A 55,009-nucleotide genomic window follows, 5' to 3' on the forward strand; every position below is an offset into this window, starting at 1 on the left:
CAGCCAGCCGGCCGGGTTCTTCGCCAGCAGGAGCCGGAGGTCACGGCCCTGGAACTGGACGACGTCGTACCGGCCGGCCACCGCCTGCACCTGGTACATGCGCTCCAGCGCGACCTGCGGCGGCACGCCGAACACGGCGGCGACGGCGGCCGAGGAGGCGGCGTTGGCCTTGTTGGCGCGGCCGGGCAGCTGGAGGTGGATCGGCCAGGCGGAGCCGTGCGGGTCCAGGACGTGGTCGCCGGAGAGCGCCCAGCTCGGCGTCGGACGGCGGAAGCCGCACTCACCGCAGTACCAGTCGTCGCCCGGACGCTGCATCACGCCACCGCACGACGGGCAGGACCAGGCGTCGTCCTTCCACATCTGACCGGCGGCGACCCAGATCACATTGGGGGAGGAGGACGCCGCCCACACCACCAGCGGGTCGTCGCAGTTGGCCACCACCACGGCCTTGGATCCGGCGAGCCCCTCCCGCCAGTTCTCGGCGAGCATGCGGGTCTCGGCGGCGCGGTCGAGCTGGTCGCGGGAGAGGTTGAGCAGGGCGATGCACTTCGGCGCGGTGTCCCGGGCGACGCCGGCGAGGTACTTCTCGTCCACCTCGATCACGCCGTACCGGGCGTCCGAGCTGCCCGCGAGCGCCGAGGTGATGCCGGCCGGCATGTTGGCGCCGAGGGCGTTGGAGACGACCGGTCCCGCCGCGCGCAGGGCCTCGGCGATGAGCCGGGTGGTCGTGGTCTTGCCGTTCGTCGCCGAGACCAGGATCACGTCCAGGTTCTGCGCGAGCCGGGCGAGGAGGTCGGGGTCGAGCTTGAGCGCCACCCGGCCGCCGATCACCGAACCGCTGCCGCGCCCCGCGGCGCGGGATGCCGCCGCGACCGCCTTGCCCGCGGTCACGGCCAGCTTGGCCCGCGGCGAGAGCGGGTCCGAGTTGCCTGCCATCAGTTCTCGATCCTCCTTGCGTACGCGCCGCGCCTTGAAGCCTGACGGCCACGTGGTGTGGACCTCAGCCTATCGAGATCCATTAGCACTCCCGAACCGAGGCACTGTGGTGAAGTCGTGTGGGAGGCGCGGAATGACAGGGACCTTACTCTTGCCGCCATGCGAAACAGCTCCATCCCCGGTGCCCACGGCCACGTGAGACCCCTCACCCTGCACGGCGATCCGCTGCTGCACGCACCCTGCGCGGAGGTCACCGAGTTCGGGCCCGAACTGGCCCGCCTCGTGGAGGACTTGTTCGCAACCATGTACGCCGCCCAGGGCGTCGGCCTCGCCGCCAACCAGATCGGCGAGCCGCTGCGGGTCTTCGTTTACGACTGCCCCGACGATGAGGACGTCCGGCACCTGGGCCATGTGGTCAACCCGCGCCTGGCCGAGGCGGACGGAGTGGTGATCCGGGGCCCGGAGGGCTGCCTGTCCCTACCGGGCCTGGAAGCGGCCACGGAACGTTACGACCACGCGGTCGTCGAGGGCTTCACGATGACCGGCGCTCCGATCACGGTCCACGGCACGGGCTTCTTCGCCCGCTGCCTGCAACACGAGTACGACCATCTGGAGGGCCGCATCTACGCGGACCACTTGACCGGCTGGCGCCACCGCAAGCTGATGCGGCAAGTAGCCCGGGCCTCTTGGCGCCGAGGGGATGGCTGACTCAGGGGCGCGGGGAACTGCGCGAACAACCCCCACCGGCCCGCAGCCGAAGGGCGACGGTCAGAATCCCGGCCCACCCATCTTGTCCCCGGCAGCCGCAAGACGCCCCCACAGCAGATCAGCCAAACTCCGCACCAACTCCGCACGAGAACAAGGCCGTTCCCCCAGCCACCAATCCCCGGCCGCATGCATCATGCCGACAATCCCGTGCCCCCACACCCGCGCCAGCCGCTGCCCACCCGGCCCGAGATCCAGCCGCTCCTCGATGACCTGGGCGAGTTCCTCCCCCATCCGCCGCAGCAACGGCGCACTGTGCTTGCCGACATCGAACCCGGGATCCCCCGGCTGGCCCCCCTCCGCCGGATGCATCAGGAACCGGTATACCTGAGGCCGCGCCTCGATCGCCGCGAGGTACGTGTCCAGCGTCGCCTCGACCCGCTCGCGCCGCTCCGCGGGAGCGTCCAGCGCCGCCCGGAGCGAGTCCAGCAGCGCGTCCGTGTGCCGTTTGGCGAGGGCGGCGTATAGTCCGCCCTTGTCACCGAAGTGCCGGTAGAGGATCGGCTTGGTGATGCCGGCCTCCGCCGCGATCGCGTTCATCGAAGCCTGCGGACCGTCGCGCAGCACGACGCGGTCGGCGGCTTCCAGCAGCTCACGCCGTCGGCGGTCGGCGGACCGTTGCTGCTCGGTCCGCTGCGTGGTGTCCATGTGCTCTCCCCACCCGTGCTGTTTCGATGACGCCTGCGCAAACTAACACTCAAAGATGCCCCAGACATCGAACGGGTGCCGACCGGTCGGTAGGAGTTGACGTGGACTACCCACCGGTAACAGACTGGTGTTACCGCAAGTAACAGGCACGTGTGCCGCTGGAGGGACCGACATGGCCGAGTTCACCATGGAGCTCAACGACGAACAGAAGGAGGTCCGGGACTGGTTGCACGGCTTCGCGGCCGATGTGATCCGCCCCGCGGCCGCCGAATGGGACGAGCGTGAGGAGACTCCCTGGCCGGTCATCCAGGAGGCCGCCAAGGTCGGCATCTACTCCCTGGACTTCTACGCCCAGCAGTACTTCGACCCCACCGGTCTCGGCATCCCCATGGCGATGGAGGAGCTGTTCTGGGGCGACGCGGGCATAGCCCTGTCCATCGTCGGCACCGGTCTCGCCGCCGTCGGCGTCCTCGCCAACGGCACCGAGGAGCAGATCGGCACCTGGATCCCGCAGATGTACGGCGACGCCAACGATGTCAAGGTCGCCGCCTTCTGCTCCTCCGAACCCGACGCCGGCTCCGACGTGGCCTCCATGCGCACCCGGGCCGTGTACGACGAGGCCAAGGACGAGTGGGTGATCAACGGCACCAAGACCTGGGCGACCAACGGCGGCATCGCCAACGTCCATGTCGTGGTCGCGGTCGTCGACGCGGAGCTCGGCTCCAAGGGGCACGCCTCCTTCATCATCCCGCCGGGCACCGAGGGCCTGTCCCAGGGGCAGAAGTTCAAGAAGCACGGCATCCGTGCCTCGCACACCGCCGAGGTCATCCTGGACAACGTGCGCGTCCCCGGCTCCTGCCTGCTCGGCGGCAAGGAGAAGCTGGACGAGCGGCTCGCCCGGGCACGGGAGAAGGCCAAGCAGGGCGGGGAGCGCGTGAAGAACGCGGCGATGGCCACGTTCGAGGCGTCCCGCCCGGCGGTCGGCGCCATGGCGGTCGGCACCGCCCGGGCCGCGTACGAGGTCGCTCTCGACTACGCCAAGACCCGGGAGCAGTTCGGACGGCCGATCATCGACAACCAGGGCGTGGCCTTCCAGCTCGCCGACATGCGCACGTCCATCGACGCGGCCCGGCTCCTCGTCTGGCGCGCCTCCTGGATGGCCGTCAACGGCAAGCCGTTCACGGCGGCCGAGGGTTCGATGTCCAAGCTGTTCGCGAGCGAGACGGCCAAGAAGGTCACGGCCCAGGCGATCCAGATCCTCGGTGGCAACGGCTACACGCGGGAGTACCCGGTGGAGCGGATGCACCGGGACGCCGCGATCTACACGATCTTCGAAGGCACCAGCGAGATCCAGCGTCTGGTGATCGCGCGGACGCTGTCGGGCATGACGATCCGGTAACCGGCGTTCCTCGCTCACCGGTGTCGGAGCGGGGTCAGCTGCTCGATGTCGTACCTCGCCCACAGCTCCTCGATCGCCGCGTGGTCCGGCGGGCCGCCGTTGCCGAGGATCTCCAGCAGTTCCTCGAAGTAGCGCTCGTGATCCGGCGGAGGGCTCGCCTGGAAGAACGTCTTCGCGGGCTCGTCCGTCGGGTTGGCGAACGCGTGCGGGCACCCCTGGGGTACGACGATCACCGTCCCCCGGGGTCGCCCGCACCACCCGGTTGCCCGAGGCCGACTCCCATGCTGCCAGTTGTCGGGGGTGCGGACCCGCGGTTCGAAGGCGAGGACGTCCAGCTCGCCTTCGAGCACGTGGAACAACTCCTCGCTGCGCGTGTGCACATGGGCGCCGACGTCGGCGGGGGCCGCCACGGCCCTGCCCTGGCCCGGCGGTACGAGCAGCCCTTCCGTCGCCGTCATCGCCGGCTCACCACGTCACGGGCAGGGCCTCGGGACCGCGGATCAGCGCGCCCTTCTGGAACGGCACCTCCTCGGCGGGGACCGCGAGCCGCAGTCCGGGCACGCCGTCGAGGAGCGCGTCGATCAGCAGCTCCGACTCCAGCCTGGCCAGCACGCCGCCGGGGCAGTAGTGCGGGCCGAAGCCGAAGGACACGTGCGGGTTCGGATTCCGGCCGAAGTCGATCGTCTCCGGGTCGGGGAACACGTCCGGGTCGCGGTTCGCGGCCAGGTACGACACGTAGATCGCGTCCCCCGACCGGATCCGGACGCCGCTGATCTCCACGTCCTCCAGGGCGATCCGCATCAGGCCGACCGCGTTGCGGCGCGGGATCCAGCGCAGCAGTTCGTCGATGGCCCGCGGTCGGATCTCCGGCTCGGCCCGCAGCCGTTCGGCGAGCTCGGGGCGGGGCAGCAGGACGTAGAACATCTGGCCGCTGTTGTTGGTGACCGCCTCGCCGCCGATCTGGAGGAGCACCGCGAGGCCCACCGCCTCCTCCAGGGTGATCTCGGCGCGGCCCACGGCGCGCCGAGCAGGGACGTGACGTCCTCGCCCGCGCGGCCCTCGCGCAGCCCGATCAGGTCGGTGAAGTAGGCGCCCATCTCCTGCTTGGCCCTCTCGCTGACCTCGGCGCCGTGCGAGGAGGACAGGATCAGCTGGGTCCAGGCGTGGATGCCCTGTCGGTCGGCGGTCGGGACGCCCATCAGCTCGCAGATCACCGCGATCGGGAACGGACCGAGCACGGCCTCGGTCAGGTCGGCCGGGGGCCGTCCTGGAGCATCTCGTCGACCAGTTCCGCCGGCATGCGGCGGGACCGCTCGCGCACCCGCTCCACCCCGCGCGCCGTGAACGCCGCGGCTACGCTGCGGCGCAGCCGGGTGTGGTCCGGCGGTCCAGGAAGCCGACCGCGCCACGGGCCGGGATGAAGTGCGGGGCCCAGCCGGGTGACCTGTCGGGGCCGCCGTGCCAGGCTCGTACCGACACCCCCACGACGGAGGACGCGATGACGCACCCGGCCCGGGACCTGCTGACCACGACCACAGCCGAACTCGCCCCGGGCCCGCAGTCCAACCCCTTGGTCCCCCGGATCGCCCGTGGCGAGGCCTCCCGCCGTACCCTCGCCGCGCTCGCCTTGGAACAGTCCTGGGTGATCCCGGCGGACCGCCGCGCGTTCCTGCACCTGGCGGAACGCTCCGCGACGGCCGACCCGGAGGCGGCGGCCTTCTTCAGGACACTCGCGGAGGGCGAGGCGCTGGCCGGCCAGCGGCTGGACGCTTTCGCGAGGGCGTGCGGCGTGGACGAGACGGGGGCGGCTTCGTACGAGCCCCTTCCGGGCTGCCAGGCCTACCCCGCGTACGTAGCCTGGTTGGCCCTCAACGCCTCCCCGGCGGACGTGGTCCTGGCCCTGACCGCCAACTTCTCCGCGTGGGGCGGCTATTGCGCGACGATCGCCACCGCGCTGCGCGAGCAGTACGGCTTCACCGAAGAGGCCTGCGCGTTCTTCGACTTCTTCGCGGAGCCGTCCCCGGAGCTGGACGGGATGGCGACGGCGGCGGTGAAGGCGGCGCTGGACGCCGGGCGTCTCGACAAGACACGAGCTCACGCATACGGCCGCCTACTTCAGACATACGAGGCGATGTTCTGGTCCACGCTGGGGGATCTGCCCTCTTAGGGGCGCGGGGAACTGCGCGACAAGCCCCCACGCACCCGCACACGCCGCAACTACGTCGCACCCCCACTGCTGTGCGCAATACAAGCCACATCAATACGGTCGGCCAACTTCGCCAGCTCGATCGTCAACGCGGCGACCGTGTCCTCGTCGAGCCCCGACTCCCCGGCCTCGACAAGCCGCACCCACCGACCCCCCACCGTCCGCAACAGCTTGCTGACATCGGCCGCAGCCACCTGCAAGGTCCCGCGGTCGTCGACGATCAGAGGCAGAGTCACTTCGCGGTTCACAGACGGGATCGTAGCCCCGCAACACTCACGCACCGTGCCAAACGGTCGTGATGTTGCAGAACTCCCGGATTCCGTGCCCGGACAGCTCACGCCCGTAGCCGGACCGCTTCACTCCACCGAACGGGAACGCCGGGTGGGAGGCCGTCATGCCGTTGACGTACACACCGCCCGCCTCCAGGTCCCGCACGAACCGGTCCACCTCGGCTTCGTCCCGCGTCCACACGTTCGAACTCAGTCCGAACGGCGAGTCGTTCGCGATCAGCACGGCCTCGTCCAGGTCGGCCGCCCGGTACAGCGTCGCGACCGGACCGAACGCCTCCTCCCGGTGGATGCGCATCTCCCGGCGGATGCCGGCGAGGATGGTCGGGGTGTAGTACCAGCCCGGCCCGTCGGGCCGTTCGCCACCGCACAGAACCTCCGCACCGCCGCGCACCGCGTCGTCGACCAGCTCCTCCAGATCGCGCAGTCCCTGCTCGCTGGAGAGCGGCCCGACCTCGGTGTCGTCGGACAAGGGGTCGCCGACCTTCAGCGCCTTCATGCCCTCGGCGAACCGCTCGGCGAAGGCGTCGTAGACGTCCGTGTGCACGATGAACCGCTTGGCGGCGATACAGGACTGCCCGGTGTTCTGCACGCGCGCGGTCACCGCGACCTTCGCGGCCCGGTCGATGTCGGCGGAGGGCATGACGACGAAGGGGTCGCTGCCGCCCAGCTCCAGCACCGTCTTCTTGACCATCTCCCCGGCGGTGGAGGCGACCGCGCGGCCCGCGGGCTCGCTGCCGGTGAGGGTGGCCGCCTTGACCCGCTCGTCGCGCAGGATGTCGTCGACCGCGGCGGAGCCGATCAGCAGGGTCTGGAAGCAGCCCTCCGTGAAGCCCGCACGGTGGAACAGGTCCTCCAGGTAGAGGGCGGTCTGCGGGACGTTCGAGGCGTGCTTGAGCAGGCCCACGTTCCCCGCCATCAGGGCGGGCGCGGCGAAGCGGACCACCTGCCACAGCGGGAAGTTCCACGGCATGACCGCCAGCACCGGTCCCAGCGGCCGGTAGCGCACCCGCACGCGTGAGGCGCCGGAGTCCTTCACGTCGGTGTCGGAGGGTTCCTCGTCGGCGAGCAGCTCCTCCGCGTGGTCGGCGTACCAGCGCATCGCCTTGGCGCACTTCGCCGCCTCGGCCCGGGCCTGCTGGATCGGCTTGCCCATCTCGGTGGTCAGCACGCGGGCGATGTCCTGCTGGTCCTCCTCGAGGAGGTCGGCGGCCTTCCTCATCAGCCGGGCGCGCTCGTCGAACGTCGTCGTCCGGTACGTGCGGAACGTGGCCTCCGCGAGCCGGAGCCGGCGCTCGATCTCCTCCTCGCCCATGGCCTCGTACGTCTTGAGCGTCTCGCCGTTCGCCGGGTTCACCGTTGCGATGGGCATGGCTGACCTCCCTCGGAGCGGGCTTAGTCCGACCTTCCCGCGCGGCGGAGCGGACCGCAACGCGGGAGCGTCTCCTCAGGGCGAGTGCTCCGCCAGGCGGTCGAGAAACGCCGCCTGCGCCTTGACGATCACCTCGCGGGCCCGGTCGAGCCCGAACCACGCCACCCGGTCCAGCTCGGGGAATTCCTGGAGCTGTCCCGACCTCGGCGGCCACTCCATCCGGAACGATCCGGGCGCGATCGTCGCCGGGTCGAGGTCCGCCTCGATCGCCCAGGCCGTGACGATCTTGCCGTTCGTCTGCCGGACCTCGCCCAGAGCGAGGGCCTCGCCGTCCGGCGGGGGCAGCCCCAGTTCCTCCTCGAACTCGCGCCGGGCCGCTGCCCAGGCGGACTCGTCGGGCTCGTACTCGCCCTTGGGGATGGTCCACGCGCCCGCGTCGCGCCGGGCGAAGAACGGGCCGCCCATGTGGCCGAGCAGCACGTCGAGGCCGTTGTCGGTGTGGTGGAAGAGCAGCAGGCCGGCACTGCGCTTCACGGGCTCACCTCCGGGTGCGCGGCCAGCAGCGTCTCCACCGTGTCGGCGTCCTCGGGGCGCTTGTCCTCCCGGTAGCGGACCACGCGGGCGAAGCGCAGGGTGACGCCGGCCGGGTAGCGGGTGGAGCGCTGCAGGCCGTCGTAGGCGATCTCGACGACGAGTTCCGGGCGTACGGTCACGACGTGGCCGTTGTCGTCGACGGCGAGCTGCCGGAGCCGTTCGGTCTGCCAGGTGAGCATCGCGTCGGTCATGCCCTTGAAGGTCTTGCCGAGCATGGCGAGACCGCCGTCGGCGGTGCGGGCGCCCAGGTGGAGGTTGGAGAGCTTGCCGGTGCGGCGGCCGTGGCCCCACTCGGCGGCCAGGACCACTAGGTCGAGGGTGTGGACGGGTTTGACCTTCAGCCAGGACGCGCCGCGCCGGCCCGCGCTGTAGGGGGCGTCGAGCGCCTTGGCGACGACGCCCTCGTGGCCGCGTTTCAGGGTCTCGGCCAGGAACTCCTCCGCCGTGCGCAGGTCGTCCGGGCCGGACACCGTCGTGCGGCGCACCCGCATCGGCCCGGGGACCAGCCGGGCCAGCTCGGCGTGCCGCTCGGCGAACGGCAGGTCGAGCAGGTCGTGGCCGTCGACCGACAGAGCGTCGAAGAAGACGGGGGAGACCGGCACCGCGCGGGCCGCCGTCGCCACGTCCGTGCGCGAGCCGACCCGGCCGGCGGTCTCCTGGAACGAGCGGGGGCGGCCGTCCTCGTCGAAGGAGATCACCTCACCGTCCAGGATGAACCGCTCGCCCCGCAACTCCAGCGCGGCGGCCGTCACTTCGGGCAGGCGGTCGGTGATGTCGTCGAGGGTGCGGGTGTAGAGCCGTACCGTGTCGCCGTCCCGGTGCACCTGGACGCGGATGCCGTCCAGCTTCTCCTCGACCGCGCAGGCACCGAGCTTGTCCACCGCCTCGGCGACCGAGGAGGCACTGTGCGCGAGCATCGGCCAGACCGGGCGGCCGACGGTGAGGCGGAAGCGGTCCAGGGCGGCGGGGCCGTCCGCGAGCAGCGCCTCGGCGACGGTCTGGAGGGAGCCGGCGAGCATCACGGCCCGCCGTACGTCGGCCGGGGGCGCCCCGGTCGCCTGGGCCAGTCCCTCGACCGCGACCGCGTCCAGCGCGCCCTGCCGCACCTCGCCGGTGAGCAGCCCGACCAGGAACCGCTGCTCGTCCTGGGTGACCGCGCCCATCAACTCCCCGACCAGCCGGGCCCGTTCCGCCTGGGAGCCCGGGCCGGACACCTTGGCCAGCTCGGAAAGCCGGGCGTCCACGTCCCGTACGGTCAGGCCCGGCTCGGCGGCGGGGGCGACCGGGCGGCTCAGCACCTTCCAGCCGACGCCGATCCGGCCCTGCGGCAGCCGTCCGGCCAGGTACGGGATGACGATCGGCACGTCGTCGGCCTCGGCGTCCCGGAAGAGCTCCGCGAGCAGGGCCGTCTTCCGGGACCGCGCCGAAGTGGCGGCGACCTCCTGGGACACTCGGGCCAGCCGGTGCAGCAGCATGCAGCCATGGTGCACCGGAGGGGCCGCCTCTACACCCGGACGGCACCTCTTACTCCCGGGTGGGCCGCTTACTCCTGGGTGGCCGCGTCGAGGTCGGTCATCAGCAGGTCCCCGACAATCGCGGATGCCGCCCGGTAGCCGCCGCTCGCCGCGTGCACGACCTGCTCGGCGAAGCCGATCGCGTTGCCCGCGGCCCACACCCCGGGGACGGTCGTCAGCCCGGTCGGGTCGACCACCGGGTACGCGCCGAACGGCGTCTCGTGCAGCTCCGCGCCGAGCCGCTCCAGCAGGCCGGTCTGCGGGACGGGGCGCGGCCCGACGAACAGCACGGAACGGGCGTGCGTCGTGCCGTCGGCTAGCCGGACACCGGTGAGCCGGTCGTCCTCGACCACCAGCTCCGCGACCTCGCCCGGCACCACATCCACCCCGGCCGCGGCCAGCCGGCGCAGGTCCTGGTCGGACAGCTCGCCCTCGGCGACCGTGTGCAGGAAGAACCGCACGTCCTTCGACCACTGGGACACGATCAGCGCCTGGTGCACGCTCGCCGGGCTCGTCGCCAGCACTCCGAACGGCTGGTCGCGCACTTCCCAGCCGTGGCAGAACGGGCAGTGCAGCACGTCCCGGCCGAACCGCTCGGCGACCCCGGGGACCGCCGGCAGCTCGTCCTTCAGCCCGGTGGCGATCACCAGACGCCGGGCCCGCACGGTCCGCCCGCCCGCCAGCACCACCGCGAAGTCCTCGCCCTTCTCCACCTCCACCACCCGGTCCCGCACGAGCTCCACGCCGTAGCGCGCGATCTCCTCCCGGCCGACGGCGAGGAACTCGGCGGGCGGCATCCCGTCACGCGACAGATAGCCCTGCATGTGCGCGGCGGGCGCGTTGCGCGGCTCGCCCGCGTCGACGACCAGCGTGCGGTGCCGGGCCCGGCCCAGCACCAGAGCCGCGGACAGGCCCGCCGTACCACCGCCGACGACTACGACTGCGTACCTCTCGGTCATGGTGACCACCTCCACTGCCGAGAGTCGCTCCACGGCCGCAGGATTGACAAACGCGTTTGCCGAATCTGCAATACCACCATGACTACGGACGAGGTACTCGCGGGCGTCGGCCCCCGGCTGCGGCAGATGCGCAAGGAGCGGGAGGTGACGCTGGCGGCGCTCTCCGAGACCACCGGCATCTCCGTCAGCACCCTGTCGCGGCTGGAGTCCGGCCTGCGCAAACCCAGCCTGGAGCTGCTGCTGCCGATCGCCCGGGCGCACCAGGTGGCCCTGGACGAGCTGGTCGGAGCGCCGCCGGCCGGTGACCCGCGGGTGCGGTCGAAGCCGATCGAAATGTTCGGCCGCACCCACTGGCCGCTCACCCGCCAGCCCGGCGGCCTCCAGGCCTACAAGGTGCTGGAACCCCAGCGCAGACAGGAACCGGACCCGCGCACCCACGAGGGCTACGAGTGGTTGTACGTGCTGTCCGGGAAGCTGCGCCTGGTGCTGGGCGAGCACGACGTGGTGCTCACGGCGGGGGAGGCCGCGGAGTTCGACACCCGCGTGCCGCACTGGTTCGGGTCCACGGGGGAGGGGCCCGTGGAGTTCCTCAGCCTGTTCGGGCCGCAAGGGGAGCGGATGCACGTGCGGGCGCGGCCGAAGCGGAAGTGACGCGTCCGACGGTTTCCCCGGCCGTCCGACGGTTCCCAGATCGTCAAGCGACCGCTTAGTATGCGAACCGACCCCGGTCGGACGACGCAGTCGACGCAGCCCGTGGAGGCCCCGCATGCAGGCATGGCAAGTGCACGAGAACGGCGAGCCGGGTGAGGTGATGCGGCTAGAGGACGTGGCACCGCCCACGCCCGCCGACGGCCAGGTCCTGCTGAAGGTGCGCGCCGCGAACATCAACTTCCCCGACGCCCTGCTGTGCCGGGGCCAGTACCAGGTCAGGCCGCCCCTGCCCTTCACCCCGGGCGTGGAGATCTGCGGCGAGACCGAGGACGGACGCCGGGTGATCGCCAACCCGGCGCTGCCGTACGGCGGCTTCGCCGAGTACGCCGTCGCGGACTCCGCCGCCCTCCTGCCCGCGCCGGACGCCCTGGACGACGCGGAGGCCGCGGCCCTGCACATCGGCTACCAGACCGGCTGGTTCGGTCTGCACCGCCGGGCCGGCCTGGAGACCGGCGAGACCCTGCTCGTCCACGCTGCCGCTGGAGGGGTCGGCAGCGCGGCCGTGCAGCTCGGGAAGGCCGCCGGCGCCACCGTCATCGGTGTCGTCGGCGGCTCCGGGAAGGCGGCCGTCGCCCGCGAGCTGGGCTGCGACGTCGTGATCGACCGGCGCTCCGAGGACGTCGTCGCCGCCGTCAAGGAGGCCACCGGCGGCCGCGGCGCCGACGTGATCTACGACCCGGTCGGCGGCGAGGCCTACGCCCAGTCCGCCAAGGTCGTCGCCTTCGAGGGGCGCATCGTCGTCGTCGGCTTCGCCAGCGGCACGATCCCCAGCCCCGGGCTGAACCACGCCCTGGTGAAGAACTACTCGATCCTCGGCCTGCACTGGGGCCTGTACAACACCAAGAACCCGAAACTGGTCCAGCACTGCCACGAGCAGCTCACCGAGCTGGCCGCCCGGGGTGCGATCAAGCCGCTGGTGAGCGAACGCGTGCCGCTCGGCGGGGCCGCCGCAGCCGTGCAGCGGGTCGCCGACGGTGTGACGACCGGCCGGGTGGCCGTCGTCCTGGAGAAGGGAGCCGCCGCATGACCGACGCCGAGGAACTGCGCCGTCGCACACAGGAGTTGCTGGCCGCTCATCCGCCGGCCTCCACCGACCGCCTGGACTTCCTGCGGGCCCGCTTCGACGCCGGACTGGCCTGGGTGCACTACCCGGAGGGCCTCGGCGGACTCGGCGCGCCCCGGTCCCTCCAGGCCGTCGTGGACGCCGAGCTGGAGGCGGCCGGGGCGCCCGGCAACGACCCGCGGCGCATCGGCATCGGCCTCGGCATGGCCGCGCCGACCATCCTGGCCTACGGCACCGAGGAGCAGAAGCGTCGGTACCTGAGGCCTCTGTGGACGGGGGAGGAGGTCTGGTGCCAGCTGTTCAGCGAGCCGGGTGCCGGATCCGACCTCGCCGCGCTGGGCACCAGGGCCGTGCGGGAGGCTGGGGGCACCTCCCGCTCGAGCGAAGCCGAGAGTGGGGGAGACTGGGTGGTCAACGGGCAGAAGGTCTGGACGTCCAGCGCCCACGTGGCGCGGTGGGCGATCCTCATCGCCCGCACCGACCCGGACGTGCCCAAGCACCGGGGCATCACGTACTTCGTCTGCGACATGACCGACCCGGGCGTCGAGGTCCGGCCGCTGCGGCAGATCACCGGCGAGGCCGAGTTCAACGAGGTGTTCCTCACCGACGTCCGCATCCCGGACTCCCGCCGCCTCGGCGAGGTCGGTGACGGCTGGCGGGTCGCGCAGATGACCCTGAACAACGAGCGCGTCGCCATCGGCGGCATGCGGCTGCCCCGCGAGGGCGGCATGATCGGCCCGGTCTCCACGACCTGGCGCGAGCGCCCGGAGCTGCGCACTCACGACCTGCACCAGCGCCTGCTGAAGCTCTGGGTCGACGCCGAGGTCGCCCGGCTCACCGGCGAGCGGCTGCGCCAGCAGCTCGTGGCCGGCCAGCCCGGCCCCGAGGGCGCCGGCATGAAGCTCGCCTTCGCCCGCCTCAACCAGGAGATCAGCGGCCTGGAGGTGGAACTGCTCGGCGAGGAGGGCCTGCTGTACGACGACTGGACCATGCGCCGCCCGGAGCTGGTCGACTTCACCGGCCGCGAGGCCGGCTACCGCTACCTGCGCTCCAAGGGCAACAGCATCGAGGGCGGGACCAGCGAGGTCCTGCTGAACATCGTCGCCGAGCGCGTCCTCGGCCTGCCCGCCGAACCGCGCACCGACAAGGACGTCGCCTGGAAGGACCTCGCCCGATGAGCGACCTGTTGTACTCGGAAGAGGAAGAGGCGCTGCGCGCCGCCGTCCGCGACCTGCTCGCCGACCACTGCGACGCCCCGGGCGTCATCGCCCGCGTCGAGACGGACACCCCGCACCACCTGGCGCTGTGGAAGGCACTCACCGACGGCATGGGTCTCGCCGGCCTGCTGGTGCCCGAGGAACTGGACGGCCAGGGCGCCACGCACCGGGAAGCCGCCGTGGTGCTGGAGGAGCTCGGGCGTGCGGTCGCGCCCGTCCCGTACCTCACGAGCGCGGTCGTCGCCACCGAGGCGCTCCTGGCCTGCGGCACCGACGACCTGCTCACCGAGCTCGCCTCCGGGACGTCGATCGGAGCCCTCGCGGTCGCTCTCGGCGTCGCACCGGGCACCGCCTACAAGGTCGTCCGGCACGAGAACGGCCGGCTGCACGGCGAACTGACCGGCATCGCGGACGCGGCCGTCGCCGACGTGCTGCTCGTGCCCGCCGACGACGGCGGCCTCTACGCGGTCGACGCCACCGCCGCGACCGTCACACCCCAGATCTCCCTGGACCTGACCCGGCCGCTCGCGACCGTCACGCTCGACGGAGCGCCGGGCCGCCTGCTGGGCGACGCCGAGCCCGCCGTACGCCGGGCCCTGCGCGCCGGAGCCGGGCTGCTCGCCTCCGAACAGCTCGGACTGGCCGACTGGACGCTGACGGAGACCGTCCGCTACCTCAAGGACCGCAAGCAGTTCAACCGGCCCGTCGGCGGCTTCCAGGCGCTCAAGCACCGGCTGGCCCAGCTGTGGCTGGAAGTCGCCAATCTCCGTGCGGCCGCCCGCAATGCCGCCGACGCCCTGTCGACGGGCCGGGACGTCGACGTGGCGGTCACCGTCGCCCAGGCCTACGCGGCGTCCGTGGCCGTCCACGCCGCCGAGGAGGCGCTGCAACTGCACGGCGGCATCGGCATGACGTGGGAGCACCCGGTGCACCTGTACCTGAAGCGTGCGAAGGCCGACTCGATCGCCTACGGCACGGCCGGCGCCCACCGGGAGGCACTGGCCGCACTGGTCGACCTCCAGGCGCCCTGACGTACACCAGGCTGGAAAGGCCCGTCCCACCAGGGGCGGGCTTTTCGTGTGCTCTATTCCGGTGAAGTGAACGCACGACGGCACTCCGGCCAACTCCCCGCAATGCCCTGCTCCTTGGGCCTGCGCGAACCCCATACTCGCAGGGTTCCCGTACGGCACTCCCAGGGAGGCAGAGCATGGACCTCACCACCCGTCGCAGAGCCCTCACCACCCTCGGCGCCGCCCTCGCGGGCTCGGTCGCCCTCCCCGGCACCGACGCCCTCGCCGGTGAACGGCGGCACGGGCCCCGCCCGTTGTGGCGAGCCCACGCCCACAACGACTACGAGCATCCGCGCCCCCTGCTCGATGCCCTCGACCACCGCTTCGGCAGCGTCGAGGCCGACATCTACCTGGTCGGCGACCAACTCCTCGTCGCCCACGACCCGGAGGACCTCGACCCGGCCCGCACGCTGGAGTCCCTCTACCTCGACCCGCTCGCCGCGCGAGTTCGGGCCAACTGCGGCCGCGTGTACCGGGGGTACCGCGGGTCGCTGCAGATGCTCGTCGACATCAAGACCGAGGGCTCTTCGACGTACCTGGAACTCGACCGCCGGCTCAGGCGCTACCGGCACTTGTTCACGACCTACGCCCACGGCCGGGTCCTGACCGGCCCGGTCACCGCCGTCGTCTCCGGCGACCGCGCGGCCCGCGCCCCCATGGAGGCCCAGACCGTCCGGCGCGCCTTCTACGACGGCCGGCTCGCCGACCTCGGCGGCCCGGCGCCGGCCTCCCTCATCCCGCTGATCAGCGACAACTGGACGCTCAACTTCACCTGGCAGGGCGTGGGCGCGTTCCCGGACGCGGAGCGGGAGAAGCTGCGGAGTATCGTCCGGGCCGCGCGCCGCCGGGGGCAGAAGGTGCGGTTCTGGGCGACCCCGGACCTTCCCGGGCCCGCCCGGGAGGCGCTGTGGGCCGAACTGCTCGCCGCCGACGTCGACCACCTCAACACCGACGACCTCGCCGGACTGGAGGCGTTCCTGGACGCCCGGCGGGCGGCGTAGGCCCGTCGGGGATCCAGGGAACACCACACGTTCGGCGGACAGGTCAGCAGCCCGGATGAACACTCCGCTACGCCACACTTACGGCCGAACGCCGTGAACCGGACATGGCGGCGTGGCGGAGGAGTTGACGATGGCCATTTCCATCTCTGTGGTGCTGCTGCTCTTGGTCCTGGCGGTGATCTTCCTGCGCAACGGCGGGCTGAAGGTCTCCCACGCGCTGGTCTGCCTGCTGCTCGGCTTCTACCTGGCCAGCACCAGCGTCGCCCCCACCATCCACAGCGGCCTCACGGCGACGGCGGACATCGTCAGCAGTCTGCGGCCCTGACGTCACCGACCGGAGAACACGCCGATGCCGTTCGCAACGGCGCGTTCGGCACCGCCGCTGGGGTGGTTGCGGACCGAGACGCTGCTCGTGCCCGCCTTCCGGGCGACCAGCGTCGACGACCCGCCGCCGTCCAGGCTGAAGGCGTCGTCCGAGCCCAGCTTCCGCATGGTGTCGGCCACTTCGGCGATCGTCAGGCCGCTGCGGTAGGCCGCGGCGCCGTCCAGCGCGAACAGCAGCACGCACTGTCCGCCGTCGGCGATGCCCACGGCCGTACGAACGGCCGACGTCGTGTCGTCCAGCCCCGGCAGCGGCCGGCCGCCCGTGAGAACCGGGTAACCGCCGATGGCGAGGCGGTAGGAGGCCCCGTCCGTGGCCGCCACGAGACGGTGCTCCACCTCGACCGCCTCGCCGGCGGACAGTTTCCGCAACTGCTGGGCGCCCGCCTCCCGGCCGACCAGCACAGTGGTGCCCGCGGCGATGGGACCGCTGCCGGGTGTCTCGGCGGCCGACACGACCTCGCCGTCGCGGACCGTCACCTCGTACGTGTCCGTGCTGCAGGGCGCGGCGCGGTCCGTGTCCGTGCCGCACGTGGCGCGCACGCGGGAGACGCTGCCCCAGTCGGAGGTGAACGCGCCGACGGAACCCACCGGCAGCGCGTACTGGTTGAGCCCGCCCAGCGGCAGCTGCGCCTCGGCCGTACGGACCGAGCCGTCCAGGGCCAGCCGGTCCAGCCGCGCCACTCCGTCACGGCCGACACCGAACACGTCCTCGGTGCTCGTGCCGGGCGGCAGTGCCGGGCCGAAACGCTGGCCGTTCGGCACGGCCGCCTTGAGCGTCCGCCCGGCCGCGATCGCCGGGCCCACGCTCGCGCCGGTCGCCTCAACGCCCGGATGCTGCGCCTCGGTGATGTTGAAGAAGTCACCGTTGACACCGGCGACCGCCCCCTGGGCGTCGGCCATCCGCGAGACCTGGGCCCGCGAGGCCACGGCCCCCGGATACAGCAGATCGACCCGTACCCGCGGATGGCCCAGGTCGACCTTCAGCACATGCGCGTGCGTCACCCCCTTGGCGGCCTTGATGTCGAACTCCTCGTACGTGACCCCCGGCGCGACCCGTACGCCCTGGTGGACGGCGACGGCCGGAGCCGCCCCCGCCAGGGCCGCCCCGGTCAGCGCGCCGAACGCCGTGACAAACGCCAGTACCGCTCTGCCTGCTCCCCGCCTTCTGTGACGACCTGCCACCGTGCCCCCTGATGCCTCGTCAACTCACCGGATTCTCAGGGGCAGTGCACCAGACCACGAGGGCCGGCGGGGTGGCTGAGCGCCGACTCCACGGGAACGGCTGAAAAAACGCACCCCTCCGGGTGCTTCAGCCGTCGCCCGTTCCGGTGCCGTACGGCGTGAAGTGGGCGGGCGTGTGGTCGATCGGCAGATCCGGCCGCCAGGCGGTGAGGGCCTGCGCGCTGCACACGAACAGCTCCTCCGGCAGCCGGTCCAGGGCGAACCAGCGCCAGCGGCCCACGCTCTCCCCGGGCTGGTCCGACGGCTCTCCCCGCCAGGCGGTGACCCGGGCGGCCACGGTCACCCGTACGAGACCCCCGGCGTCGTCGAGGAGCGTCCCGAGGAGCCGGACGTCCTCCGGCCGGGCGTCGAGGCCCGTCTCCTCGCCCAGTTCGCGCACGACCGTCTCCCGCAGTGACTCCCCGGGCTCCACCGTCCCGCCGGGCAGCTCCCACGTCCCGTGCCGGTGCCGGCCCAGGAGCAGTCCCCGGGGCCCGTGCACGATGGCGCCGACCCCGAGCGTGGCGTGGGCCCTCGGCGGTTTGGCGGTGCGCGGCCGGGAGGAGACCCGGACGGACCGTGTCACCCGGAAGAGCCGGTACGAGGCGTGGTTGCCGGCCTGCGGCGTGTCTAGGACGTCGACCTGCTCCACGCGCAACCCGTGCTCGGCCAGCAGGGCCGTCCAGAGCTCCGGGTCGAGGACCCACATCTGGACGGTGACGTCCCCGCCCCCGGCCAGCTGCAGGATCTCCGGCCGGGCGCTGACCTCGTCCGACGGTCCGTCACCGTGCGAGTTGGTGTGCAGCACGGTGAAGCAGAGCCTGCCGCCCGGCTTGAGCGCCGCGGCCAGGGCGGGCAGCAGCCGGTGCGGGTCGATGTACGGCACGGCGTTGACCGAGTAGATGACGTCGTACGGCTCCGCCGAGCGCAGATGCTCCACCGCGTCGCCAAGGACCAGGCGCAGCCCCGGCAGGGAGCCGTAGCGGGCGCGCGCCCGTTCCAACTGCCCGGCCGAGGAGTCGACGGCGTCCACCAGCGCGCCGTGGGCACGGACCAGGTAGGCCGCGTGCCGCGCCGGACCGCACCCGAGATCCAGCACGCGCCGGCCCGTCAGCTCCCCGAGCACCTCGATCCCCGGCCCGGCACCCTCGAACCCCCAGTCGATCCGCGCCACCTCGGGCAGCACCGTGCCCCGCCGCAGGTGATGTGCTCCGTACGTGTGCCAGGCCTCCGCGTTGACGGCCTCCGGTCGGGTCACCACGGCTCACCCGCCCGCTGCGGCGTCACGCGGAAGGACCGTGACACGGTGGAAGTTGCACCCGGCGAGCCGCTGCTCCTGCCCGGCGGGCCGTGTCTGGTGGGCCTTGAGGGCGATGCTCACCAGGCTCTGCAGCAGGTCGACGTCCGCCTCGCAGTCGAGGTGGACCGTCACCCAGCCGGATCCGGGAACCAGGTGGATGGCGCTCGAACCGGCGAGGTCGTAATGGAAGCGCTGGATGGCCCGTCGGGTGAGGTGGAGGTCCACGTCCCGCGTCGAGTGGAAGTGGACGATCTCGTCACGGACGGAGCGGAGCGCTCGTCCGGTACCGCAACTCGCCGGGCCCGCCATCAGGTCGGGCCAGGCCTGCAAACGCTCCAGGGCGCGCTGGGCCAGGGTCATGGTCCCATCGTCGCGTGCTTACCGTGCCGCAACCAGAGGTTGAGTGTTTTGTAACCGGGACGTGAGGTGGGGTGGCGGGCGCCGGGGCGGGGAAACAGGCTGGTCTCAGGGCGAGTTGTCGACCAGTCTCATGTAGCGCTTCCAGTCCCAGTGGCGGCCCGGATCGGTGTGGTCGCTGCCCGGGACCTCGTGGTGGCCGATGATGTGCGCCCGGTTCCTGGGGATGTCGTACCTGGCGCAGATCGCCGCGGTGAGCCGGGCCGACCGCTCGTACATGGCGTCGGTGAAGTACTTGGGCCGGTCCACCCAGCCCTCGTGCTCGATGCCGATGCTGCGGGTGTTGTAGTCCCAGTTCCCCGCGTGCCACGCGATGTCCGCCTCGCGCACGCACTGCGCCACGTGCCCGTCCGACGAGCGCACCACGTAGTGCGCGGACACCTTCTTCCTGGGGTTCCGGAAGACGGACAGGGTGCCGGCGTAGGTCGTCTGTGCGACGTGGATGACCACGTAGTGCAGCGGATGGGTGCGTGGGCGGTTCGACGGCGTGTAGTTGTGGCGGCTCGCCGGATGCCACGCGGCTCCGGGGTGGTCGACGACCTGGGGCCGGGCGCCGGCCCGTGTGCCGGGGAACAGGGCGGTGGGGACGGCGGTGAGGGCGGCGGCACCCTTGAGGATGCCTCGCCTGCTGGGGAAGGGGGTTGTCCGTTCCATGAGTGGGTGCCTCCCGGGCTCGACGGCGGGTGTCTCTTGCTCAACTGCTGGGGGCGGCGGCCGGTGTGGTCGCGGCCCGTGCGATCAAGTTACGGCGCCTGCCGGTCGGTCCGAAGGACGTGATGCCTTTCGGTGGAGGGTCGCGGCGATGTGGACAACTCGCTCACCCGGTCGGGTGATTGACAGGGACCCGAACGGTCTCCCGTAGGGGGCAGGGCCTTTTCAGGCCCGCTCGGCAACGGTGGCCGGATCGTCCAGCACCGCCCGCACGACCGAGTGCGCGGCGCCCAGCAGCGGACCCTGCGGACCCAGCCGGGACACGGAGACGGGACAGGCCGGACCCGCCGTGCGGCGCGCCAGCTCGTCCCGCAACGACGGCAGCAGCCACGGCGCCAGCCCGGACAGTTCCCCGCCCAGCACCACGCTCTCCGGGTCGAGGAGGTTGACCGCCCCGGTCAGGGCGACCCCGAGCGCGGTGCCCGCGTCGCGCAGGGCGCGGCGTACGTCTTCGTCGCCCTCCGCCGCGCGCCCCGCCAGCAGCCCGACCCGGTCCTCGTCCGGCTCCAGACCGGCCGCGCGCAGCACCGCCTCCTCGCCGGCGTACTGCTCCAGGCACCCGCGCCCGCCGCACGCGCACTCCGGGCCGTCCGGCCGGACCGGTACATGCCCCAATTCACCCGCGAAACCGCGGGTTCCGCGCAGCAGTCCGCCGTCCACCACGACGGCCGCGCCGATGCCGATCTCCGCCGACACGTGCAGGAAGTCGCGCGGCGTGGCGTCGCCCAGCCAGAGTTCGGCGAGCGCGCCGAAGTTCGCCTCGTTGTCCACCGTCAGCGGGAGGTCGGCCGGCAGCAGGTCACCGAGGTCCGTGTCGTGCCAATCGAGGTTCGGGGCGCGTACGACGGTCCGGGCGTCACGCGCCACCAGACCGGGCACGGCCACGGCGAGACCGGCCGGCCACAGGCCCTCGCCCTCCGCCTCGGCGACCACCCGGCGGATGAGTTCGGTGAGTTCGGCCAGCACGGGCCCCGGGGAGCGGCCGCGGTTCGCGCCCTGGCGTATCGCCCGCGACCGGGTCCGGCCGCGCAGGTCCACGGCACAGACCGCGAGATGGTCGACGCCGACCTCCGCGCCGATCCCCGCCGGGCCGCGTCCGCTCAGCGCGAGCGCGGAGCCCGGGCGGCCCACCCGGCCGGGCCGCTCGGGCCCCAGCTCCTCCAGCAGCCCCGAGCGGATCAGTTCGTCGACGAGGGTCGACACGGCCGCCCGGGTCAGGCCGATCCGCGAGGCGACAGCGGCCCGGGACAGCGGCCCCTCGGCCCGGACGGCGTGCAGGACCCGGGCGAGGTTGCGGCGGCGCATGCCCTGCTGGGTGTCCGGCAGGGCGCGTCCCGGCCCGGCCGGACGGGCCTCGTGCAGTGGTGCGGTCATGCCTGACGCCAGTCCTCAGTGGGTGTCCGTGGGCCGCTCCAGCAGCGGGGCCGCGTCGGAGAGTACCCCGGCGATCCTGGCCAGCGTCTCCTCGTCCCGCTCGACGGCGTCGAGCACCGGCCCGGCCGCCGTGTTCCAGCGCCGCGCGACCGCCGCCGGGTCCTCCCCGGTCAGCAGCCCGGCCGCCTGCGCCGCGGCGCCGAGCGCCACCAGCTCCTTGGCCTCGGGCACCTGCACGGGACGCCCCGACAGCCGCAGGACGGTCTGCTGCCAGGCCGTGCCCCGCGCACCGCCGCCGATCAGCAGCAGGGGCGCCGAGGGGTCCGCGTCCTCGTCGAGGACCAGGTCGAGCGCGCCGAGCAGGGAGTGCACGGCACCGTCGTAGGCGGCCTGGAGCAGCTGCCCGGCGGTCGTGTCGTGGCGCAGGCCGTGGAGCAGCCCGGAGGCGTTCGGCAGGTTCGGAGTGCGTTCGCCGTCCAGGAAGGGCAGCAGCGTGACGGCCGTGCCGGGTTCGACGGCCTCGCGGTCCAGGCCCAGCAGCGTCGCGACGCGGTCCACGGCGAGCGTGCAGTTCAGGGTGCAGGCCAGCGGCAGCCAGTCACCGCGGGCGTCGGCGAAACCGGCCACCGTGCCGCTCGGGTCGGCGGGCCGCCGCTGCGACACCGCGTACACCGTGCCCGAGGTGCCGAGGCTCATCACCGGCATGCCCGGACGCACCCCGAGGCCCAGCGCCGCTGCGGCATTGTCACCGGTGCCGGGCGCGACCAGGGTGCCCTTGGAGAACGGCAGATCATGGCTGTCGCGCACCGTGCCCGCCACCTCGCCGGGCCGGACCACACGGGGCAGCAGGGCCGGGTCGAGCCCCACGTACGCCAGGATGTCCTGGTCGTAGCCTTCCGTCCCGGAGGCCCACCAGCCCGTCCCCGAGACGTCGCCGCGGTCGGTCGTGCCCTGCCCGGTGAGCCGCTCGGTCAGGTAGTCGTGGGGGAGGCGCACGGCCTTCGTGGCGCGCGCCGCCTCCGGCTCGTGCTCGGCCAGCCAGGCCCACTTGGTGACCGTGAAGGAGGCGGCGGGGACGCTGCCGGTGCGTTCGGCCCAGAACTTGGCGCCGCCCAGTTCCTCCGTCAGCCTGCGCGCCTGCGGCGCCGAGCGCACGTCGTTCCACAGGAGAGCCGGGCGCACCGGCTCGCCCCGCTCGTCCAGCGTGACCAGGCCGTGCTGCTGCCCGCCGACCGACACCGCGGCGGCCTCGTGCGCCGCCTCACCGCACTGGCGCAGGGCCTCGCACAGCGCGTCCCACCACTGGCGCGGATCGCTCTCGCGCCCGGCCCCCGAGGAGACGGTGTGCGGCGCCTGGCCGGTGGCGACGACCCGGCCTGTGGCCGCGTCGACGACCAGCGCCTTCGTGGACTGGGTGGACGAGTCCACGCCGACGACGAGCGGACCCTCGGCTGCTGACATCGGGTTTCTCCCTCTGCTCTCGTCCCGAGACACCTTGTCTCTTCCCAGGAAGGTGCTCGCATACTAATTTGTAAATCGGCATGACGAAATAGCCTCAGCGAGCAAGGAGCCGCGGCATGAGCTACCAGCCCACCCCCGAGGACAGGTTCACCTTCGGCTTGTGGACCGTCGGCTGGCAGGGACGGGATCCCTTCGGCGACGCCACGCGGCGTGCCCTCGACCCGGTCGAGACGGTGCAGCGACTGGCCGAGCTCGGCGCCCACGGCGTCACCTTCCACGACGACGACCTGATCCCGTTCGGCTCGAGCGACACCGAGCGCGAGGCCCACATCAAGCGCTTCCGGCAGGCGCTGGACGCCACGGGCATGAAGGTCCCGATGGCCACCACGAACCTCTTCACGCATCCGGTCTTCAAGGACGGCGCCTTCACGGCCAACGACCGCGACGTGCGCCGTTACGCGCTGCGCAAGACCATCCGCAACATCGACCTCGCCGTCGAGCTCGGCGCCCAGGTGTACGTGGCCTGGGGCGGCCGGGAGGGTGCCGAGTCGGGCGCCGCCAAGGACGTCCGCGCCGCCCTGGACCGGATGAAGGAGGCCTTCGACCTACTCGGCGAGTACGTCACCTCCCAGGGCTACGACCTGCGCTTCGCGATCGAGCCCAAGCCGAACGAGCCGCGCGGCGACATCCTGCTGCCGACCGTCGGCCACGCCCTGGCGTTCATCGAGCGCCTGGAGCGTCCGGAACTGTACGGCGTCAACCCCGAGGTCGGGCACGAGCAGATGGCCGGGCTGAACTTCCCGCACGGCATCGCGCAGGCACTGTGGGCGGGCAAGCTCTTCCACATCGACCTCAACGGCCAGTCCGGCATCAAGTACGACCAGGACCTGCGCTTCGGCGCCGGTGACCTGCGCGCCGCGTTCTGGCTGGTCGACCTGCTGGAGTCGGCCGGTTACGCCGGCCCGCGGCACTTCGACTTCAAGCCTCCGCGGACCGAGGACCTCGACGGGGTGTGGGCCTCGGCGGCCGGCTGCATGCGCAACTACCTCATCCTCAAGGAGCGCGCCGCCGCCTTCCGCGCCGACCCCGAGGTCCAGGAGGCCCTGAGCGCGGCCCGCCTGGACGAACTGGCCCAGCCCACCGCCTCGGACGGCCTCCAGGCCCTGCTCGCCGACCGCTCGGCCTTCGAGGCCTTCGACGTCGAGGCGGCCGCCGCCCGCGGCATGGCCTTCGAGCGTCTGGACCAGCTGGCGATGGACCACCTGCTGGGGGCGCGTGGCTGAGCGCACGCGCGCGTGCGGGGTCCTTGGCGTGCGTGGGTGCTGGGCCCGATGGGCACGCGTGCGCGGGTCCCTTGGCCGGTCACGGGGCGTGTGACCGGCCAACGGGGCCGTAATGCCCGGGATCACGGTCCGTAATGCTCCGGAATCATGCGATCCACGCCATGAGCCCGTAGCAACTTCCGTGCGCCCCTCCCGCCTTGAGCGGTGCGCGGCGACGCTGGGCGGTATGGCCATGCCGCCCGTACCGCCGCATCCGCCCGGGCCTCCCCGGCGCCGGAACCCCCTGCTCCTCCTGCTCGCCGTGCTCGTGGCCGTCGCAGCCGTGTCCGTCGTGGTGCTGATGGCCAGGGGAGACGACGACTCGCCGGACCGGGAGCCGCCCGCCGAGAGCACGAGCAGCACCCCCGCTCCGTCCTTCGGTATCCCCACGAGGCTGCCCAGCCAGTTGCCCACCGAGTTGCCCAGCAACCTGCCGACCCGGCTGCCGTCGGGCTTCCCGAGCCAGTTGCCGAGCGATCTGCCGAGTGGTTTCGAATCGCTCCTGCCGTCCCTGGACGCCGGCGCGTTACTGCCCTGAACCCGGAGCGGCTTCCTCACGCGCGGCGAGTTCCGCCGACGTCAGTGCCGTCGCCGGATCCTGTGCGGCCCCTCCCGAGGGCAGCCAGCGGCCACGCTCCTTGTGGTACGGCCACCACCGGCCGTCCCGGCCGAGGCGCAGCTGAACCGGGGCGCCGACGGCGGTCCAGCGGTTGCCCCGCGCCCGCAGTTCCGGCCGCTCGTCCGCGTCCCAGGCCGACTCCAGGGCGGCACGCGCGCGTGCGAGCGTCTCGCCCCGCGCCTTCCACTCCTCGTCGAGCACGGCCAACGCGGCCGTACCGCCGTGGCGCCAGGCACGGACCGCCGCTGCCAGCCCCTCCCGGCCGCGTCCCGACCCGGCGGCGAGACGGTCCGCCACCTCCTGCCCGGGGCCGCCCGCGGCCAGCCGTACGGCGTCTTCCGCGACGGTCAACTCCGCACCTGAAGGGTGCGGTTCGGCCGTTGCCCGGAATGACTCGGCGAGCATGCGGTGGGCCTGTACGGCGGTCCGCGCGGCCAGGAACTCCAGCGCGGCCGGGTCGATGCCCGGGGCGGGCGGTGTCTCGGTGTCCAAGGACGGCGGCGCCCCCGGCTCGTCGGGGAGTTCGGGAAGGGGCGGCAGCGGAGGCAGGAGGTCGCCGGTGGCGTAGGCCTCGGCCGCGTCCACCCCCTCCTGGCCGGAACGCCCTGGGGCGGACGCGCCGCTGCGCGACTGGAGAGCGTTCAGCAGGGTGGCTTCGTCGCGTCCGCGCATCAGGAGCAGGACGAACGGGTCCTGGTCCAGCAGGCGTGCCACCTGGTAGCAGAGCGCCGCCGTGTGCCCGCAGTGGTCCCAGGCTCCGCAGTCGCACTCCGGCTCCAGATCGCCCAGGCCCGGCAGCAGTTCCATGCCCTCGGCCGCCGCGTCCTCGACCAGGTGCGGCGGCATCTCACGGTCCAGCAGCGCTGCCACATGACCGGCCCGCTCCACGGCCATGTCCAGGAAGCGGTCCCATTGCCCGGGCGAGAGCTCCTCCAGCAGGACGTCGGCCCGGTGTGCCGTGCGGTCGCGGTCCTGCACCACGGCCGTGAGCCGTCCCGGGCGCACCGACACCGCGCCGACCGCTCCCGCGCGCGCGAGCATGCGGCCCGTTCTGAGGTGCGCCGATTCCAGTGCCGTATCCTCCAGTGCCTTCAGCCACGCCTGACCCCACCAGGTCTGTGCGAAGCCCCTCCCGTGTGCGGGCGGCAACGCGGCGAACGTGCGCTCCGTGTCACTGTCGTGCCGAGTCATCGCAGGCCCCCTCGCAGTTCGACCAGGTCCGCCAGTTCCGCGTCCGTCAGCTCCGTGAGGGCGGCCTCGCCGGAGCCGAGGACCGCGTCGGCCAGCTCCCGTTTGCGGGTCAGCAGTTCGGCGATGCGGTCCTCGATGGTGCCCTCGGCGACGATCCGGTGCACCTGCACGGGCCGGGTCTGGCCGATGCGGTAGGCGCGGTCGGTCGCCTGGGCCTCCACGGCCGGGTTCCACCAGCGGTCGTAGTGCACGACGTGCTCGGCCCGGGTGAGGTTCAGGCCGGTGCCCGCCGCCTTCAACGACAGCAGGAACACGGGCACTTCACCGTCCTGGAAGCGCCGCACCATGGCCTCGCGTTGGCCGACGGGCGTCCCGCCGTGCAGGAACAGCGAGGGCGTGCCGCGGGCGGCCAGGTGGCGTTCGAGAAGGCGGGCCATCTGCACGTACTGCGTGAAGACGAGCACGCCCGTTTTTTCGGCGAGGATCGTGTCGAGCAGTTCGTCCAGCAGGTCCAGCTTCCCGGAGCGTCCGGCGATCACCGGCCGCTCCTCCTTGAGGTACTGCGCCGGGTGGTTGCAGACCTGCTTGAGTCCGGTCAGCAGCTTCACGATCAGTCCGCGCCGCGCCATGCTGTCCGCGCCGGAGATCTCCGCGAGCGCCTCGCGCACCACGGCCTCGTACAGGCCCGCCTGCTCGTGGGTGAGCGACACGGCGTGATCGGTCTCCGTCTTCGGCGGCAGCTCGGGCGCGATCCCCGGGTCCGACTTGCGGCGCCGGAGCAGGAACGGCCGCACGAGCCGGGCCAGCCGGTCGGCTGCGGCCGGGTCCTGACCGCCCTCGACGGCCTCCGCGTACCGCCTGCGGAAGGTGCCGAGGCGGCCCAGTAGCCCGGGAGTGGTCCAGTCGAGGATCGCCCACAGCTCCGACAGGTTGTTCTCCACCGGGGTGCCGGTGAGCGCCACACGCGCGCGTGCGCCGATCGAACGCAGTGCCCGCGCGGTCGAGGAGTGCGGGTTCTTCACGTGCTGGGCCTCGTCCGCCACGAGCATGCCCCACGGCATCTCGGCGAGCCGGGGCGCGTCCAGGCGCATCGTGCCGTACGTGGTGAGCACGAACTCCCCGTCGGCCAGGCCGTCGAGGCCGCGCCGCGCGCCGTGGAAGCGCCGCACGGGTGTGCCGGGGGCGAACCGCTCGATCTCCCGCTGCCAGTTGCCCATCAGGGACGTCGGGCAGACCACCAGGGTGGGCCCGGCGGACCGGGCGTCGGTCTGCCGGTGCAGGTGCAGGGCGATCAGCGTGATCGTCTTGCCGAGTCCCATGTCGTCGGCGAGGCAGCAGCCGAGGCCCAGCGACGTCATACCCGCGAGCCAGTTCAGGCCTCGCCGCTGGTAGTCCCGCAGGGTGGCGGCGAGGGCCGCCGGCTGTTCCACGGGCTGCTGCGCCTCGGGGTCCGCGAGCCGCTCCCGCAGGGCCGCCAGCCACCCGGTGGGTCGCACCTCGACCCGGTGGCCGTCCACTTCCGCCCAGCCCGTCAGGGCCGCGCCCAGCGCGTCCACCGGCGTCACCTTGTGGTCCTGCCGGGAGCGGGCCAGGCGCACCTCCTGAGGGTCGATGAGGACCCACTGGTCGCGCAGTCGCACCACGGGGCGCTTGGCCTCGGCGAGCCGGTCCAGCTCCTCGCGGCTCAGCCGCCGGTCGCCCAGCGCGAACGACCAGTCGAAGGCGAGCAGCGCGTCGGCGGACAGCAACGACGGCACGGCCGCGAAGGACGTGCCGGACTCCGGCTCGTCGTCGGGAGGGCCCACCTCCGCGCGCGTGGTGAGCTCGCGGGTCAGTCCCTTCGGCCAGTGCACCTCCACGCCGGCGGCCGCCAGCGCCCGGGCGCCCGCACCGAGCAACTCGGTGACCTCCTCGTCGGCGAGCTCGACCGCGTCCGGCACCGTCGCCGACAGCAGGGGCGTGAGCGGGGCCCAGGTCCGGGCCGCGCGGCGCAGGGCGAGCAGGGCGTCCATCCGCGCGCGCGGTCCGAAGGCCTCGCCCCCGGCGCCGGACCAGACGTCCGCGGCGTCCGCCACGAGCGCGGGATCGCTCACGCTGTGGACCTGGAGCACGGCCCGGAACGACACGTCCGATTCGTCGACAACCGCGTCCGATCCGTCGTCCATCGCGTCCGGTGCGTCGTCCACCGTGTTCGCTTCGTCGTCCACCGCGTCCGTCAGGCCGCCCGCTTCGATCCGCAGCGACAGCCGTACCCCCGCGTCGTGGCCCGCGGCGATGTCGGCGGCCCACGCGCGCTGCTCGGGCAGGCGCACCGGATCGGCCGACGCGTAGGCGGGACCGCCGGCGACCAGCGGCGCGGCGGGGGAGCGGGGCAGGGTGTCGGCGACCGCGTCGAGGAAGTCGCCCAGCAGCCGCACCGGGTCGGGCAGCCGCAGTGGCCCGGCGCCCGCCAGGGGCACGGCGTGCGCCTCGGGCGGCATGGCGGCGGCGAGGCGGCGCACGGCCTCGACGTCCTGGGCGCGCAGCGGGCCCGTCCGCCAGGCGTCGTGGTCGCCCGGGGACAGCCCCGGCAGCAGCAGTCCGCGCGCCACGAGGTGCAGGGCGTGCGCGGCCGCCGCGCCCCAGAACACGGTGGACCGGTGCCCATGGACTTCGGCACGCGCACGTGTGAGGACCGGCAGGGCTGCGCGTACCGGCAGCAGAACCGCGGGCACACCCAGCGGCTCGACGCCGTCATCGCCGGGCACGACGACGGTCAGGTCCGCCGCGGACGCCGAGGTCACGGTCGGCGGAGCCTCGCCGTCGGGTCGCCAGAAGGCGACGCTGCCGGTCCGGGGCGGGTCACCGGGCAGGAACACGGCGTGGAAGTGGGCCAGTTCGGGGGAGTCGGAGGAGGGTGCCGGGGGAGTGGGATGCTCGGCTATGGCTTATTCCTCAAATTTGACTAGCGGAGTCGGAGTCGCCGAGGGTACAGCACTTTCCGCAAATCCTGGCTATGACTTGGCTATGAGTTAGGTCACTATGGAGGTCTCGGGGGTGCGTAAGGGTAGCGCCTCAGGGATGTCTCAGGGTCGCGGTCCGGAACTGCCGCAAGCGCGGGCCCGTTCTCGAGACAGAGAGCGGCAGTGGCCGCGAAGGAGGCGACATCATGTCCAAGAACGCCAAGATCGCCGCAGGTGGTGTGGCAGTCGGGCTCATCCTGTTGATCTGGCTGCCCTGGTGGGCATCGCTCCTGATCATCCTGGGAGTCCCGGCCGCCGCGTATCTCACGCTGGACCCCTCGCAGCGGCGCAGGCTGCGCCGCGCCACCCGCAAGGAACTGGGCCGTTGACGCGCGGCTGACCGGCGGGACTGGCTGAAGGCCCGCACCGGCTCGCTCGGGCCGTATGGCCCACCGCCTCGGTTCGACCCGTCGGCTCAGTTCGGCCCACCAGCTCAGTTCGGCCCACCAGCTCAGTTGGGCCGTACGGCCATTTTGTCGAGGGCCTCGAGGAGGCCCGGCAGCTCCGGCCCTCGCCCCACCGGCAGGACCTCGCCGGGTTCCTCGTCGAGCAGCACGAAGGCGATGTCGTCGGTCCTGGCGACGAGCGACCAGCCGGGACCGTCGGCCCGCAGGATCCGCGCGTCACCGGGCGCGAACGACGACCGGACCCGGCCCAGCGGCGGCGGCGAGTCGATGTAGGTGCGGGCCTCCGCGAGGGCGCGCCGGATGCCGCTGTGGCCCTGCTGCCCGTTCTCCCCGCCTCCGCCCGGGCCGTCGGCCGCCGCGCCCGCGTCGCCCGGTGCCGGCGAGGATCGCGGTGTCGCTGAGGACCCTGGTGCCGGGAAGGCCGAGTCGTCGACCAGTTCCCGCCACGTCGCCCACTGAAGCGCGATCTCGTCGGCGCCCAGACGCCGCTGGGCGGGGCCCCAGACGGTGGTGTCCGGCGGAGCCAGCGGGGGCCGGTCGTCGGCCTCCGGACCGGGATCGTGCGGCGCGGGCACCCCCGGGGCCGCGACGGCGACCGCGAGGGGCCAGCCGGGCAGCGCCGCGACGACCGTGCGCTCATCCGGCGACAGTTCGTACTCCATCCCGCAGTCCCAGGAGGCGATCGCGACGGCCACGAGGGAGACGTCGTCGATGACCACGGTCCACCGGGCGCCGTCGCCGTCCTGGCCGAGCACCAGCCCGTACCCGTCGGCGAGCGGCGCGAGGCCGAGCGCCGCGCACGCCTCCGGATAGTCGTCGCCCAGCACGCTCGGGAACTTCGCCGGCGTCAGCAGCACCGCCGTGAGCACATAGAGCGCATCGTCCGCGGCGGCGACGGTGTCCTCTTCCGTCCCGGCCATCCCAGCCTCCCCATCGGTTCGTCCACCGGCGCGCACCCTAGTGTGCGCGGAAGCCCCTTGTCACGGCCCCGCGAGCACACGCGGAGCTGCCGTTTTCCGGCGGACGGGGCGAATCGGCCGTCCCGGCCGGGCCTGTCACTCCGCGGGCAGCCCCAGCAACTCACGGGCCACGGTCCGCGGTGACTGGCCCCGTTCCCGGGCGAGCGCGATGACGGCCCGGCAGGCCAGCTCGTTCACCCCGAACGACAGCGCCTCGGGCGACACCCAGCCGGCCGCCTCGTCGGCCCGCTCCTGGTCGTCCTCCGCGCTCGCCGTGACGTAGGCAGCGGCCGCCTCGAAAAGATTGTGCGGACGCTTGTTCCCGCCGGCCTTCGGTTCCGTGCGCATGGCATGAGCGACTCTGCCTCCGGCCTTGCGGACCTTGCCCCACATGCTGACCACCTTCCCCCTGTGCGGATGTCCCGCCGTGCCGGTCATCTTCCGGACTCCAACGTAAAGTTGCAGATCCGGTGACAGAAGGGGGACGGCACTGTGAAGCGCTTCGCGCGCCTGGAACAGATACGGCGAATGGACCCGCACCGGCAGGCAACGGAGATCTACCGGCTGAGCGTGGCCTACGAGTTCCCGTGGGACTTCACCCGCGCCCTGGAACTGGCCCTGTACCGCACTTACGCGGTCCCGAGCATCGGCCGGCTGCTCGCCGAGACGGCGGAACTCACGGAGCGGACGCAGAAGCGCTACGACGACACGTCGCTGCTCCTGGACGCCGTGGTCGAGCACGGCTTCGGCAGCGACCAGGGCAGGACCGCGATCCGCCGCATCAACCAGATGCACCGCAGCTACGACATCAGCAACGACGACATGCGCTACGTGCTCTGCACGTTCGTCGTGGTGCCCAAGCGGTGGATCGACGCCTACGGGTGGCGCAGGATGTCGCGCCACGAGACCGTCGCCAGTGTCGTCCACTACCGCACGCTGGGCCGGCACATGGGCATCAAGGACATCCCCGAGGCCTACGAGGAGTTCGAGGCCTGCCTCGACGACTACGAGGCGGTCCACTTTGCCTGGGACGAGCAGGCCCGGCGGGTCTCGGACGCCACGCTGGACCTGATGTCCTCCTGGTACCCGCGCCCGCTCGCCCCGCTGCTGCGCACCACGACCCTCGCGCTGCTCGACGACCCACTGCTGCGCGCCTTCCGCTACACGCCGCCGAGCGCCGCCACGCGCGCGTGGGTGCGTCGCGCGGTACGGCTGCGGGGCCGCGCCGTCCGTCTGCTGCCGCCCCGGCGCGTCCCGCACTTCGCCCGCCAGAACTGGGAGATCAAGGGCTACCCGGACGGCTATCGGCTCGCCGACCTGGGCACGCGCCCCGTGCCCGGCGTACGGGGCTGTCCTGTGCGGCACGTGGCGGCGCCGGACGCGGAGGCCGGGTGATGCGGCTGCTCAGTCTTCGCGGACGACGAGTTCTCAGTGCTCGCGCACGGCGAGCGCCAGGAAGCGGGAGTCCTCGTCGACGTACGACGTCATGCGCCACCCGGAACCGGCCAGCAGCGGCCGGAGGTTGGGCTCGGCGCGCAGATCGTCCGGGGTGAGCGCGCGGCCGTGGCGCGCGGCCAGGGCCGCCCTGCCGATCGGGTGGAACAGGGCGAGCACGCCACCGGGTCGCACCACGCGTGCCAGCTCGCACAGGTTCTCGGCCGGACTCGCCAGGTGCGAGATCAGTCCTGCCCCGAACACGGCGTCCAGCGAGTGCGAGCGCAGCGGCAGCGCGGCGACGTCCGTGAGCAGCAACGCCCCGTCACGGTTATGTCCGGCCCGCACCGCCTCCCGCAGCATGGCCGGGGTCAGATCGGCGCCGAGCACCACGCCCGACGGCCCCACGGCGGCACGCAGCGGCGGCAGGGCGCGTCCGGTGCCGCACCCCGCGTCGAGCACGCGGTCACCCGCCTTCAGTCCGAGTTCGGCGACCGCGGCCGCGTAGGCCGGACCGTCGTCCGGGAACCGGCTGTCCCAGTCGGCGGCGCGGGCGGTGAAGAACTCCTGGACACGCGTCTGGTCGTCGCTCATGTACGGCATGATTCCTCACCGGCACGGATGACGCCTCAGTGCACACGTTCGAGCGTGACCCGATCGTTCCGGTACATCCTTACGTCATATTCCAACAGCTTTCGAAAGGCGCCCCCTTTGCGCGCCCCTGGCGGGTCTAGCGTCCCGGAGCCATGGGACACCTGGACCACGCCGCCCTGGGATGGCTGACCCCCGCGCTGTCGTACGTGATGGCCTGCACAGGCGCCGCACTCGGACTGCGCTGCACCGTCCGCGCGCTCGGCGCCACCGGGCGCTCGCGCCGCAACTGGCTCGTCACCGCAGCCTCGGCGATCGGCACCGGCATCTGGACCATGCACTTCGTGGCCATGCTCGGTTTCAGCGTCGCCGGCACCGATATCCGCTACGACGTGCCGCTCACCCTGCTGAGCCTGCTCGTCGCCATGGTCGTGGTCAGCGCCGGCGTCTTCGCCGTCGGCTACAGCCGGGACCGCGGCCGGGCCCTGCTGATCGGCGGGCTCACCACCGGCCTCGGCGTCGCGAGCATGCACTACCTGGGCATGGCGGCCGTCCGCCTGCACGGCGACGTGACCTACGACCCGGTGCTCGTCGGGCTCTCCGTCCTGATCGCCGTCGTCGCCGCGACGGCGGCCCTGTGGGCGGCACTCAACATCAAGTCGCCCGTCGCGGTCACCATCGCCTCCCTGATCATGGGCGCTGCCGTCAGCAGCATGCACTACACCGGGATGTTCGCGGTGAGCGTGCGCGTGACGCCCTCCGGGGACGCACTGCCCGGGGCCACGGCGATGCAGTTCGTCTTCCCCCTCGCCGTCGGCCTCGGGTCCTACCTCTTCCTGACCTCCGCCTTCGTCGCGCTGTCGCCGACGGCGGGAGAGCGCGAGGCGTCCGCGTCGGCCCAGCGGCCGGTCGAGAACGTCGCCCGCTGACCACGACCGACACCGACGGACGGGCGACAGGCACTCCGGGCCACAGGCACTCCGGGCCACAGACACTCCGGGCGACAGGCCCTCCGGACGGCCCGCCAGCCCGGTCGGCAGACCCCTCAAGCCCGGACGGCACCCCCCCGAAGCCGGGTGACACGCCCCGAACCACCCGCGAGCGAGGAGTTCATGCGTACACCCCGTAGGACCCCCGAGACAGGCGCCGAGGCGCCGCCCCCGCCCGTGCGCGGTCGCCGCGCGCACGCCGGACCACCGGCCGACGAGGGTGGGCAGGCCCCCTCGGAGGCCGCACCGGACGGAGCGGCCGCGCGCGCGGAGCGCTGGCACATATACGCCCCCGGTACCGTGCGCGCCAAGATCGTCTGCCTGCTGATGGTGCCGGTCGTCTCCCTCCTGGCCCTGTGGGCCCACGCCACCGTCACCACCGCCCAGGACGTCTCCCGGCTGCGGCAGGTCCAGCGCGTGGACGCCACGGTCCGGACCCCCGTCTCTGCCGCGGTCGCCGCCCTCCAGGCCGAGCGTGCGGCCGCCGTACGCCGGGCCACCGACCCCTCCGCCGCGGGGACCGACGAGCTGGACGCACTCGCCCGGCACACCGACCGGGCCGTCGCGAAACTGCGGCTCGGCGAGAACAGCACCGTCGCCGACAGCGAGGAGCTGCCCGCCGGAGTCGCCCGCCGGCTGGAGGCGTTCGTCACGGGGGCCGGGCACCTGCGTGCGCTGCGGACCGAGGTGCGCGACCGGCGCGCGGGCTGGGCCGAGACGTACAGCCGCTACACGCGAACCATCTCGGAGGCGCTCGGCGTCGGCGGTGCCCTCACCGGCATCCAGGACGCCGACCTCGGCTCCGACGCGCGAGTGCTGCTCGAATTCTCCCGTGCGGGCGAGGCCTTGGCCCGGGAGGAGGCCCTGTTGGCGAGCGCCCGACTGTCCGGGACGCTGACCGGGGAGCGGCTTCGGCTCTTCACCGGCGCCGTCGAACTGCGCCGCACCCTGACCGAGTCGGCCGTCGCCGACCTGCGCGGCACCGAACGCGCCGCGTGGAACGCCCTCACCGACAGCACCGCCTACGCCGGGCTGGTCGATGCCGAGGACGGGATCCTCGCCGCCGGACCGGGTGCCAAGGCGATCGAGGCGGTACCCGGAAGCACCTGGGACACCGCCCACGCGCGCGTGCAGGACGGCATGCGCACGATCGAGGACGACGCCGCACGAGGCGTCGCGCAGCGGGCCGACCCGTTCACCCGGGGACTGCTCACCCCGGCCGGCGCGGCCGTCCTGCTCGGTCTCGCCGCCGTCGCCGCCTCACTCGTCATCTCCGTACGCATCGGCCGCGGCCTCGTGGTGGAGCTCGTGAGCCTGCGCAACAGCGCCCTGGAGATCGCCCGGCGCAAACTCCCCGAGGCCATGCGGAGACTGCGCACGGGCGAGGAGATCGACATCCGCGCCGAGGCACCGGCGGGACCGGCCGCCGAGGACGAGACCGGGCAGGTCGCCGAGGCCCTCGGCACCGTCCACCGGGCCGCGTTGCGGGCCGCTGTCGAGCGCGCCGAACTCGCCAGCGGCATCTCCGGCGTCTTCGTCAACCTCGCGCGCCGCAGCCAGATCCTCGTCCACCGGCAGCTGAGCCTGCTCGACAGCATGGAACGCCGCTCCGACGACCCGAACGAACTGAGCGACCTGTTCCGCCTAGACCACCTCACCACCCGGATGCGGCGCCACGCCGAGAGCCTGATCATCCTCTCCGGAGCGGCCCCGGGCCGGGCCTGGCGCATGCCCGTCTCCCTGACCAACGTCGTCCGCGCGGCCGTCTCCGAAGTGGAGGACTACGCGCGCGTGGAGGTACGGCAACTCCCCGAGGCGGCCGTCTTCGGCGCGGCCGTCGCCGACCTCACGCACCTGCTGGCCGAGCTCATCGAGAACGCCGCCCAGTTCTCGCCGCCCCACACGCGCGTGCGCATCACCGGCGAACCCGTCGGCAACGGCTACGCCGTCGAGGTCGAGGACCGCGGCCTCGGCATGGGCAAGGAGGCCCTCGCCGAAGCCAACCGCCGCATCGAGCAGTCCGAGACGCTCGACCTGTTCGACAGCGACCGGCTCGGCCTCTTCGTGGTCAGCAGGCTCGCCGCCCGGCACGGCGTCAAGGTCCACCTGAGGACCTCGCCGTACGGCGGCACCACCGCGGTCGTCCTTGTGCCCACCGCCCTGCTGCACACCGGGGCCGCGGAACGCTCCCGCGGTGAAGCCGAACGTGCCCGCGGTGAAGCGGAACGTTCCCACGGTGAAGTCGAACGTTCCCACGGTGCAGCGGTGTACGCGCGGCAGCCCGAGCAGCGCGCCCACGCGCGCGTGCCCGACGACCTCCCGCGTCAGGACGCCGTCACCGACGCCGTCCCCGATGTCCTCCCCGCACTGGCCGACCGGCGCTCCCTGGTGGCTCCCGTCCCGACAGCCACGCAGGCCACCAGCCACACCCCACCCCCAGGAGTCGCCACCTTGCGACTGCACCGGCCCGAGCAGCCCGAAGACTCCGACGACCTCCCGCGTCGCGTACGGCAGGCCAGCCTCGCGCCCCAACTGCGGAACGGGCGCCCCGAAGAGCCGCCGCCCTCGCCCGCGCCCCGGGACGACGAACGCACGCCCGAGGCCGTCCGTGACCGCATGGCGGCGTACCGCGCCGGATGGACGCGCGGCGGCGGCAGGCCACCCGGCCGCGGAACCATCACCCCCGGTCCGACGGGCAGCGACAGCAGCGAAGGAGACCCCGCATGATCCAGGACCCGAGCAGGCATTCCGCCCGGACCTCCGGCGAACTCGACTGGCTGCTGGACGATCTGGTGCTCCGCGTGAGCGAGATACGGCACGCCGTGGTGCTGTCCAACGACGGCCTCGCCGTGGGCGCCTCGACCGACCTGCGCCGCGAGGACGCCGAGCACCTCGCCGCGGTCGCCTCGGGCTTCAACAGCCTCGCCAAGGGAGCCGGGCGGCACTTCGGTGCCGGCGGGGTCCGCCAGACCATGGTGGAGATGGACGAGGGCTTCCTGTTCGTGGCCGCCGCGGGCGACGGATCCTGCCTCGCCCTCCTCACCGCCGTGACCGCCGACATCGGCCTCGTGGCCTACGAGATGGCACGCCTGGTCAAACGCGTCGGGGAGCACCTCGGCACCGCGCCCCGCGTCGGCGCCCGGCCACCCGCCGCCGGATGAACCGAGAGGGCGGTCCCCGCAGATGACCGAGGACATGACGGGCACCCCGGCCGAGCAGGGCAGCCAGTGGTACGACAACGAGGCCGGCCCGCTCGTCCGCCCCTATGCCATGACGGGCGGACGCACCCGGCCCGGCCCCACCGGCGTGGGGTTCGACCTGATCGCCCTGGTCACGCTCGACCCGGCCGCACCCGGCGTGGACGACGCCCCGCTCGGCCCGGAACACCGCAACCTCCTCGACCTGTGCCGTACGGAGACCCAGTCGGTCGCCGAACTCGCAGCGGGCGCGGACCTGCCCGTCGGCGTGGTCCGGGTCCTCCTCGGCGACCTCCTGGAACTCGGCTGCGTCACCGTCAGCCGCCCCGTGCCGCCGGCACAGCTGCCCGACGAGCGGATTCTGCGCGAGGTGATCGCAGGACTGAGGGCGCTGTAGACGCATGACACCACCCCGTACTCACCTCCCCCTTCTCACCTCACCCTTTTGCCGGCACTCCCGAGAGAAGTGATCAATGGTCTCCGAGCACTCCGACGCAACCGGCGGCGAGACCTCCGCACTGGCGTTGAAGATTCTGGTCGCCGGCGGGTTCGGCGTGGGCAAGACCACCCTGGTGGGTGCCGTCAGCGAGATCCGGCCGCTGCGCACCGAGGAACTGCTCAGCGAAGCCGGCCAGTTGGTGGACGACACCGACGGTGTGGACCACAAGACCACCACGACCGTCGCCATGGACTTCGGCCGCATCACCATCCGCTCCGGCCTCTCCCTGTACCTGTTCGGCACACCGGGCCAGGACCGGTTCTGGTTCCTGTGGGACGAGTTGTCGCAAGGGGCGCTCGGCGCGGTGGTCCTCGCGGACACCCGGCGCCTGGAGGACTGCTTCCCCGCGGTCGACTACTTCGAGCACCGGCGCATTCCCTTCGTCGTGGCCGTCAACTGCTTCGCGGGCGCCCGCCACCACGGCGCCCCGGATGTCTCACGCGCCCTCGACCTCGACAAGGGCACGCCCGTGGTGCTGTGCGACGCCCGCGATCGCGACTCGGGGAAGGAGGTGCTGATCCGGCTCGTCGAGTACGCCGGGCGGATGCACACCGCCCGGCTCCTCGACTCGGTCGGATGACCGGGGTGTCTCTCTGTCAGTCCGCGACGTCCCGCTCCGCCAGGACCTTGTCGATGGCCACCCGGACGAGGAGTTCGCCCGGGACGCCGTTGCGGGCGCCGAACTCCTCGGCGCGCTCCTGGCCCATGTACCGGGCGCCGATGCGGGTGGCCCAGTGCCGTATCTCGCCGAGGTCCTCCGAGACACGGGCGCGGCCCCGCACGACCACGAAGGAGTACGGCGGCCGGTCGTCGTCCACACACAGGGCGACCCGGCCGTCACGGATGAGATTGCGCCCTTTCACGGTGTCCTTGCCGGTGTTGAACACCAGTTCGTCGCCGTCCAGGACGAACCAGATCGGGGCCACGTGCGGGCTCCCGTCGGCCCGGACCGTGGAGAGCTTTCCGGTGCGGGTGCCGTGGGAAACGAACTCCCGCCATTGCGCGTCGGTCATCTTCTCTGCCATGGCTCCATCCTCCTTGCCCCGACCGCGGTCGTGGGGAAGGCTGGCGTGGAGATCCTCCGGCCAGGAGGAGAATCGCACGGGGAGAAAACGGGGAGATCGGAAATGGCGCAGAACCAGGGACTGGACTGGCTGCTGGACGACCTGACCGAGCGCGTCCACCAGGTGCGGCACGCACTGGTCCTGTCCAACGACGGCCTGGTGACAGGGGCGAGCACGGGACTGCGCCGCGAGGACGCGGAGCACCTCGCGGCCGTGTCGTCCGGACTGCACAGCCTGGCCAAGGGCTCGGGACGGCACTTCGGCGCGGGCAGCGTTCGCCAGACGATGATCGAGTTCGACGATGCGGTGCTCTTCGTCACCGCGGCCGGCACGGGCAGTTGTCTGTGCGTCCTCAGCGGCGCGGAGGCCGACATCGGCCAGATCGCCTACGAGATGACCCTTCTGGTCAACCGGGTCGGCGAGCACCTCGACGTGGACGCGCGCCAGCCCGAACGGAAACCGGAAACAGGCGCCTGACCTGCACGTTCGTCATCCCCCGCGGAGTTATCCACAGGCTCACCACGAGATCCGCCGAAGCGGCTACGGTTTTTTCACGGCGACCGCACACGGCGTGAGCCGCCGACTCCACGGGGGAGACCGACCATGTCAGGCACCATCGCGAAATCCGACCGCCTCACCTGCGCCCCGAGCCGGGCCGCCCGCGAACTCCAACTCAAGCGAGGGGAGTTCGATCTGGCGGTGAATCTCGGACTCGTCCGGACCGTCCCCGACCCAGGAGGCGGAGGCCCACGGGTCGCCCGCGCCGAGATCGACCGGCTGCGCGCCGAGGACCGCTTCCCGGACGCCTTGCGCGAGCGCGTCGCGACCGCGGGCACCCATGAGGGCGCCGAGATCATGGGCGTGACGCCCACCAGGTTCACGAGCCTCGCGCGCTTCGGCCTGCTCGTGCCCGTCCGGTTCTACCTGAACCGCTACCGCACCGTCGTCTGGCTCTATCCGGCCGAGGAACTACGGCAGTTCGCCGCCGAGAAGAGCAACGCCCGGCTGCTGACCGGCCGCATGCCCGAGGAAGTGCGGGACGGGATGAGGGCAAAGCTGGACCGGCGGCCCCGCAACTGGCGGGGACGGCACATCGGATTCCTGCTGCGGCAGGCGGGAGACGACCCGTGGGCGCATGCGGCGGCCGTCGCCTGCCTCCTCGACCCGGCCGACGTGGTGGACGTCGTCGAGGACCCGCACGAGCGCGACCGCCTGAACCGCTGCCGCCCCCGGCTCCCGGCCCACGGCGCGCCCGGCTCGCCCGCCGCCGAGCGGGCCCAGGAGCTCATGACGGCGAGCGAGCCGGACGAGGTGGCCTGGTTCCGAGCGGACCTCGCCCACACGATGGAAACGGCCCGCAGGCAACACCCGGCACCACGCCCGTCCCCGGAACCGGCCCTACGGCAGGAGGACCGTCCGGCACTCCCGGACCACGCCCCTTCCCACGGCCTCCTGGGCTGGCTGCGTCGCAGAAGCCGGTGGCCTACGGGGTGACCCTGCCCGCCTCCCGCAGGAGCGGTGGGCGCGCGCCCCGCTGTCCGCCCGATGAGCGATGAGTTTCCGGATGCGTCCCGGTCCGACCTGTGAGGAGACTAGGTCCGGGAGGCGATCATGTTCGGTACGACGAAGGCGTACAGCGGGTTCTCCGTGAACGACATCGAGGCGGCCAGGACGTTCTACGGCGACACGCTGGGACTGCGCGTCTCGGAAGAGCACGGCATGCTGATCCTGCACATCGCGGGCGACCGGGACATCCTGGTATACCCGAAGAAAGACCACACCCCGGCGACGTACACCATCCTCAATTTCCCCGTCGACGACATCGAGGCGGCGGTCGACGAGCTGAGCAGAAGGGGGGTGCGTTTCGAGCGCTACGACCACCTCAAGGCGGACGACAAGGGCATCTTCCGCGGCGGCGGCCCGCTGATCGCGTGGTTCACCGACCCGGCGGGGAACGTGCTGTCCGTCCTCCAGGAAACCTGACCCGCAGGTCATGCCAGAGCTGCCCGATGTCGAGGGCTTCCGGCAGGTGCTGCAGTCCTGCGCCAAGGGACGGGTCGTGCGGCGAGTCGAGGTACGGGACGCGGGCGTCCTGCACGGCGTCGGGGTCCCGGGCCTGCGTGACGCGCTGGAGGGACGGCGGTTCGGCACGCCGGAGCGGCACGGCAAGTGGCTGCTCGCCCGCACCGGCGGCCCCACCCTCGTGCTGCACTTCGGCATGACAGGCCGACTGGTCTGCGGACGTCCCGAGGACCCCGTGGAGGCCCACGACCGCGTGCTGTTCACCCTGAGCGGCAACCGTCAGCTGCGCTTCCGTGACCAGCGCAAACTCCAGGGCCTGTGGCTGGCCCACGACGACTCCGATCTCGACCGGCTGCTCCGGCGGCAGGGCCCCGACGCGATGGCGGTGGACCGCGCGGAGTTCGAGGCGGTGCTCTCGTCGCGCCGCGGGCACCTGAAGACCGCGCTCACCGACCAGTCCGTCCTGGCCGGCCTCGGTAATCTGCTCGCCGACGAGATCCTCTGGCGCGCCCGGCTGCGCCCCGACCGCCGGGCGCGGGAGCTCACCCAGGACGATCGGCGTCGCCTGTACAGCGAGATGCGCAGAACCCTGCGGTCCGCCGTCAACGCGGGGTGCGTGCCGCCCCGCGACTCCTGGCTCACCGGGCACCGCGACGACCCCGACCCCAGGTGCCCCCGCTGCGGCAGCGGCCTGCGGCGGTCCCGGATGGCGGGGCGTGGCACGGTGTGGTGCCCGGGCTGCCAGCCGGACGGGTGATCGGGCGGGGGGGCGGCCCCCGGGACACTCGCCGGGCCAGGTCCGCCGGCTGCGCCTCTCACCGTCCCCGATCTCGGCGACCACGACACTCAGGGCACCCCCGCCGTCCGGCGTTCCTCGTCCGGTGTCACGAGTGACTGTGTGAACGGAATCCGCGCCAGGGCGAAGACGCCCGTGGCGATCAGCGCGACACCGAAGAGCTGGGGCAGCAGCCACCACCCGGTGCGGACCGTCTCCTCGTACAGCAGGATGCCTAGGGCGAGGCTCACCAGCGCGTCACCGAGGGTGAGCGCGGGCTGGGAGGCGACCAGCGGGCCGGCCTGCATCGCGTTCTCCAGCAGGAACAGCGCGCACACGCCTGCCGCGGCGAACGCGTAGGTCTGCCAGGCGGTGAGGAAACCCACGAGTCCCTGCTCGTCGAGGATGTGCATGGCGGTCTTCATCAGCGCCGCGGTCACCGCGTAGCTGATCGCCGTAGCGGCACCCAGGCACGCCGCCCGGGCCCGCCCCTCCGGGCGCCGCAGGGCGGCGACGGCGAGGCCGGCGACCGCTCCCGCGCACACGGCGAGGGCGGGGAGCCAGCGGTCCAGCTCGACATGGGTGCGATTGCCGGCGGGGGAGGCGGCGGCGAGCGCGATCGCCAGGCCGGCCACCACCACCGTCACGGCCAGCCAGCCCGTGCGGGGCAGGTGCCGGTGCATCAGCAGCGACGCGACGACGAGGGTGAGCGGCAGCTCCAGCACGAACAGGGGCTGCACGATCGTCAGCGGCCCGGTCGCCAGCGCCAGCGCCTGGCAGACGGCGGCGGCGATCACCGCGCCGATGCCGGCCAGCCAGACGGGCCGGCGCAGCAGGTCGGCGATGAGCCCGGCCCGGAGCCCCTGGGAGCGCGGCACGGTGAGCGCCGCCTTGCGCTGCAACACCGTAGCGACGGCGTTGCTGAGGGCGGCGCAGACCGCGAAGACGATGGGGAGCACGGTGTGCAGTGTGGCCACCTCCCGGATCGGCGGGTGCGTGACGCCGGCGGTGCCTCCTCCTGCCATGGTCGCCGGAACCGGGCACGCGCGCGATCGGAGCCGCGCATCACGACGTCGCGGCGGGGGGTCAGCCCAGCTTCCTGAACAACCCCTCCTGTACGACCGACACGACCAGCCGGCCCTCCCGGTCGTAGATCCGGCCCCGGGCCAGACCGCGCCCGCCGACCGCGATGGGCGACTCCTGGTCGTACAGCAGCCAGTCGTCCGCGCGGAACGGGCGGTGGAACCACATGGCGTGGTCCAGTGACGCCATGTCGAAGCCCCGCGGGCCCCACAGCGGCTCGACCGGGATGCGGACGGCGTCCAGGAGGGTCATGTCGCTGGCGTAGGTGAGGGCGCAGGTGTGCACGAGCGGGTCGTCGCCGAGCGGCCCGACCGCGCGCATCCACACGGCGCTGCGCGGTTCGGAGTCCGCGACCTCGTCGGTGGTCCAGCGCAGCCGGTCCACGTAGCGGATGTCGAAGGGCTGGCGGCGGGCCATCCGCTCCAACTGCTCGGGCAGCGCGCCCAGATGCTCGCGGATCTCGTCCGTGACCGTGGGCAGGGACTCCGGGTCCGGGACCTTGCGGGCGGGCGGCAGCTGGTGCTCGAAGCTGCCCTCCTCCGGCTTGTGGAAGGAGGCGGTGAGATTGAAGATCGTACGGCCCTGCTGCACGGCCGTGACGCGGCGGGTCGTGAACGACCGCCCGTCGCGCACCCGCTCGACCTGGTAGACGATCGGCACGCCCGGGATGCCCGGGCGCAGGAAGTACGCGTGCAGTGAGTGCACGGGACGGTCGCCGTCCGTGGTGCGGCCGGCGGCGACCAGGGCCTGGCCGGCCACCTGGCCGCCGAAGACCCGCTGGAGGGACTCCTGCGGGCTGCGGCCACGGAAGATGTTGACCTCGATCTGCTCCAGATCGAGCAGGTCTACCAGTCTCTCGGCAGGGTTCGTCGTCATCGGTGGGATTCTCCTGTGCTCGCTGCTGCCGGGACGTTCACAGCTGGCCGACGTCGGTGACGCGGACGACAGCCCGGCCCTCCGCGTCGGAGGCCGTGAGGTCGACCTCCGCGCTGATGCCCCAGTCGTGGTCGCCGTTCGGGTCGTGGAAGATCTGCCGGACCCGCCACAGGGCGTTCTCCGGCTCCTCCTCGATGATCAGCAGCTTGGGGCCGCGGGCGTCGGGGCCGGTGCCGAGGTCGTCGTACTCGTCCCAGTACTTGTCCATCGCCTCGCCCCACGCGTCGGCGTCCCAGCCGGATTCCGCGTCCATCTCGCCGAGTTCCTCGACCTGGTCGAGGGCGGCCAGCTCCACGCGGCGGAACATGGCGTTGCGGACGAGGACGCGGAAGGCACGCGCGTTGGCGGTGACCGGCTTGACCTCGTCGGCCTTCTCCTGGGCCTCTTCGGCGGTCATCTCCTCCGGGTTGGCGAGCTGCTCCCACTCGTCCAGCAGGCTGGAGTCGACCTGGCGCACCATCTCGCCCAGCCACTCGATCAGGTCCTGGAGGTCCTCGGACTTGAGGTCGTCCGGGACGGTGTGGTCGAGGGCCTTGTAGGCGCTGGCCAGGTAGCGCAGCACGATGCCCTCGGTGCGTGCCAGCTCGTAGTGGGACACCAACTCCGTGAAGGACAGCGCCCGTTCGTACATGTCGCGGATGACCGACTTCGGCGACAGCGGATGGTCGCCGACCCAGGGGTGGCTCTTGCGGTACGTGTTGTACGCGTGGAAGAGCAGCTCCTCCAGGGGCTTCGGGTACGTGATGTCCTGGAGGCGCTCCATGCGCTCCTCGTACTCGACCCCGTCCGCCTTCATATGGGCCACGGCCTCGCCGCGCGCCTTGTTCTGCTGGGCGGCGAGGATCTGCCGCGGGTCGTCCAGGGTGGACTCCACCACGGACACCATGTCGAGCGCGTACGACGGCGATTCGGGGTCCAGCAGCTCGAACGCGGCCAGCGCGAACGTGGACAGCGGCTGGTTGAGCGCGAAGTCCTGCTGGAGGTCGACGGTGAGGCGGACGACGCGGCCGGTGGCGTCCGGCTCGTCGAGCTTCTCGACGATGCCGCCGTCGAGCAGCGAGCGGTAGATCGCGATGGCCCGGCGGATGTGCCGCAACTGCTGCTTGCGCGGCTCGTGGTTGTCCTCCAGCAGGTGGCGCATCGCCTCGAAGGCGTTGCCGGGGCGGGCGATCACCGACAGCAGCATCGTGTGCGTCACCCGGAACCGGGAGGACAGCGGCTCCGGTTCGGAGGTGATGAGCTTCTCGAAGGTCTGCTCCGACCACGCGACGAAGCCCTCGGGTGCCTTCTTGCGGACGACCTTGCGGCGCTTCTTCGGGTCGTCACCGGCCTTGGCGAGCGCCTTCTCGTTCTCGACGACGTGCTCGGGGGCCTGCGCGACGACGAAGCCCTCCGTGTCGTAACCGGCCCGGCCTGCGCGCCCCGCGATCTGGTGGAACTCCCGGGCGCGCAGCGTGCGCACGCGGGTGCCGTCGTACTTGGTGAGGGCCGTGAACAACACTGTGCGGATGGGGACGTTGACGCCCACGCCGAGCGTGTCCGTGCCGCAGATGACCTTCAGCAGGCCGGCCTGCGCCAGCTTCTCCACCAGGCGGCGGTACTTGGGCAGCATGCCGGCGTGGTGGACGCCGATGCCGTGCCGGACGTAGCGGGAGAGGTTGCGGCCGAACTTGGTGGTGAAGCGGAAGTTGCCGATCAGCTCCGCGATCTGCTCCTTCTCCTCACGCGAGCACATGTTGATGCTCATCAGCGCCTGCGCCCGTTCCACGGCCTGCGCCTGTGTGAAGTGCACGATGTAGACGGGCGCCTGCCGGGCCGCCAGCAGGTCGGTGAGCGTCTCCGTGAGCGGGGTGTAGCGGTACTCGTACGACAGGGGCACGGGGCGGGTCGCCGAGCGGACCACCGCGGTCGGGCGGCCGGTGCGGCGGGTGAGGTCCTTCTCGAAGAAGGACACGTCGCCCAGCGTCGCCGACATCAGCACGAACTGCGCCTGCGGCAGCTCCAGGATCGGGATCTGCCAGGCCCAGCCGCGGTCGCCCTCCGCGTAGAAGTGGAACTCGTCCATCACGACCTGGCCGACGTCCGCCTGCTTGCCGTCGCGCAGCGCGATCGACGCGAGCACCTCGGCGGTGCAGCAGATCACGGGGGCGTCGGCGTTGACGGACGCGTCGCCGGTCAGCATGCCGACGTTCTCCGTGCCGAAGATCTTGCACAGTTCGAAGAACTTCTCCGACACCAGCGCCTTGATCGGGGCGGTGTAGAAGGTGACCTCGTCCCGGGCCAGCGCGGCGAAGTGCGCGCCCGCCGCGATCATGCTCTTGCCGGAACCCGTGGGCGTCGACACGATCACGTTCGCGCCGGAGACCACCTCGATCAGCGCCTCCTCCTGGTGGGGATAGAGGGTGAGACCCCGCTCACCGGCCCACGACTCGAAGGCTTCGTACAGGGCGTCGGGGTCGGCGGTCCGCGGCAGCTGATCGATGAGGGTCACGCCCCCCATCTTGCCTGGCCTCCCGCCCGATGCGGGAATCGGCTGCGGGCGCGAAGATCGCGAACGCTACGCTGTGTCGCCGACGGGATGTCAGCGCGCCGGTCAACTGGACAGCGGTACACGAGGAATGGGGCGGGCCACGCCGATGATGGGACCAGCACACTCACTGTCGGGCGGCGCCGCCTGGCTCGGCGTCGGTGCCGCGGCCGCCGCGGCCGGGCACCCGATGCCCTGGCCGGTCCTCCTCGTCGGCGCCCTGGTCTGCGCCGGTGCCGCGCTCGCCCCGGACCTCGACCACAAGGCGGCCACCATCTCCCGGTCCTTCGGACCGTTGTCGCGCTGGCTGTGCGAGATCGTCGACAAGCTGTCGTACGCGGTCTACAAAGCGACCAAGAAACAAGGCGACCCGCGTCGCTCCGGCGGGCACCGGACGCTCACGCACACCTGGCTGTGGGCGGTCCTGATCGGTGCGGGCACCTCGGCCGTGGCGATCACCAGCGACCGCTGGGGGGTGCTGGCGATCCTCTTCGTGAACATGGTGCTGGCCATCGAGGGTCTGCTGTGGCGGGCGGCGCGCGGCTCCAGCAGCGACGTGCTGGTGTGGCTGCTGGCCGCGGCTACCGCTTGGATCCTCGCCGGCGTCCTGGACAAACCGGGCAACGGCGCGGACTGGCTGTTCACCGCGCCGGGGCAGGAGTACCTGTGGCTGGGGCTGCCGGTCGTGCTGGGGGCACTGGTGCACGACCTGGGGGACGCACTCACCGTCTCGGGCTGCCCGGTCCTGTGGCCCATACCGGTGGGGCGCAAGCGCTGGTACCCGGTCGGGCCGCCGAAGGCCTTGCGGTTCCGCGCGGGCAGCTGGGTCGAGCTCAGGGTGCTGATGCCGGTGTTCATGCTGCTCGGCGGGGTGGGCTGCGCGGCGGCGCTCAACGTCATCTGAGCTCCGGCCGGGCTGGAGGAGACGGGGTTCAGCGGCCGCCGTACCGGCGCTCGAACGCGGCGACCCGGCCCTCCGAGTCCACGGTGCGGGCCTTGCCCGTGTAGAAGGGGTGGCTCTCCGAGGAGATCTCCACGTCCACGACCGGGTAGGTCTCGCCGTCGTCCCACTCGATGGTCTGGTCGCTGGTCGCGGTGGACCGGGTCAGGAACGCGTAACCGGCGGCCCGGTCGCGGAAGACGACGGGGTGGTAGTCGGGGTGCTTGTCCTGCTGCATGGCTGCTCCCTCGTGTGGCTCGGGTCGGGTTCTGCGATCAGCCGGGCAGGACGTCCTCGTCGACGATGTGCACGGCTGCCTCCTCGGCCGACGCCGCCGCGCCGTCGATGCCCACGTCCATGGCAACCAGCGCGCTCTCCTCGTCCTCGTGCGCGCCCTCGTCGGGGGCGACGAGCCGGCCGGAGCGGGCGGCGCCCACCTCGTGGTCCAGGAGTTCCCCGTCGGTGCCCTGGCAGTCCCCGAGACCGTCACCGTCCGGGGCGACGGGCTCCGGCAGCTCCTCGGCGAGCCGCTCGTCCAGCGTCTCGCCCTGCCGCCGCTCCGCCGCCGTGACGCCCCTGTGCTCCACGGCCCAGGGCCGCTCGGGAGGGGACCAGCCGCGGTCGAGGGGATCGTCGACGCCGTCGTACTCCAGGGTGTCCTCGGCGTCGAGCAGCCCCGTGTCCTCTCTCTGCTCGGATGGTTCCGGCTGGTAGACGTCGTCTCCCCAGCCGTCGGAGCTCTTCACGGGTACCTCCAGGGGGTGGGGCGGGCCCGTTCACACCGGGGCCCGCGCCGGGCCGCCACACGGAGCACTGACGCCGCCCGCCGCCGAACCGCTGCCGCGGTTCCCGGGCGTTTCCCCGAGCCGGTGCCTGACTCCAGCCTTCCACCCCGGCTCGGGACCGCGCAACGCCACGGAACGCCTCCGGCGGTGAGCGGGCAGGGGGCGCGGCCGACCCCCGGCGTGGCCTTGCCCGGGGACCCGTCCTGCCCGGGCTCCGGCCCTGCCGGGCTCCGGCGTGGCCCTGCCGGGCTCCGGCGTGGCCCTGCCGGGCTCCGGCGTGGCCCTGCCCGGGTCCCGACCCGGCATGGGCCGACCGGGCACGGGCCCGACGCCGGGGCGCCTCCGGAAGCGCCCCCGGACCGACGCGCCCCCCGGACCGGCGCGCCCCCGGACCGGCGCCTCTCGGAAGGCGCCCCCTCGGAAGGCCCCCCGGACCGGCGCCCCCCGGACCGGCGCCCCCCGGACCGGCGCCCCCGGAAGTGGCCCACCCAGGAAGCGGGCCTCCGGAAGCGGCCCTACGGGGCGGGGCCGTCCCGGAAGGTGGAACCGAGGCGGAACCGACCCAGATGCCGGACTATCGGTGCCGCGCCCCGAACGGGCAAGGAACGGAACGGGGCCGGACCCGCCAGGTCCGGCCCCGAACGGCTGCTGTGAAGCCGCCCCTACCTGGGCGTTCGCGACGCCGCTCCGCCGAGGGCCTGCCTCTCACGACGTCCTCGTCGCCCCCGGCCGCCTCGTCATCCGCTGCTCACCCGTGCCACGACCTCCACAACGCCGCGTACGCCCCGTCCGCCGTCACCAGTTGCTCGTGGCTGCCCAGTTCGCTGATGCGGCCGTTCTCGACGACGGCGATGACGTCCGCGTCGTGGGCGGTGTGCAGGCGGTGGGCGATGGCGACGACGGTGCGGCCGTCGAGGACCTTGGCCAGGGATCGTTCCAGGTGGCGGGCGGCGCGTGGGTCGAGCAGGGAGGTCGCCTCGTCCAGGACCAGCGTGTGCGGGTCCGCCAGCACCAGGCGGGCCAGGGCGATCTGCTGGGCCTGGGCGGGCGTGAGCGTCAGGCCGCCCGAGCCGACCTCGGTGTCCAGGCCGTCGTCGAGCGCCCGGGCCCAGCCGTCCGCGTCGACCGCGCCCAGCGCCGCCCACAGCTCGGCGTCACCCGCGCCGGTCCGGGCGAGCCGGAGGTTGTCGCGCAGGGAGCCCACGAAGACGTGGTGCTCCTGGTTGACGAGGGCGACATGGGCGCGGACGCGTTCCGCCGGCATCCGGGACAACTCGGCGCTGCCCAGCGTGATCCGGCCGTCCCGGGGCGCGTAGATCCCGGCGAGCAGCCGCCCCAGCGTCGACTTGCCCGCACCCGAGGGGCCGACCAGGGCCAGCCGGGTGCCGGGGGAGACCTCCAGGGACACCTTGCGCAGGACGTCCACGCCCTCCACGTAGCCGAAGTGCACCCGGTCGGCGTGCACGTGGCGTCCGTCGGGAGACACCGAGGGATCGCCGGCGTCCGGCTCGATGTCCCGGACCCCGACGAGCCGGGCCAGCGACACCTGGGCGACCTGGAGTTCGTCGTACCAGCGCAGGATCATGCCCACCGGGTCGACGAGCATCTGGGCGATCAGCGCGCCCGTCGTGAGCTGGCCGACGTCGATCCAGCCGTGCAGGGCGAACACGCCCCCGACCAGGAGGACCGAGCCGAGCACGGTCACGTGGGTGACGTTGACGACCGGGAAGAGCACCGACCGCAGCCACAACGTGTAGCGCTCCCAGGCCGTCCATTCCTTGATCCGGCGCTCGGACAGCGCGACGCGCCGGTCACCGAGGCGGTGCGCCTCGACGGTGCGCCCGGCGTCCACGGTCTCGGCGAGCGCGGCGGCCACGGCGGCGTACCCGGCGGCCTCCGAGCGGTAGGCGGCCGGTGCCCGCCGGAAGTACCAGCGGCAGCCGACGATCAGCAGCGGCAGGGCGAGCAGCACGGCGAGCGCCAGCGGCGGCGCCGTGACGACCAGCCCGCCCATCAGCAGCACCACCCACACCACGCCGATCGACAGCTGCGGCACCGCCTCGCGCATGGCGTTGGCCAGCCGGTCGATGTCCGTGGTGATCCGCGACAGCAGATCGCCGGTCCCGGCCCGCTCCAGTACGCCGGGCGGCAGCCCGACCGACCGGACGAGGAAGTCCTCGCGCAGGTCGGCCAGCATCCGCTCACCCAGCATCGCGCCGCGCAGCCGCACCTGGCGGACGAACAGGGCCTGGACGGCCAGCGCCGCCACGAACAGCCCCGCGGTGAGTTCCAGCCGCAGGTCCCGCGCCCCGTCGGAGACCCGCTCCACGACTCCGCCGAGCAGCCACGGACCGGCCATCGAGGCGATGACGGCGACCGTGTTGACGACGACGAGCAGCACGAACGCCCGGCGGTGCCGGCGCAGCAGTTCGGCCACGTAGGCGCGGACGGTCGTGGGGGCGCCGACCGGCAGGGTGTTCGCCGTCGTCGGGGCGGCCGGGTCGTACGCCGGTGGCGCGACGCCGATCATGCCTTCTCCTCGATCTCTTCCAGTTCGTGCAGGACGTCCTTCAGGGCGACGGAACCGGTCAGCGCGACCTCGTCGTCCGTCTCGCGGGTGACCACCGCGCGGTAGCGGGGCTCGGTGTGCAGCAGCTCGCGATGCGTACCGGTCGCCACGACCTCGCCGTCGTGCAGGAACATGACCCGGTCGGCGCGGTCCAGCAGCAGCGGCGAGGAGGTGAACACCACGGTCGTGCGCCCCGCGCGCAACTCCCGCACACCCTGCGCGATCCGGGCCTCGGTGTGCGAGTCGACGGCCGAGGTCGGCTCGTCCAGGACGAGCACCTCCGGGTCCGTGATCAGCGACCGGGCGAGCGCGAGGCGCTGCCGCTGGCCGCCGGACAGGGACCGGCCGCGTTCGGTGATCCGCGCGTCCATGGGGTCGGCGGCGTCCACCGAGCCCTGCACCAGCGCCGCCAGCACGTCGTCGCACTGTGCGGCGGCCAGCGCCGCCCGCGGTTCGACGTCGCCCGAGGCGGGGACGTCGAGCAGTTCGCGCAGGGTGCCGGACAGCAGGACCGGGTCCTTGTCCTGGACGAGGACGGCCGTCCGGGCGCTGTCCAGCGGGAGTTCGTCGAGCGGTACACCGCCGAGCAGTACCGAGGTGCCCTGCTGCGGCGGGTGCCCGCCCAGCCGTTCCGCCAGCCGGCCGGCCGCGTCCGGGTCGCCGCACACCACGGCGGTGAGCACGCCGGTGCGCGCGAGCAGCCCGGTGTCCGGGTCGTACAGGTCTCCGGACGGGAGCTCGGCCCCGCGCGACCCGGCGGTGTCGGTGGCCCGCTCCAGCGCCAGCACGCCCGCGGCCCGTTTGGCCGACGGCCGGGAGAAGGAGTACGCCATGGCGATCTCCTCGAAGTGCCGCAGCGGATAGGTGAGCACCATCACCGAGCTGTAGACGGTGACCAGTTCACCGACGGTGATCCGGCCCTGGCGGGCCAGATGCACGCCGTACCAGACGACGGTGATGAGCAGCAGTCCCGGCAGCAGGACCTGGATCGCGGTGATCAGCGACCACATCCGGGCGCTGCGCACCGCCGCGTGCCGGACCTCCTGGGAGGCGCGGCGGTAGCGGTCGAGGAAGAGTTCCTCACCGCCGATGCCGCGCAGCACGCGCAGTCCGGCGACGGTGTCCGAGGCGAGCTCGGTGGCGCGTCCGGCCTTCTCGCGCTGCACGTCGGCACGCCGGGTGGCGCGAGGCAGCAGGGGCAGCACGGCGAGCGCCAGCACGGGCAGCCCCACCGCGACGACCACGCCGAGCGCGGGCTGGTAGACGAGCAGCGCGACGCAGACCAGCACGATGGTGACGAGCGCCGCGGTGAACCGCGACCAGGCCTCCACGAACCAGCCGATCTTCTCGACGTCGCCCGTGGAGACCGCCACGACCTCACCGGCCGCGACGCGCCGGGTCAGCGCCGAGCCCAACTGGGCGGCCTTGCGGGCGAGCAGCTGCTGGACGCGGGCGGCCGCCGTGATCCAGTTGGTGATGGCCGTGCGGTGCAGGAAGGTGTCGCCGACGGCGTTGCCGACACAGGCCAGCACCAGCAGGCCGCCCGCCAGGGCGAGTTGCCCGCCGGAACGGTCGACGACGGCCTGTACGGCGACACCGACGCAGAACGGCAGCGCGGCGACGGAGGCGAAGTGCAGCAGCCCCCAGGCCAGCGACTTGAGCTGCCCGTCCAGCTGATTCCGGAAGAGCCACCACAGGAATCGGGGGCCCGAACGCACGTCCGGCACGCCCGGGTCGGGGTACGGAAGGTCTTGAATCTGCATGACGTCCCAGTGGCTCGTGTCAGGGGGATGGAGGGATCGAGGGATGGGGGGATGGGGGTTCGGCCGAGGGCAGCAAACCGTGACAGGTTCGCTTCGCCACGTGGTCGGAGGCAACCGGTTTTCGACCCGCCGAACGGAACTGGCCGACAGGGCTGGGAACAGGGCGGCTCGGCGGGCCGGTGCTCATTGCGAAGGCGGCGGACTCCCCGTAGAACACCGCCCATGAGGAGACTGATGGTCATGTCCATGCTTGCCGGAGCGACCTTCCTGGCGAGCACCCTCCTGGGGGCCGGTCCCGCCTGTGCGGCCGACGTCCCCGCCGAGTTCGGCACCGACTGGCACGACCCGGTGACGGCCGCCCCGCCCGTCAGCAAGCCCGGCGGCAGGTCGTGCGAAGTCACCGTCGCCCAGGCGCGGTTCCGTGACTTCACCCCGTACCGGGGCACGTACACCCCGCCCGCCGGCTGCGGTGACCGCTGGAGCAAGGTGGTACTGCGGCTGGACGGCAAGGTCAAGGGGCGCCAGTACGACCGGCTCGGCTACCTGCACGTCGGCGGTGTCGAGATCTTCCGCACCTCGACACCGCAGCCCTCGCCCGACGGCATCGAGTGGTCGGTGGAGAAGGACGTCACCCGCTACAGCGACACCTTCCGCGGCCGCCAGGACGTCGAGATGCTCATCGGGAACGTCGTCGACGACACCTACACGGGCGTCCTCGACGTCAAGGTCACCCTGACGTTCCACCAAGGCCGTCCTGACGGGAAGAGCAGCCCCGACAAGGTCCTCACCCTCGACCGGGGGACCGACGGCGCGACCACCCTCACGACCCCGCGCAACAGCGAACGCGTCGTCGCCGAGGTGTACGCCACCGGCTCCGGCGGCGGCTGCGAGGAGTACTGGTACCTGACGGTGCCCGACCCGGCGCCGTACTCCTGCAAGGCGGGCCAAGGCCCCTATCGCGAGGTGCAGATCCGCGTGGACGGCCGGCTCGCGGGCATCGCCGCACCGTTCCCCACCGTGTGGACCGGCGGCTGGTCCAACCCGTTCCTGTGGTACGTGATCCCGGGCCCGCGCGCCTTCGACATCAAGCCGATCACCTACGACCTCACCCCCTTCGCCGGGCTCCTCAACGACGGCCGTCCGCACCGCGTCGAGGTCTCGGTCGTCGGCGTGCCCGAGGGGCAGACCGGCTGGAGCACCCCCGTGAACGTCCTCGTCTGGCAGGACGAGCAGCGCGCCCACGTGCCCGGGAAGCTCACCGTGCAGCAGGCGAGCGACCTCGCCAACTCCTCGTCGTATACGCCGGGTTCGCAGCACCGGGTCGACACCGAGGGCGCCCACCGGCTGACCGTCGCCGGATACGTCGACACCTCGCACGGCCGGGTCACGACCACCGTCGGCCGTTCGCTCGCCCACACCTCCGAGCACCGCTGGACGGACGGCGAGACGACCGACGCCCTCGAGGCCACCTGGACCGACGACGAGTCGGTGACCGTCGACGGACGCGGACCGGCCCACGCCACCCGCACCGACCGGACCTACACGATGGACGGCACGACGACCCTCGGCGCGGGCGACCGGCTGCGGACCGTGCTGGCCCTCGGCGACCGCGCCACGGCCGTCGAGACGCGCGGCGGCCGTCGTACGGCGTGGACGAGGTTCGACGACTCCTACACGGGCGACGCCACGTACACGGCGAACGTGCCCCGCGACCAGCGGCACGCGGTCGGTGCGACGCGTGAGCGCTACCGGCTGTACGGCTCGACTGGCTGCTACGACCGCACGCTGACCACCGCCCAGGGAGTGCTCACCGGGGACCGCCCACGTTGCTGAAGGGGCCTGTGTGGCGCATGTGACATGCGCCACTCAGGGCGCTTTTACGTGGCTGAAACGTTGCGGTCTTGTGCGCGATCAAGACAGCCTCCACAGTGTACGGGCTACGGAAACCGCTTTCCGTATCGCAGAAGTCCCCTCCGGCCTCTGTGTGTCCCGTCCCCCAAGGAGGCCTCGTGCCACCGTCCGTACCGTCCCTGCCGCGACGCGTCGCACGCACCCTGCGTACCTCACTCTTCGCGCAGGTCCTCTGTGCGCTCGTCCTCGGAATCCTCGTGGGGAAGCTGTGGCCGGACACGGCCACGGCTCTCCAGCCGCTCGGCGACGGTTTCACCCGGCTCATCAAGACGGTGATCTCGCCGTTGGTGTTCTGTGTGGTCGTCGTCGGCATCGCCAAGGCCGGCGACCTGAAGGCGTTCGGCCGGATCGGGGTGAAGGCCCTGATCTGGTTCGAGGTCGCCTCCACGGCCGCTCTGGTCATCGGCCTCGTCGCCGCCAACGTCGTCGGGCCCGGCAAGGGCATGAACGTCGACCCCTCCTCGCTGGACGCCGCCGCGGTGAACCAGTCGACGGGCGGTGGTCAGCTGCCCTCGACGACCGAGTTCGTCCTCAACGCGCTGCCGGAGAGCTTCGTCGGAGCCTTCGCCGAGAACGAACTGCTCCAAGTCCTCATCCTGGCCTGCCTGGTGGGCGCCGCCCTGCTGCACCTCGGACACACCCGGGTGCCGAAGATCCTGCCCGCCATCGACCAGGCGCAGGACGTGATCTTCACGGTCGTCGGGTTCATCATGCGGCTCGCCCCGCTCGCGGTGTTCGGCGCGATGGCCCACCTGGTCGGCAACTACGGGCTGGGCGTGATGAAGACATACGCCAAGCTCATCGTGCTCTGCTATGTGGCGGCCGCGCTGTTCGTCGCCCTGCTCGCCGTCGCCCTGCGGCTGGTGACCGGGCTCAGCCTCTGGAAGTTCCTGCGCTACATCCGCGAGGAGATGCTGCTCGCGCTCGGCACCGCGTCCACCGAGTCGGTCATGCCGCGCGTGATGCAGAAACTGCGCCGGGCCGGTGCCCGCGACGACGCGGTGGGTCTGGTGCTGCCCACGGGCTACTCCTTCAACCTCGACGGCGCCTCGCTCTACCTGTCGATCGGCACGCTGTTCATCGCCCAGGCGGTGGGCGTCGACCTCAGTCTGAGCCAGCAGATCACCGTGGTCCTGGTGCTGATGCTGACCAGCAAGGGCATGGCGGGCATCCCCGGTTCGGCGTTCCTCGCCCTGTCCGCGACGGCCTCGTCCCTGGGCGCCATCCCGGCCGGAGCCGTCGCCCTGCTGCTCGGCGTGGACCGCATCATGGACTCGATGCGCGTCGTCACGAACCTGCTCGGCAACTGCGTCGCCGTGTTCGCGGTGTCCCGCTGGGAGGGCGCGCTGGACATCGAGCGGGCCAAGGAGGTGCTGGACGGCGAAACCACGGCCGAGGACCCGGAGGACGGCGACGGGCCCGTGCCGGTGGAGGTTCCGGCCCAGAAGACCAAGGAGGCCGTAGCCGACGCCAGTTGACGACGGCAGGCGGGTGAGCCGCGGTCGCCGCCCGGGAAGTGCGGGCGGCGCCGCGGCTCATCGTGTGTTCAGTGACGCACCAGGCAGAAGGGATGCCCCGCCGGGTCCGCGTACACCCGCCGGCTCCGCCCGTCCGCACCGGCGTCCAGCACCTCGGCGCCCCCGGCCGGCACCTGCTCCTGCGTGCGATCCAGGTCCGCCACGCCGAAGTCCAGGTGGAACTGCTGCGGCCGGGCGGGATCCGGCCACCGCGGCGGCCGGTGATCCGCCACCCGCTGGAAGGCCAGCACGAAGCCGGACGGTATGTGCAGCGTCGCCCAGTCCTCGTCCAGGGAC

Annotated in this window: 53 protein-coding genes and 1 pseudogene (2 of these 54 running past the window's edge); 25 read left to right on the forward strand and 29 right to left on the reverse strand. The window is 72.5% G+C overall.

Annotated elements, in window-relative coordinates; translation table 11 throughout:
• Window positions 1–936: the 5' portion of a MurT ligase domain-containing protein gene (locus ACIBL4_RS30600; RefSeq protein ID WP_086558789.1), read on the reverse strand. Its footprint begins 303 nt before the window's first position; 936 of the gene's 1,239 nt are visible here — the first part of the coding sequence; its start codon is at window positions 934–936; its stop codon lies off the left edge, out of view.
• 159 nt (window positions 937–1,095) lie between these two features.
• On the opposite strand from ACIBL4_RS30600, the gene def reads away from it, so the two are divergent.
• Window positions 1,096–1,644 (forward strand): peptide deformylase, encoded by a 549-nt coding sequence (gene def / locus ACIBL4_RS30605; protein ID WP_399415018.1) that lies wholly within the window; start codon window positions 1,096–1,098, stop codon window positions 1,642–1,644.
• Between the two features lie 60 nt (window positions 1,645–1,704).
• Here the strand turns inward: def and ACIBL4_RS30610 are convergent, their stop codons facing one another.
• Complete coding sequence (locus ACIBL4_RS30610) at window positions 1,705–2,349, reverse strand: TetR family transcriptional regulator (protein WP_399415019.1); 645 nt, start codon at window positions 2,347–2,349, stop codon at window positions 1,705–1,707.
• A 172-nt stretch (window positions 2,350–2,521) separates the two neighbouring features.
• On the opposite strand from ACIBL4_RS30610, the gene ACIBL4_RS30615 reads away from it, so the two are divergent.
• Window positions 2,522–3,748: an acyl-CoA dehydrogenase family protein gene (locus ACIBL4_RS30615; RefSeq protein ID WP_399415020.1), complete on the forward strand. Its 1,227-nt coding sequence runs from the start codon at window positions 2,522–2,524 to the stop codon at window positions 3,746–3,748.
• A 14-nt stretch (window positions 3,749–3,762) separates the two neighbouring features.
• Here ACIBL4_RS30615 and ACIBL4_RS30620 read toward each other — a convergent pair whose 3' ends face one another.
• Window positions 3,763–4,206, reverse strand: coding sequence for a cupin domain-containing protein (locus ACIBL4_RS30620; RefSeq protein WP_399415021.1), 444 nt, complete (start codon window positions 4,204–4,206; stop codon window positions 3,763–3,765).
• Between the two features lie 7 nt (window positions 4,207–4,213).
• Window positions 4,214–5,179, reverse strand: a pseudogene (locus ACIBL4_RS30625) (cytochrome P450); the annotation flags it as partial.
• A 67-nt stretch (window positions 5,180–5,246) separates the two neighbouring features.
• Between ACIBL4_RS30625 and ACIBL4_RS30630 the strand changes: the two are divergent.
• A complete protein-coding gene (locus ACIBL4_RS30630) occupies window positions 5,247–5,915 on the forward strand; it encodes a transcriptional regulator (protein WP_399415022.1) in 669 nt (222 codons plus the stop codon).
• 50 nt (window positions 5,916–5,965) lie between these two features.
• On the opposite strand, the gene ACIBL4_RS30635 is transcribed toward ACIBL4_RS30630, so the two are convergent.
• The 5 genes from ACIBL4_RS30635 to ACIBL4_RS30655 form a co-directional block, all read right to left on the reverse strand.
• Entirely contained in the window at window positions 5,966–6,202 is a 237-nt protein-coding gene (locus ACIBL4_RS30635; protein WP_059417701.1) for a DUF6213 family protein, read from the reverse strand.
• A gap of 25 nt (window positions 6,203–6,227) precedes the next feature.
• Window positions 6,228–7,613: an NADP-dependent succinic semialdehyde dehydrogenase gene (locus ACIBL4_RS30640; RefSeq protein ID WP_399415023.1), complete on the reverse strand. Its 1,386-nt coding sequence runs from the start codon at window positions 7,611–7,613 to the stop codon at window positions 6,228–6,230.
• Between the two features lie 75 nt (window positions 7,614–7,688).
• Window positions 7,689–8,147 carry an NUDIX domain-containing protein gene (locus ACIBL4_RS30645; RefSeq protein ID WP_399415024.1) on the reverse strand — a complete coding sequence of 153 codons (459 nt, stop codon included), beginning with the start codon at window positions 8,145–8,147 and terminating at the stop codon, window positions 7,689–7,691.
• Window positions 8,144–9,682, reverse strand: coding sequence for an ATP-dependent DNA ligase (locus tag ACIBL4_RS30650; protein ID WP_399415025.1), 1,539 nt, complete (start codon window positions 9,680–9,682; stop codon window positions 8,144–8,146). The genes ACIBL4_RS30645 and ACIBL4_RS30650 overlap by 4 nt, the downstream gene beginning before the upstream one ends.
• Window positions 9,683–9,750: 68 nt before the next feature.
• Window positions 9,751–10,680, reverse strand: a complete 930-nt coding sequence (locus tag ACIBL4_RS30655) for an NAD(P)/FAD-dependent oxidoreductase (RefSeq protein WP_399415026.1) — start codon at window positions 10,678–10,680, stop codon at window positions 9,751–9,753.
• A gap of 78 nt (window positions 10,681–10,758) precedes the next feature.
• Between ACIBL4_RS30655 and ACIBL4_RS30660 the strand changes: the two genes are divergently transcribed.
• The 6 genes from ACIBL4_RS30660 (at window position 10,759) to ACIBL4_RS30685 (ending at window position 16,067) form a co-directional block, all read left to right on the forward strand.
• Window positions 10,759–11,331, forward strand: a complete 573-nt coding sequence (locus ACIBL4_RS30660) for a helix-turn-helix domain-containing protein (protein ID WP_399415027.1) — start codon at window positions 10,759–10,761, stop codon at window positions 11,329–11,331.
• 115 nt (window positions 11,332–11,446) lie between these two features.
• Window positions 11,447–12,418 carry an NADPH:quinone oxidoreductase family protein gene (locus ACIBL4_RS30665; protein ID WP_399415028.1) on the forward strand — a complete coding sequence of 324 codons (972 nt, stop codon included), beginning with the start codon at window positions 11,447–11,449 and terminating at the stop codon, window positions 12,416–12,418.
• Window positions 12,415–13,632 (forward strand): acyl-CoA dehydrogenase family protein, encoded by a 1,218-nt coding sequence (locus ACIBL4_RS30670; RefSeq protein WP_399415029.1) that lies wholly within the window; start codon window positions 12,415–12,417, stop codon window positions 13,630–13,632. Before ACIBL4_RS30665 ends, ACIBL4_RS30670 begins: the two co-directional genes overlap by 4 nt.
• Entirely contained in the window at window positions 13,629–14,702 is a 1,074-nt protein-coding gene (locus ACIBL4_RS30675) for an acyl-CoA dehydrogenase family protein (RefSeq protein WP_399415030.1), read from the forward strand. The genes ACIBL4_RS30670 and ACIBL4_RS30675 overlap by 4 nt, the downstream gene beginning before the upstream one ends.
• Window positions 14,703–14,878: 176 nt before the next feature.
• Window positions 14,879–15,742 carry a phosphatidylinositol-specific phospholipase C/glycerophosphodiester phosphodiesterase family protein gene (locus ACIBL4_RS30680; protein WP_399415031.1) on the forward strand — a complete coding sequence of 288 codons (864 nt, stop codon included), beginning with the start codon at window positions 14,879–14,881 and terminating at the stop codon, window positions 15,740–15,742.
• 130 nt (window positions 15,743–15,872) lie between these two features.
• Window positions 15,873–16,067, forward strand: coding sequence for a hypothetical protein (locus tag ACIBL4_RS30685; protein ID WP_356923735.1), 195 nt, complete (start codon window positions 15,873–15,875; stop codon window positions 16,065–16,067).
• 2 nt (window positions 16,068–16,069) lie between these two features.
• On the opposite strand, the gene ACIBL4_RS30690 is transcribed toward ACIBL4_RS30685, so the two are convergent.
• The 6 genes from ACIBL4_RS30690 to xylB all read right to left on the reverse strand — a co-directional run bounded on the left by ACIBL4_RS30690 (window position 16,070) and on the right by xylB (window position 22,610).
• Window positions 16,070–17,266: a phosphodiester glycosidase family protein gene (locus ACIBL4_RS30690; protein WP_399415153.1), complete on the reverse strand. Its 1,197-nt coding sequence runs from the start codon at window positions 17,264–17,266 to the stop codon at window positions 16,070–16,072.
• A 169-nt stretch (window positions 17,267–17,435) separates the two neighbouring features.
• Window positions 17,436–18,608, reverse strand: a complete 1,173-nt coding sequence (locus ACIBL4_RS30695) for a bifunctional class I SAM-dependent methyltransferase/NUDIX hydrolase (RefSeq protein ID WP_399415032.1) — start codon at window positions 18,606–18,608, stop codon at window positions 17,436–17,438.
• 3 nt (window positions 18,609–18,611) lie between these two features.
• Window positions 18,612–19,007: a luciferase family protein gene (locus tag ACIBL4_RS30700; RefSeq protein WP_399415033.1), complete on the reverse strand. Its 396-nt coding sequence runs from the start codon at window positions 19,005–19,007 to the stop codon at window positions 18,612–18,614.
• 105 nt (window positions 19,008–19,112) lie between these two features.
• Complete coding sequence (locus ACIBL4_RS30705) at window positions 19,113–19,718, reverse strand: N-acetylmuramoyl-L-alanine amidase (protein ID WP_399415034.1); 606 nt, start codon at window positions 19,716–19,718, stop codon at window positions 19,113–19,115.
• A 222-nt stretch (window positions 19,719–19,940) separates the two neighbouring features.
• Window positions 19,941–21,149, reverse strand: a complete 1,209-nt coding sequence (locus ACIBL4_RS30710) for an ROK family protein (protein ID WP_399415035.1) — start codon at window positions 21,147–21,149, stop codon at window positions 19,941–19,943.
• Window positions 21,150–21,164: 15 nt separating this feature from the next.
• Entirely contained in the window at window positions 21,165–22,610 is a 1,446-nt protein-coding gene (gene xylB, locus ACIBL4_RS30715) for a xylulokinase (RefSeq protein ID WP_399415036.1), read from the reverse strand.
• Between the two features lie 116 nt (window positions 22,611–22,726).
• Between xylB and xylA the strand changes: the two genes are divergently transcribed.
• Both xylA and ACIBL4_RS30725 read left to right on the forward strand, forming a co-directional pair.
• Window positions 22,727–23,893 (forward strand): xylose isomerase, encoded by a 1,167-nt coding sequence (gene xylA, locus ACIBL4_RS30720; RefSeq protein ID WP_399415037.1) that lies wholly within the window; start codon window positions 22,727–22,729, stop codon window positions 23,891–23,893.
• A 226-nt stretch (window positions 23,894–24,119) separates the two neighbouring features.
• A complete protein-coding gene (locus tag ACIBL4_RS30725) occupies window positions 24,120–24,470 on the forward strand; it encodes a hypothetical protein (RefSeq protein ID WP_399415038.1) in 351 nt (116 codons plus the stop codon).
• On the opposite strand, the gene ACIBL4_RS30730 is transcribed toward ACIBL4_RS30725, so the two are convergent.
• Together ACIBL4_RS30730 and ACIBL4_RS30735 are read right to left on the reverse strand one after the other, a co-directional pair.
• Entirely contained in the window at window positions 24,459–25,742 is a 1,284-nt protein-coding gene (locus ACIBL4_RS30730) for an SWF or SNF family helicase (protein WP_399415039.1), read from the reverse strand. The genes ACIBL4_RS30725 and ACIBL4_RS30730 overlap by 12 nt on opposite strands.
• Window positions 25,739–28,600, reverse strand: coding sequence for a DEAD/DEAH box helicase (locus ACIBL4_RS30735; RefSeq protein WP_399415040.1), 2,862 nt, complete (start codon window positions 28,598–28,600; stop codon window positions 25,739–25,741). The genes ACIBL4_RS30730 and ACIBL4_RS30735 overlap by 4 nt, the downstream gene beginning before the upstream one ends.
• Before the next feature lie 290 nt (window positions 28,601–28,890).
• Here ACIBL4_RS30735 and ACIBL4_RS30740 point away from each other — a divergent pair, with 290 nt between their 5' ends.
• On the forward strand, window positions 28,891–29,073 hold the full coding sequence (locus ACIBL4_RS30740) for a hypothetical protein (protein ID WP_010040978.1): 183 nt from the start codon (window positions 28,891–28,893) through the stop codon (window positions 29,071–29,073).
• A 122-nt stretch (window positions 29,074–29,195) separates the two neighbouring features.
• Here the strand turns inward: ACIBL4_RS30740 and ACIBL4_RS30745 are convergent, their stop codons facing one another.
• The gene (locus ACIBL4_RS30745) at window positions 29,196–30,071 is read right to left on the reverse strand and encodes a hypothetical protein (protein WP_399415041.1); all 876 of its coding nucleotides are present in this window, start codon (window positions 30,069–30,071) and stop codon (window positions 29,196–29,198) included.
• A 135-nt stretch (window positions 30,072–30,206) separates the two neighbouring features.
• Complete coding sequence (locus ACIBL4_RS30750; protein WP_399415042.1) at window positions 30,207–30,503, reverse strand: hypothetical protein; 297 nt, start codon at window positions 30,501–30,503, stop codon at window positions 30,207–30,209.
• A 99-nt stretch (window positions 30,504–30,602) separates the two neighbouring features.
• Here ACIBL4_RS30750 and ACIBL4_RS30755 point away from each other — a divergent pair, with 99 nt between their 5' ends.
• Window positions 30,603–31,505 carry an oxygenase MpaB family protein gene (locus ACIBL4_RS30755; protein ID WP_399415043.1) on the forward strand — a complete coding sequence of 301 codons (903 nt, stop codon included), beginning with the start codon at window positions 30,603–30,605 and terminating at the stop codon, window positions 31,503–31,505.
• 33 nt (window positions 31,506–31,538) lie between these two features.
• Here the strand turns inward: ACIBL4_RS30755 and ACIBL4_RS30760 are convergent, their stop codons facing one another.
• Window positions 31,539–32,138, reverse strand: a complete 600-nt coding sequence (locus ACIBL4_RS30760; RefSeq protein WP_399415044.1) for a class I SAM-dependent methyltransferase — start codon at window positions 32,136–32,138, stop codon at window positions 31,539–31,541.
• Window positions 32,139–32,290: 152 nt separating this feature from the next.
• Here ACIBL4_RS30760 and ACIBL4_RS30765 point away from each other — a divergent pair, with 152 nt between their 5' ends.
• From ACIBL4_RS30765 to ACIBL4_RS30785, 5 genes are all read left to right on the forward strand, one after another.
• A complete protein-coding gene (locus ACIBL4_RS30765; protein WP_399415045.1) occupies window positions 32,291–33,064 on the forward strand; it encodes an MHYT domain-containing protein in 774 nt (257 codons plus the stop codon).
• Window positions 33,065–33,247: 183 nt separating this feature from the next.
• Entirely contained in the window at window positions 33,248–35,851 is a 2,604-nt protein-coding gene (locus ACIBL4_RS30770) for a nitrate- and nitrite sensing domain-containing protein (protein WP_399415046.1), read from the forward strand.
• The gene (locus ACIBL4_RS30775) at window positions 35,848–36,285 is read left to right on the forward strand and encodes a roadblock/LC7 domain-containing protein (protein WP_399415047.1); all 438 of its coding nucleotides are present in this window, start codon (window positions 35,848–35,850) and stop codon (window positions 36,283–36,285) included. The genes ACIBL4_RS30770 and ACIBL4_RS30775 overlap by 4 nt, the downstream gene beginning before the upstream one ends.
• Before the next feature lie 22 nt (window positions 36,286–36,307).
• Window positions 36,308–36,718: a DUF742 domain-containing protein gene (locus ACIBL4_RS30780; protein WP_399415048.1), complete on the forward strand. Its 411-nt coding sequence runs from the start codon at window positions 36,308–36,310 to the stop codon at window positions 36,716–36,718.
• A gap of 76 nt (window positions 36,719–36,794) precedes the next feature.
• Window positions 36,795–37,400 (forward strand): GTP-binding protein, encoded by a 606-nt coding sequence (locus ACIBL4_RS30785; RefSeq protein ID WP_399415049.1) that lies wholly within the window; start codon window positions 36,795–36,797, stop codon window positions 37,398–37,400.
• 16 nt (window positions 37,401–37,416) lie between these two features.
• Here ACIBL4_RS30785 and ACIBL4_RS30790 read toward each other — a convergent pair whose 3' ends face one another.
• Entirely contained in the window at window positions 37,417–37,845 is a 429-nt protein-coding gene (locus ACIBL4_RS30790; RefSeq protein ID WP_399415050.1) for a PPOX class F420-dependent oxidoreductase, read from the reverse strand.
• A gap of 102 nt (window positions 37,846–37,947) precedes the next feature.
• Between ACIBL4_RS30790 and ACIBL4_RS30795 the strand changes: the two genes are divergently transcribed.
• From ACIBL4_RS30795 to ACIBL4_RS30810, 4 genes are all read left to right on the forward strand, one after another.
• Complete coding sequence (locus ACIBL4_RS30795) at window positions 37,948–38,361, forward strand: roadblock/LC7 domain-containing protein (RefSeq protein ID WP_356923715.1); 414 nt, start codon at window positions 37,948–37,950, stop codon at window positions 38,359–38,361.
• Window positions 38,362–38,487: 126 nt separating this feature from the next.
• Window positions 38,488–39,378 (forward strand): DUF6397 family protein, encoded by an 891-nt coding sequence (locus ACIBL4_RS30800; protein ID WP_399415051.1) that lies wholly within the window; start codon window positions 38,488–38,490, stop codon window positions 39,376–39,378.
• Between the two features lie 117 nt (window positions 39,379–39,495).
• Entirely contained in the window at window positions 39,496–39,867 is a 372-nt protein-coding gene (locus tag ACIBL4_RS30805) for a VOC family protein (RefSeq protein WP_399415052.1), read from the forward strand.
• A 10-nt stretch (window positions 39,868–39,877) separates the two neighbouring features.
• A complete protein-coding gene (locus tag ACIBL4_RS30810; protein ID WP_399415053.1) occupies window positions 39,878–40,663 on the forward strand; it encodes an Fpg/Nei family DNA glycosylase in 786 nt (261 codons plus the stop codon).
• An 89-nt stretch (window positions 40,664–40,752) separates the two neighbouring features.
• Here the strand turns inward: ACIBL4_RS30810 and ACIBL4_RS30815 are convergent, their stop codons facing one another.
• The 3 genes from ACIBL4_RS30815 to ACIBL4_RS30825 form a co-directional block, all read right to left on the reverse strand.
• Window positions 40,753–41,649, reverse strand: a complete 897-nt coding sequence (locus ACIBL4_RS30815) for a DMT family transporter (protein ID WP_399415154.1) — start codon at window positions 41,647–41,649, stop codon at window positions 40,753–40,755.
• 118 nt (window positions 41,650–41,767) lie between these two features.
• Entirely contained in the window at window positions 41,768–42,640 is an 873-nt protein-coding gene (locus ACIBL4_RS30820) for an acyl-CoA thioesterase (RefSeq protein ID WP_399415054.1), read from the reverse strand.
• Window positions 42,641–42,677: 37 nt separating this feature from the next.
• A complete protein-coding gene (locus tag ACIBL4_RS30825) occupies window positions 42,678–45,191 on the reverse strand; it encodes a DEAD/DEAH box helicase (protein WP_399415055.1) in 2,514 nt (837 codons plus the stop codon).
• 145 nt (window positions 45,192–45,336) lie between these two features.
• On the opposite strand from ACIBL4_RS30825, the gene ACIBL4_RS30830 reads away from it, so the two are divergent.
• On the forward strand, window positions 45,337–46,131 hold the full coding sequence (locus ACIBL4_RS30830) for a metal-dependent hydrolase (RefSeq protein WP_399415056.1): 795 nt from the start codon (window positions 45,337–45,339) through the stop codon (window positions 46,129–46,131).
• 28 nt (window positions 46,132–46,159) lie between these two features.
• Here the strand turns inward: ACIBL4_RS30830 and ACIBL4_RS30835 are convergent, their stop codons facing one another.
• The 4 genes from ACIBL4_RS30835 to ACIBL4_RS30850 form a co-directional block, all read right to left on the reverse strand.
• Window positions 46,160–46,405 (reverse strand): type B 50S ribosomal protein L31, encoded by a 246-nt coding sequence (locus ACIBL4_RS30835; RefSeq protein WP_086563794.1) that lies wholly within the window; start codon window positions 46,403–46,405, stop codon window positions 46,160–46,162.
• A gap of 37 nt (window positions 46,406–46,442) precedes the next feature.
• Window positions 46,443–46,913, reverse strand: a complete 471-nt coding sequence (locus ACIBL4_RS30840) for a DUF5709 domain-containing protein (protein WP_399415057.1) — start codon at window positions 46,911–46,913, stop codon at window positions 46,443–46,445.
• 787 nt (window positions 46,914–47,700) lie between these two features.
• Window positions 47,701–49,482 carry an ABC transporter ATP-binding protein gene (locus ACIBL4_RS30845; RefSeq protein WP_399415058.1) on the reverse strand — a complete coding sequence of 594 codons (1,782 nt, stop codon included), beginning with the start codon at window positions 49,480–49,482 and terminating at the stop codon, window positions 47,701–47,703.
• A complete protein-coding gene (locus tag ACIBL4_RS30850) occupies window positions 49,479–51,284 on the reverse strand; it encodes an ABC transporter ATP-binding protein (protein ID WP_399415059.1) in 1,806 nt (601 codons plus the stop codon). The genes ACIBL4_RS30845 and ACIBL4_RS30850 overlap by 4 nt, the downstream gene beginning before the upstream one ends.
• Window positions 51,285–51,506: 222 nt before the next feature.
• On the opposite strand from ACIBL4_RS30850, the gene ACIBL4_RS30855 reads away from it, so the two are divergent.
• Window positions 51,507–53,117 (forward strand): peptide-N4-asparagine amidase, encoded by a 1,611-nt coding sequence (locus ACIBL4_RS30855; protein ID WP_399415060.1) that lies wholly within the window; start codon window positions 51,507–51,509, stop codon window positions 53,115–53,117.
• 176 nt (window positions 53,118–53,293) lie between these two features.
• Window positions 53,294–54,673: a cation:dicarboxylate symporter family transporter gene (locus tag ACIBL4_RS30860; RefSeq protein ID WP_399415061.1), complete on the forward strand. Its 1,380-nt coding sequence runs from the start codon at window positions 53,294–53,296 to the stop codon at window positions 54,671–54,673.
• A gap of 68 nt (window positions 54,674–54,741) precedes the next feature.
• Here ACIBL4_RS30860 and ACIBL4_RS30865 read toward each other — a convergent pair whose 3' ends face one another.
• Window positions 54,742–55,009, reverse strand: the 3' portion of a protein-coding gene (locus ACIBL4_RS30865) for a VOC family protein (RefSeq protein WP_399415062.1). The gene runs 110 nt beyond the window's last position; 268 of the gene's 378 nt are visible here — the last part of the coding sequence; the start codon falls outside the window, past its right edge — the gene reads right to left on this strand; the stop codon is at window positions 54,742–54,744.

The organism is Streptomyces sp. NPDC050416, from assembly GCF_044458845.1.
Lineage (GTDB): Bacteria > Actinomycetota > Actinomycetes > Streptomycetales > Streptomycetaceae > Streptomyces.

Bases quoted from the DNA above. Each gene is read 5' to 3' on its own strand.
- def (WP_399415018.1), top strand. From the start codon at position 1,096: ATGCGAAACAGCTCCATCCCCGGTGCCCACGGCCACGTGAGACCCCTC.
- ACIBL4_RS30610 (WP_399415019.1), bottom strand. From the start codon at position 2,349: ATGGACACCACGCAGCGGACCGAGCAGCAACGGTCCGCCGACCGCCGA.
- ACIBL4_RS30615 (WP_399415020.1), top strand. From the start codon at position 2,522: ATGGCCGAGTTCACCATGGAGCTCAACGACGAACAGAAGGAGGTCCGG.
- ACIBL4_RS30620 (WP_399415021.1), bottom strand. From the start codon at position 4,206: ATGACGGCGACGGAAGGGCTGCTCGTACCGCCGGGCCAGGGCAGGGCC.
- ACIBL4_RS30630 (WP_399415022.1), top strand. From the start codon at position 5,247: ATGACGCACCCGGCCCGGGACCTGCTGACCACGACCACAGCCGAACTC.
- ACIBL4_RS30640 (WP_399415023.1), bottom strand. From the start codon at position 7,613: ATGCCCATCGCAACGGTGAACCCGGCGAACGGCGAGACGCTCAAGACG.
- ACIBL4_RS30650 (WP_399415025.1), bottom strand. From the start codon at position 9,682: ATGCTGCTGCACCGGCTGGCCCGAGTGTCCCAGGAGGTCGCCGCCACT.
- ACIBL4_RS30655 (WP_399415026.1), bottom strand. From the start codon at position 10,680: ATGACCGAGAGGTACGCAGTCGTAGTCGTCGGCGGTGGTACGGCGGGC.
- ACIBL4_RS30660 (WP_399415027.1), top strand. From the start codon at position 10,759: ATGACTACGGACGAGGTACTCGCGGGCGTCGGCCCCCGGCTGCGGCAG.
- ACIBL4_RS30665 (WP_399415028.1), top strand. From the start codon at position 11,447: ATGCAGGCATGGCAAGTGCACGAGAACGGCGAGCCGGGTGAGGTGATG.
- ACIBL4_RS30670 (WP_399415029.1), top strand. From the start codon at position 12,415: ATGACCGACGCCGAGGAACTGCGCCGTCGCACACAGGAGTTGCTGGCC.
- ACIBL4_RS30675 (WP_399415030.1), top strand. From the start codon at position 13,629: ATGAGCGACCTGTTGTACTCGGAAGAGGAAGAGGCGCTGCGCGCCGCC.
- ACIBL4_RS30680 (WP_399415031.1), top strand. From the start codon at position 14,879: ATGGACCTCACCACCCGTCGCAGAGCCCTCACCACCCTCGGCGCCGCC.
- ACIBL4_RS30685 (WP_356923735.1), top strand. From the start codon at position 15,873: ATGGCCATTTCCATCTCTGTGGTGCTGCTGCTCTTGGTCCTGGCGGTG.
- ACIBL4_RS30700 (WP_399415033.1), bottom strand. From the start codon at position 19,007: ATGACCCTGGCCCAGCGCGCCCTGGAGCGTTTGCAGGCCTGGCCCGAC.
- ACIBL4_RS30705 (WP_399415034.1), bottom strand. From the start codon at position 19,718: ATGGAACGGACAACCCCCTTCCCCAGCAGGCGAGGCATCCTCAAGGGT.
- ACIBL4_RS30710 (WP_399415035.1), bottom strand. From the start codon at position 21,149: ATGACCGCACCACTGCACGAGGCCCGTCCGGCCGGGCCGGGACGCGCC.
- xylB (WP_399415036.1), bottom strand. From the start codon at position 22,610: ATGTCAGCAGCCGAGGGTCCGCTCGTCGTCGGCGTGGACTCGTCCACC.
- xylA (WP_399415037.1), top strand. From the start codon at position 22,727: ATGAGCTACCAGCCCACCCCCGAGGACAGGTTCACCTTCGGCTTGTGG.
- ACIBL4_RS30725 (WP_399415038.1), top strand. From the start codon at position 24,120: ATGGCCATGCCGCCCGTACCGCCGCATCCGCCCGGGCCTCCCCGGCGC.
- ACIBL4_RS30730 (WP_399415039.1), bottom strand. From the start codon at position 25,742: ATGACTCGGCACGACAGTGACACGGAGCGCACGTTCGCCGCGTTGCCG.
- ACIBL4_RS30740 (WP_010040978.1), top strand. From the start codon at position 28,891: ATGTCCAAGAACGCCAAGATCGCCGCAGGTGGTGTGGCAGTCGGGCTC.
- ACIBL4_RS30745 (WP_399415041.1), bottom strand. From the start codon at position 30,071: ATGGCCGGGACGGAAGAGGACACCGTCGCCGCCGCGGACGATGCGCTC.
- ACIBL4_RS30750 (WP_399415042.1), bottom strand. From the start codon at position 30,503: ATGTGGGGCAAGGTCCGCAAGGCCGGAGGCAGAGTCGCTCATGCCATG.
- ACIBL4_RS30760 (WP_399415044.1), bottom strand. From the start codon at position 32,138: ATGAGCGACGACCAGACGCGTGTCCAGGAGTTCTTCACCGCCCGCGCC.
- ACIBL4_RS30765 (WP_399415045.1), top strand. From the start codon at position 32,291: ATGGGACACCTGGACCACGCCGCCCTGGGATGGCTGACCCCCGCGCTG.
- ACIBL4_RS30770 (WP_399415046.1), top strand. From the start codon at position 33,248: ATGCGTACACCCCGTAGGACCCCCGAGACAGGCGCCGAGGCGCCGCCC.
- ACIBL4_RS30775 (WP_399415047.1), top strand. From the start codon at position 35,848: ATGATCCAGGACCCGAGCAGGCATTCCGCCCGGACCTCCGGCGAACTC.
- ACIBL4_RS30780 (WP_399415048.1), top strand. From the start codon at position 36,308: ATGACCGAGGACATGACGGGCACCCCGGCCGAGCAGGGCAGCCAGTGG.
- ACIBL4_RS30785 (WP_399415049.1), top strand. From the start codon at position 36,795: ATGGTCTCCGAGCACTCCGACGCAACCGGCGGCGAGACCTCCGCACTG.
- ACIBL4_RS30790 (WP_399415050.1), bottom strand. From the start codon at position 37,845: ATGGCAGAGAAGATGACCGACGCGCAATGGCGGGAGTTCGTTTCCCAC.
- ACIBL4_RS30795 (WP_356923715.1), top strand. From the start codon at position 37,948: ATGGCGCAGAACCAGGGACTGGACTGGCTGCTGGACGACCTGACCGAG.
- ACIBL4_RS30800 (WP_399415051.1), top strand. From the start codon at position 38,488: ATGTCAGGCACCATCGCGAAATCCGACCGCCTCACCTGCGCCCCGAGC.
- ACIBL4_RS30805 (WP_399415052.1), top strand. From the start codon at position 39,496: ATGTTCGGTACGACGAAGGCGTACAGCGGGTTCTCCGTGAACGACATC.
- ACIBL4_RS30810 (WP_399415053.1), top strand. From the start codon at position 39,878: ATGCCAGAGCTGCCCGATGTCGAGGGCTTCCGGCAGGTGCTGCAGTCC.
- ACIBL4_RS30820 (WP_399415054.1), bottom strand. From the start codon at position 42,640: ATGACGACGAACCCTGCCGAGAGACTGGTAGACCTGCTCGATCTGGAG.
- ACIBL4_RS30830 (WP_399415056.1), top strand. From the start codon at position 45,337: ATGATGGGACCAGCACACTCACTGTCGGGCGGCGCCGCCTGGCTCGGC.
- ACIBL4_RS30835 (WP_086563794.1), bottom strand. From the start codon at position 46,405: ATGCAGCAGGACAAGCACCCCGACTACCACCCCGTCGTCTTCCGCGAC.
- ACIBL4_RS30845 (WP_399415058.1), bottom strand. From the start codon at position 49,482: ATGATCGGCGTCGCGCCACCGGCGTACGACCCGGCCGCCCCGACGACG.
- ACIBL4_RS30850 (WP_399415059.1), bottom strand. From the start codon at position 51,284: ATGCAGATTCAAGACCTTCCGTACCCCGACCCGGGCGTGCCGGACGTG.
- ACIBL4_RS30855 (WP_399415060.1), top strand. From the start codon at position 51,507: ATGAGGAGACTGATGGTCATGTCCATGCTTGCCGGAGCGACCTTCCTG.